The sequence below is a fragment of the Jeongeupia sp. USM3 genome (genome assembly GCF_001808185.1).
Lineage (GTDB): Bacteria > Pseudomonadota > Gammaproteobacteria > Burkholderiales > Chitinibacteraceae > Jeongeupia.
The window spans coordinates 1,357,567-1,408,854 of the sequence record NZ_CP017668.1 but is presented as its reverse complement, the minus strand read 5'-3'; the positions used below and the strand labels follow the sequence as shown (position 1 = coordinate 1,408,854).

At 64.8% G+C, this 51,288-nt stretch carries 71 protein-coding genes (2 of these 71 cut by a window edge); 41 read left to right on the top strand and 30 right to left on the bottom strand.

All coding sequences use genetic code 11. The annotated features are described in order from the left end of the window. The 3 genes from BJP62_RS06600 to BJP62_RS06590 form a co-directional block, all read right to left on the bottom strand. On the bottom strand, positions 1-197 hold the 5' end (the start) of the coding sequence (locus BJP62_RS06600) for a branched-chain amino acid transaminase (RefSeq protein WP_070528095.1). It extends 727 nt beyond the left edge of the window; 197 of the gene's 924 nt are visible here — the first part of the coding sequence; it begins with the start codon at positions 195-197; its stop codon lies off the left edge, out of view. Between the two features lie 75 nt (positions 198-272). Then, on the bottom strand, positions 273-1,061 hold the full coding sequence (locus BJP62_RS06595) for a sulfite exporter TauE/SafE family protein (protein WP_070528093.1): 789 nt from the start codon (positions 1,059-1,061) through the stop codon (positions 273-275). Between the two features lie 37 nt (positions 1,062-1,098). Beyond that, positions 1,099-1,971 carry an MBL fold metallo-hydrolase gene (locus tag BJP62_RS06590; RefSeq protein WP_070528084.1) on the bottom strand — a complete coding sequence of 291 codons (873 nt, stop codon included), beginning with the start codon at positions 1,969-1,971 and terminating at the stop codon, positions 1,099-1,101. A gap of 90 nt (positions 1,972-2,061) precedes the next feature. Between BJP62_RS06590 and BJP62_RS06585 the strand changes: the two genes are divergently transcribed. The 3 genes from BJP62_RS06585 to BJP62_RS06575 are packed head-to-tail and all read left to right on the top strand — an operon-like array spanning position 2,062 to position 3,234. Next, positions 2,062-2,388 carry a helix-turn-helix transcriptional regulator gene (locus BJP62_RS06585; RefSeq protein ID WP_083300754.1) on the top strand — a complete coding sequence of 109 codons (327 nt, stop codon included), beginning with the start codon at positions 2,062-2,064 and terminating at the stop codon, positions 2,386-2,388. After that, complete coding sequence (locus BJP62_RS06580) at positions 2,385-2,819, top strand: YeeE/YedE family protein (RefSeq protein WP_070528081.1); 435 nt, start codon at positions 2,385-2,387, stop codon at positions 2,817-2,819. Before BJP62_RS06585 ends, BJP62_RS06580 begins: the two co-directional genes overlap by 4 nt. A gap of 1 nt (position 2,820) precedes the next feature. Beyond that, positions 2,821-3,234, top strand: a complete 414-nt coding sequence (locus BJP62_RS06575; RefSeq protein WP_070528078.1) for a DUF6691 family protein — start codon at positions 2,821-2,823, stop codon at positions 3,232-3,234. A 188-nt stretch (positions 3,235-3,422) separates the two neighbouring features. Here the strand turns inward: BJP62_RS06575 and udp are convergent, their stop codons facing one another. Beyond that, positions 3,423-4,187: a uridine phosphorylase gene (gene udp / locus BJP62_RS06570; RefSeq protein ID WP_070528076.1), complete on the bottom strand. Its 765-nt coding sequence runs from the start codon at positions 4,185-4,187 to the stop codon at positions 3,423-3,425. Beyond that, positions 4,174-4,881 carry a cytidine deaminase gene (locus tag BJP62_RS19305; protein ID WP_374749740.1) on the bottom strand — a complete coding sequence of 236 codons (708 nt, stop codon included), beginning with the start codon at positions 4,879-4,881 and terminating at the stop codon, positions 4,174-4,176. The genes udp and BJP62_RS19305 overlap by 14 nt, the downstream gene beginning before the upstream one ends. Positions 4,882-5,104: 223 nt before the next feature. On the opposite strand from BJP62_RS19305, the gene aspT (BJP62_RS06560) reads away from it, so the two are divergent. The 3 genes from aspT (BJP62_RS06560) to BJP62_RS06550 are packed head-to-tail and all read left to right on the top strand — an operon-like array spanning position 5,105 to position 10,213. Then, complete coding sequence (gene aspT / locus BJP62_RS06560; protein ID WP_070528071.1) at positions 5,105-6,814, top strand: aspartate-alanine antiporter; 1,710 nt, start codon at positions 5,105-5,107, stop codon at positions 6,812-6,814. Between the two features lie 43 nt (positions 6,815-6,857). After that, entirely contained in the window at positions 6,858-8,543 is a 1,686-nt protein-coding gene (gene aspT, locus BJP62_RS06555; RefSeq protein ID WP_070528068.1) for an aspartate-alanine antiporter, read from the top strand. 38 nt (positions 8,544-8,581) lie between these two features. Continuing rightward, a complete protein-coding gene (locus BJP62_RS06550) occupies positions 8,582-10,213 on the top strand; it encodes a bifunctional aspartate transaminase/aspartate 4-decarboxylase (protein ID WP_070528066.1) in 1,632 nt (543 codons plus the stop codon). Positions 10,214-10,377: 164 nt separating this feature from the next. Here BJP62_RS06550 and BJP62_RS06545 read toward each other — a convergent pair whose 3' ends face one another. Further along, a complete protein-coding gene (locus BJP62_RS06545) occupies positions 10,378-11,118 on the bottom strand; it encodes a hypothetical protein (RefSeq protein ID WP_070528064.1) in 741 nt (246 codons plus the stop codon). 222 nt (positions 11,119-11,340) lie between these two features. Further along, the gene (gene rlmD, locus BJP62_RS06540; protein ID WP_070528061.1) at positions 11,341-12,891 is read right to left on the bottom strand and encodes a 23S rRNA (uracil(1939)-C(5))-methyltransferase RlmD; all 1,551 of its coding nucleotides are present in this window, start codon (positions 12,889-12,891) and stop codon (positions 11,341-11,343) included. A gap of 114 nt (positions 12,892-13,005) precedes the next feature. Between rlmD and BJP62_RS06535 the strand changes: the two genes are divergently transcribed. Both BJP62_RS06535 and BJP62_RS06530 read left to right on the top strand, forming a co-directional pair. Beyond that, positions 13,006-15,618 carry an ATP-binding protein gene (locus tag BJP62_RS06535; RefSeq protein ID WP_070528058.1) on the top strand — a complete coding sequence of 871 codons (2,613 nt, stop codon included), beginning with the start codon at positions 13,006-13,008 and terminating at the stop codon, positions 15,616-15,618. Between the two features lie 71 nt (positions 15,619-15,689). Beyond that, positions 15,690-16,592: a polysaccharide deacetylase family protein gene (locus BJP62_RS06530; protein ID WP_070528057.1), complete on the top strand. Its 903-nt coding sequence runs from the start codon at positions 15,690-15,692 to the stop codon at positions 16,590-16,592. 397 nt (positions 16,593-16,989) lie between these two features. Here the strand turns inward: BJP62_RS06530 and BJP62_RS06525 are convergent, their stop codons facing one another. From BJP62_RS06525 to BJP62_RS06430, 22 genes are all read right to left on the bottom strand, one after another. Continuing rightward, complete coding sequence (locus BJP62_RS06525; protein ID WP_070528054.1) at positions 16,990-17,976, bottom strand: tyrosine-type recombinase/integrase; 987 nt, start codon at positions 17,974-17,976, stop codon at positions 16,990-16,992. Beyond that, positions 17,977-18,186, bottom strand: a complete 210-nt coding sequence (locus tag BJP62_RS06520) for a DUF4224 domain-containing protein (RefSeq protein WP_070528051.1) — start codon at positions 18,184-18,186, stop codon at positions 17,977-17,979. It abuts the gene before it with no gap. Positions 18,187-18,282: 96 nt separating this feature from the next. After that, positions 18,283-18,522 carry a hypothetical protein gene (locus tag BJP62_RS06515; protein WP_070528048.1) on the bottom strand — a complete coding sequence of 80 codons (240 nt, stop codon included), beginning with the start codon at positions 18,520-18,522 and terminating at the stop codon, positions 18,283-18,285. After that, on the bottom strand, positions 18,519-19,001 hold the full coding sequence (locus tag BJP62_RS06510) for a hypothetical protein (protein WP_145927133.1): 483 nt from the start codon (positions 18,999-19,001) through the stop codon (positions 18,519-18,521). Before BJP62_RS06510 ends, BJP62_RS06515 begins: the two co-directional genes overlap by 4 nt. A gap of 172 nt (positions 19,002-19,173) precedes the next feature. Then, on the bottom strand, positions 19,174-19,446 hold the full coding sequence (locus BJP62_RS06505; RefSeq protein WP_070528043.1) for a hypothetical protein: 273 nt from the start codon (positions 19,444-19,446) through the stop codon (positions 19,174-19,176). Next, positions 19,443-20,393 (bottom strand): hypothetical protein, encoded by a 951-nt coding sequence (locus BJP62_RS06500; RefSeq protein ID WP_070528040.1) that lies wholly within the window; start codon positions 20,391-20,393, stop codon positions 19,443-19,445. The genes BJP62_RS06505 and BJP62_RS06500 overlap by 4 nt, the downstream gene beginning before the upstream one ends. 4 nt (positions 20,394-20,397) lie before the next feature. Then, a complete protein-coding gene (locus BJP62_RS06495; RefSeq protein ID WP_070528038.1) occupies positions 20,398-20,805 on the bottom strand; it encodes a hypothetical protein in 408 nt (135 codons plus the stop codon). 19 nt (positions 20,806-20,824) lie between these two features. Beyond that, complete coding sequence (locus BJP62_RS18650; RefSeq protein ID WP_168163809.1) at positions 20,825-20,986, bottom strand: DUF1566 domain-containing protein; 162 nt, start codon at positions 20,984-20,986, stop codon at positions 20,825-20,827. 209 nt (positions 20,987-21,195) lie between these two features. Continuing rightward, entirely contained in the window at positions 21,196-21,807 is a 612-nt protein-coding gene (locus tag BJP62_RS06490) for a DUF1566 domain-containing protein (protein WP_070528036.1), read from the bottom strand. Further along, on the bottom strand, positions 21,804-22,079 hold the full coding sequence (locus BJP62_RS06485; RefSeq protein ID WP_070528033.1) for a hypothetical protein: 276 nt from the start codon (positions 22,077-22,079) through the stop codon (positions 21,804-21,806). The genes BJP62_RS06490 and BJP62_RS06485 overlap by 4 nt, the downstream gene beginning before the upstream one ends. A gap of 156 nt (positions 22,080-22,235) precedes the next feature. Beyond that, on the bottom strand, positions 22,236-22,520 hold the full coding sequence (locus tag BJP62_RS06480; RefSeq protein WP_070528030.1) for a hypothetical protein: 285 nt from the start codon (positions 22,518-22,520) through the stop codon (positions 22,236-22,238). Between the two features lie 4 nt (positions 22,521-22,524). Next, on the bottom strand, positions 22,525-22,692 hold the full coding sequence (locus BJP62_RS18645) for a hypothetical protein (protein ID WP_168163808.1): 168 nt from the start codon (positions 22,690-22,692) through the stop codon (positions 22,525-22,527). A gap of 44 nt (positions 22,693-22,736) precedes the next feature. Beyond that, positions 22,737-22,964: a hypothetical protein gene (locus BJP62_RS06475; protein ID WP_070528027.1), complete on the bottom strand. Its 228-nt coding sequence runs from the start codon at positions 22,962-22,964 to the stop codon at positions 22,737-22,739. Continuing rightward, positions 22,961-23,176 (bottom strand): hypothetical protein, encoded by a 216-nt coding sequence (locus tag BJP62_RS06470; protein ID WP_070528024.1) that lies wholly within the window; start codon positions 23,174-23,176, stop codon positions 22,961-22,963. The genes BJP62_RS06475 and BJP62_RS06470 overlap by 4 nt, the downstream gene beginning before the upstream one ends. After that, on the bottom strand, positions 23,173-23,352 hold the full coding sequence (locus BJP62_RS06465; protein WP_070528021.1) for a hypothetical protein: 180 nt from the start codon (positions 23,350-23,352) through the stop codon (positions 23,173-23,175). The genes BJP62_RS06470 and BJP62_RS06465 overlap by 4 nt, the downstream gene beginning before the upstream one ends. Then, on the bottom strand, positions 23,345-23,770 hold the full coding sequence (locus BJP62_RS06460) for a hypothetical protein (RefSeq protein ID WP_070528019.1): 426 nt from the start codon (positions 23,768-23,770) through the stop codon (positions 23,345-23,347). The genes BJP62_RS06465 and BJP62_RS06460 overlap by 8 nt, the downstream gene beginning before the upstream one ends. A 198-nt stretch (positions 23,771-23,968) precedes the next feature. Further along, positions 23,969-24,394 carry a hypothetical protein gene (locus BJP62_RS06455; RefSeq protein WP_070528016.1) on the bottom strand — a complete coding sequence of 142 codons (426 nt, stop codon included), beginning with the start codon at positions 24,392-24,394 and terminating at the stop codon, positions 23,969-23,971. Between the two features lie 21 nt (positions 24,395-24,415). After that, the gene (locus BJP62_RS06450) at positions 24,416-25,048 is read right to left on the bottom strand and encodes a BRCT domain-containing protein (protein WP_070528013.1); all 633 of its coding nucleotides are present in this window, start codon (positions 25,046-25,048) and stop codon (positions 24,416-24,418) included. 91 nt (positions 25,049-25,139) lie between these two features. Continuing rightward, positions 25,140-25,589 (bottom strand): hypothetical protein, encoded by a 450-nt coding sequence (locus BJP62_RS06445; RefSeq protein ID WP_070528011.1) that lies wholly within the window; start codon positions 25,587-25,589, stop codon positions 25,140-25,142. Then, a complete protein-coding gene (locus BJP62_RS17935; protein ID WP_083300753.1) occupies positions 25,582-26,046 on the bottom strand; it encodes a helix-turn-helix transcriptional regulator in 465 nt (154 codons plus the stop codon). The genes BJP62_RS06445 and BJP62_RS17935 overlap by 8 nt, the downstream gene beginning before the upstream one ends. Next, positions 25,988-26,401: a hypothetical protein gene (locus BJP62_RS06435; RefSeq protein WP_070528008.1), complete on the bottom strand. Its 414-nt coding sequence runs from the start codon at positions 26,399-26,401 to the stop codon at positions 25,988-25,990. Before BJP62_RS06435 ends, BJP62_RS17935 begins: the two co-directional genes overlap by 59 nt. Positions 26,402-26,445: 44 nt before the next feature. Further along, positions 26,446-27,156: a S24 family peptidase gene (locus BJP62_RS06430; protein ID WP_070528005.1), complete on the bottom strand. Its 711-nt coding sequence runs from the start codon at positions 27,154-27,156 to the stop codon at positions 26,446-26,448. 85 nt (positions 27,157-27,241) lie between these two features. On the opposite strand from BJP62_RS06430, the gene BJP62_RS19300 reads away from it, so the two are divergent. Both BJP62_RS19300 and BJP62_RS06425 read left to right on the top strand, forming a co-directional pair. Beyond that, a complete protein-coding gene (locus BJP62_RS19300; RefSeq protein ID WP_083301036.1) occupies positions 27,242-27,478 on the top strand; it encodes a YdaS family helix-turn-helix protein in 237 nt (78 codons plus the stop codon). 133 nt (positions 27,479-27,611) lie between these two features. After that, the gene (locus tag BJP62_RS06425; RefSeq protein ID WP_145927131.1) at positions 27,612-28,091 is read left to right on the top strand and encodes a hypothetical protein; all 480 of its coding nucleotides are present in this window, start codon (positions 27,612-27,614) and stop codon (positions 28,089-28,091) included. A gap of 88 nt (positions 28,092-28,179) precedes the next feature. Here BJP62_RS06425 and BJP62_RS06420 read toward each other — a convergent pair whose 3' ends face one another. Then, entirely contained in the window at positions 28,180-28,656 is a 477-nt protein-coding gene (locus BJP62_RS06420; RefSeq protein ID WP_070527999.1) for a hypothetical protein, read from the bottom strand. Positions 28,657-28,835: 179 nt separating this feature from the next. Here BJP62_RS06420 and BJP62_RS18345 point away from each other — a divergent pair, with 179 nt between their 5' ends. The 31 genes from BJP62_RS18345 to BJP62_RS06275 all read left to right on the top strand — a co-directional run. Beyond that, entirely contained in the window at positions 28,836-29,144 is a 309-nt protein-coding gene (locus BJP62_RS18345) for a hypothetical protein (protein WP_070527997.1), read from the top strand. Continuing rightward, a complete protein-coding gene (locus BJP62_RS06410) occupies positions 29,141-29,977 on the top strand; it encodes a hypothetical protein (RefSeq protein WP_070527995.1) in 837 nt (278 codons plus the stop codon). The genes BJP62_RS18345 and BJP62_RS06410 overlap by 4 nt, the downstream gene beginning before the upstream one ends. After that, positions 29,974-30,645, top strand: coding sequence for a DUF6475 domain-containing protein (locus BJP62_RS06405; protein WP_070527992.1), 672 nt, complete (start codon positions 29,974-29,976; stop codon positions 30,643-30,645). The genes BJP62_RS06410 and BJP62_RS06405 overlap by 4 nt, the downstream gene beginning before the upstream one ends. Before the next feature lie 151 nt (positions 30,646-30,796). After that, positions 30,797-31,222, top strand: coding sequence for a hypothetical protein (locus BJP62_RS06400; protein WP_070527989.1), 426 nt, complete (start codon positions 30,797-30,799; stop codon positions 31,220-31,222). A gap of 83 nt (positions 31,223-31,305) precedes the next feature. Next, positions 31,306-31,845 (top strand): hypothetical protein, encoded by a 540-nt coding sequence (locus tag BJP62_RS06395; protein WP_145927130.1) that lies wholly within the window; start codon positions 31,306-31,308, stop codon positions 31,843-31,845. 121 nt (positions 31,846-31,966) lie between these two features. Next, a complete protein-coding gene (locus BJP62_RS17925) occupies positions 31,967-32,365 on the top strand; it encodes an HNH endonuclease (RefSeq protein ID WP_083300751.1) in 399 nt (132 codons plus the stop codon). Between the two features lie 141 nt (positions 32,366-32,506). Further along, entirely contained in the window at positions 32,507-33,331 is an 825-nt protein-coding gene (locus BJP62_RS06390; RefSeq protein WP_070527984.1) for a hypothetical protein, read from the top strand. Between the two features lie 80 nt (positions 33,332-33,411). After that, positions 33,412-34,998, top strand: a complete 1,587-nt coding sequence (locus tag BJP62_RS06385; protein WP_205700975.1) for a terminase large subunit — start codon at positions 33,412-33,414, stop codon at positions 34,996-34,998. Position 34,999: 1 nt separating this feature from the next. Beyond that, entirely contained in the window at positions 35,000-36,232 is a 1,233-nt protein-coding gene (locus tag BJP62_RS06380; RefSeq protein ID WP_070527981.1) for a phage portal protein, read from the top strand. Next, positions 36,219-36,863: an HK97 family phage prohead protease gene (locus BJP62_RS06375; RefSeq protein WP_070527978.1), complete on the top strand. Its 645-nt coding sequence runs from the start codon at positions 36,219-36,221 to the stop codon at positions 36,861-36,863. The genes BJP62_RS06380 and BJP62_RS06375 overlap by 14 nt, the downstream gene beginning before the upstream one ends. A 2-nt stretch (positions 36,864-36,865) precedes the next feature. Beyond that, the gene (locus BJP62_RS06370; RefSeq protein WP_070527975.1) at positions 36,866-38,071 is read left to right on the top strand and encodes a phage major capsid protein; all 1,206 of its coding nucleotides are present in this window, start codon (positions 36,866-36,868) and stop codon (positions 38,069-38,071) included. Positions 38,072-38,135: 64 nt separating this feature from the next. After that, positions 38,136-38,336, top strand: a complete 201-nt coding sequence (locus tag BJP62_RS06365; RefSeq protein WP_070527972.1) for a hypothetical protein — start codon at positions 38,136-38,138, stop codon at positions 38,334-38,336. Further along, the gene (locus tag BJP62_RS06360) at positions 38,336-38,683 is read left to right on the top strand and encodes a head-tail connector protein (protein WP_070527969.1); all 348 of its coding nucleotides are present in this window, start codon (positions 38,336-38,338) and stop codon (positions 38,681-38,683) included. The genes BJP62_RS06365 and BJP62_RS06360 overlap by 1 nt, the downstream gene beginning before the upstream one ends. Further along, the gene (locus tag BJP62_RS06355) at positions 38,680-39,015 is read left to right on the top strand and encodes a phage head closure protein (RefSeq protein WP_070527966.1); all 336 of its coding nucleotides are present in this window, start codon (positions 38,680-38,682) and stop codon (positions 39,013-39,015) included. Before BJP62_RS06360 ends, BJP62_RS06355 begins: the two co-directional genes overlap by 4 nt. Then, positions 39,012-39,497 (top strand): hypothetical protein, encoded by a 486-nt coding sequence (locus BJP62_RS06350; protein WP_070527964.1) that lies wholly within the window; start codon positions 39,012-39,014, stop codon positions 39,495-39,497. The genes BJP62_RS06355 and BJP62_RS06350 overlap by 4 nt, the downstream gene beginning before the upstream one ends. Then, positions 39,494-40,087 (top strand): hypothetical protein, encoded by a 594-nt coding sequence (locus tag BJP62_RS06345; RefSeq protein ID WP_070527962.1) that lies wholly within the window; start codon positions 39,494-39,496, stop codon positions 40,085-40,087. The genes BJP62_RS06350 and BJP62_RS06345 overlap by 4 nt, the downstream gene beginning before the upstream one ends. A 66-nt stretch (positions 40,088-40,153) precedes the next feature. After that, the gene (locus BJP62_RS06340; protein WP_070527959.1) at positions 40,154-40,333 is read left to right on the top strand and encodes a DUF2635 domain-containing protein; all 180 of its coding nucleotides are present in this window, start codon (positions 40,154-40,156) and stop codon (positions 40,331-40,333) included. Further along, on the top strand, positions 40,330-41,811 hold the full coding sequence (locus BJP62_RS06335; RefSeq protein ID WP_070527956.1) for a phage tail sheath subtilisin-like domain-containing protein: 1,482 nt from the start codon (positions 40,330-40,332) through the stop codon (positions 41,809-41,811). The genes BJP62_RS06340 and BJP62_RS06335 overlap by 4 nt, the downstream gene beginning before the upstream one ends. A 9-nt stretch (positions 41,812-41,820) precedes the next feature. Then, on the top strand, positions 41,821-42,189 hold the full coding sequence (locus BJP62_RS06330; protein ID WP_070527953.1) for a phage tail tube protein: 369 nt from the start codon (positions 41,821-41,823) through the stop codon (positions 42,187-42,189). Then, positions 42,186-42,479 carry a phage tail assembly protein gene (locus BJP62_RS06325; protein WP_070527950.1) on the top strand — a complete coding sequence of 98 codons (294 nt, stop codon included), beginning with the start codon at positions 42,186-42,188 and terminating at the stop codon, positions 42,477-42,479. Before BJP62_RS06330 ends, BJP62_RS06325 begins: the two co-directional genes overlap by 4 nt. A gap of 123 nt (positions 42,480-42,602) precedes the next feature. Next, complete coding sequence (locus BJP62_RS06320) at positions 42,603-44,456, top strand: tape measure protein (RefSeq protein WP_070527948.1); 1,854 nt, start codon at positions 42,603-42,605, stop codon at positions 44,454-44,456. Positions 44,457-44,458: 2 nt separating this feature from the next. Beyond that, a complete protein-coding gene (locus tag BJP62_RS06315) occupies positions 44,459-45,685 on the top strand; it encodes a DNA circularization protein (protein ID WP_070527945.1) in 1,227 nt (408 codons plus the stop codon). Further along, on the top strand, positions 45,682-46,863 hold the full coding sequence (locus BJP62_RS06310; RefSeq protein ID WP_070527942.1) for a phage baseplate assembly protein: 1,182 nt from the start codon (positions 45,682-45,684) through the stop codon (positions 46,861-46,863). Before BJP62_RS06315 ends, BJP62_RS06310 begins: the two co-directional genes overlap by 4 nt. Further along, positions 46,863-47,462 (top strand): phage baseplate assembly protein V, encoded by a 600-nt coding sequence (locus BJP62_RS06305; protein ID WP_205700974.1) that lies wholly within the window; start codon positions 46,863-46,865, stop codon positions 47,460-47,462. The genes BJP62_RS06310 and BJP62_RS06305 overlap by 1 nt, the downstream gene beginning before the upstream one ends. Next, complete coding sequence (locus BJP62_RS06300) at positions 47,459-47,902, top strand: phage GP46 family protein (RefSeq protein WP_070527937.1); 444 nt, start codon at positions 47,459-47,461, stop codon at positions 47,900-47,902. The genes BJP62_RS06305 and BJP62_RS06300 overlap by 4 nt, the downstream gene beginning before the upstream one ends. Beyond that, positions 47,883-48,926 (top strand): baseplate J/gp47 family protein, encoded by a 1,044-nt coding sequence (locus BJP62_RS06295; protein ID WP_070527934.1) that lies wholly within the window; start codon positions 47,883-47,885, stop codon positions 48,924-48,926. Before BJP62_RS06300 ends, BJP62_RS06295 begins: the two co-directional genes overlap by 20 nt. Then, positions 48,914-49,510, top strand: coding sequence for a YmfQ family protein (locus BJP62_RS06290; protein ID WP_070527931.1), 597 nt, complete (start codon positions 48,914-48,916; stop codon positions 49,508-49,510). Before BJP62_RS06295 ends, BJP62_RS06290 begins: the two co-directional genes overlap by 13 nt. Continuing rightward, the gene (locus BJP62_RS18340) at positions 49,510-50,091 is read left to right on the top strand and encodes a hypothetical protein (RefSeq protein WP_145927129.1); all 582 of its coding nucleotides are present in this window, start codon (positions 49,510-49,512) and stop codon (positions 50,089-50,091) included. Before BJP62_RS06290 ends, BJP62_RS18340 begins: the two co-directional genes overlap by 1 nt. Before the next feature lie 11 nt (positions 50,092-50,102). Beyond that, positions 50,103-50,630, top strand: coding sequence for a DUF4376 domain-containing protein (locus BJP62_RS06285; protein ID WP_070527929.1), 528 nt, complete (start codon positions 50,103-50,105; stop codon positions 50,628-50,630). Between the two features lie 65 nt (positions 50,631-50,695). Then, on the top strand, positions 50,696-51,226 hold the full coding sequence (locus BJP62_RS06280) for a hypothetical protein (protein ID WP_070527926.1): 531 nt from the start codon (positions 50,696-50,698) through the stop codon (positions 51,224-51,226). After that, on the top strand, positions 51,223-51,288 hold the 5' end (the start) of the coding sequence (locus BJP62_RS06275; RefSeq protein ID WP_070527923.1) for a putative holin. The gene runs 312 nt beyond the window's last position; only the first 66 of its 378 coding nucleotides appear in the window; the start codon lies at positions 51,223-51,225; its stop codon lies beyond the right edge, outside the window. The genes BJP62_RS06280 and BJP62_RS06275 overlap by 4 nt, the downstream gene beginning before the upstream one ends.

The window sequence follows — 51,288 nt, the reverse complement described above, 5'->3', positions numbered from 1 at the left end:
GCCGAGTTGAACAGCCGGTCGGTGTGGTCCTGCAGGCGGAAGATCGCCGCGCCCTTGTCGGTTTCGTACGCGCGTACGCCCTCGAACACGCCCATGCCGTAGTGCAGCGTATGGGTCAGTACGTGCGTGGTCGCTTCGCGCCACGGGACCAGTTTGCCGTCATACCAGATGACGCCGTCACGGTCGGCCATCGACATAGGTGTTCTCCTGCGAATTCGGGGGGCGTAAAGGTGAAAATTGTAGCCGAAAAGCGCGGCTTTCAGCGAGCCGTATCAGCGGGGCCACCACGTCGCCGCCAGCATGCCCAGTGCCACGGCGAGCAGCGCCAGCGCAAAGCCGCGCTGGACCCGGGCCGGACTGAGGCGGGCGACCAGCGTGCGCCCGGCAAGCATGCCGGCGACGATTGCGGCGAGGAAGGGCAGTGCGACGGCCAGCGACAGCGTGCGGCCGTGCCACAGCGCCGCAACAATGCCGCCGCTGCCGACGAGCGCAATGACGAAGAGCGAGGTGGCGACGATCGCATGCATGCCCAGATTGCTCAGCCGCCGCAGCGCCGGCACGATGATGAAGCCGCCGCCGACGCCGAGCAGGCCGGTGGCGAAACCGGTCAGCGCCCCGATCGCGGCGACCGCCAGCGCCGTCGCCGGCGTCCAGACTAGCCGGCCGCTGTCCGGGTCGACCCGGCACGGTGCAGCGGCGTTGCCTTCGCCGCTGCCGGGCGTCAGCAGGCGCACGGCGACGACCAGCATCACCAGCGCGAACGCCGTTTGCAGCACCGTTTGCGACAGCCCTTGCGCGACCGACTGGCCGACCGCCGTCAGCGGCACGCCGGCGACCGCCATCACCAGCGCCGCGCGGTAGCGGACCAGACCGCGGCGGAAGCCTTCGAGCGCACCGGTCGCCGCGCCGCCGGCGACGGCGAGCAGCGCCACCGGTGCGGCCTGCTGCACGCTCCAGCCCAGCCCGGCCATCAGCGCCGGCACGGCGAGGATGCCGCCACCGGCGCCGGTGAGGCCGAGGACGAGGCCGATCAGTGCGCCGAGCAACACGGTGACCGTCACCGCTTGCTCCCGGCGGCCATGTCCGGTGGACGGAGCCTCATTGCGGGACGAGCGGGATCTTCAGATACCGCGTGCCGTTGTCTTCCGGTTCGGGCAGGGCGCCGGCGCGGATGTTGACCTGGATGGCCGGCAGCATCAGCGCCGGGACGTCGAGCGTGGCATCTCGGCCCTGGCGCAGCGCGACGAAGGCATCGCGGCCGGTACCGCCGCCGATGTGGATATTGGCCGCGCGCTGCTCGGCGACGGTGCTGGTCCAGCACGGCGCGCGGCCGGGCAGCGCGTAGTCGTGGCACATGAACAGCCGGGTCTGCGGCGGCAGGGCGAACAGCCGCTGAATCGAGTCGAACATCGTCGCCGCGTCGCCGCCGGGAAAGTCGCAGCGGGCGGTGCCGAGGTCGGGCATGAACAGCGTATCGCCGACGAAGACCGCGTCGCCGATCCGGTAGGCAATATCGGCCGGCGTATGGCCCGGCACGAACAGCACCTCGGCTTCGAGTTCGCCGATCCGGAAGGTCTCGCCGTCGGCAAACAGCCGGTCGAACTGGCGACCGTCGGCCGGGAAGGCGTCACCGAGATTGAAGCGCGCGGCAAAGAAACGCTGCACGGTGCCGATCCGCTCGCCGATGCCGATGCGGCCGCCCAGCCTGTCGCGTAACCACGCCGCCGCCGAGAGGTGGTCGGCGTGCGTGTGGGTTTCGAGGATCCACGCCAGCGTGAGCCCGTTGGCGACCAGGCAGTCGACCAGGCGCTGCACCGAGTGGCTGCCGGTGCGACCGGCGTTGGCGGCGTAGTCGAGCACCGGATCGATGATCGCGGCTGACCCGCCGGTCCGGTCGTAGACGACATAGCTGACCGTGCCGGTGACCGGGTCGTGGAAGCCCTCGATGTTCGGGCCGGGCGCATTGCTCATGGCAGCCTCGTGACGGTGTTTGAAAATATACTTATCAATATAATATTAATTGGTATGATGTGTCCATCAAGTGAACTGGAAACGACAGCCATGAATGCTTCGCCCCCCGAACTCGCGCAAATGCGCAGCGCCGCCGGCGCGGCGGTGGACCTGCTGAAGACGCTCGCCAATCAGGACCGCCTGTTGCTGCTGTGCCGGATGTCGCAGGGCGAGCGCAATGTCGGCCAGCTCGAGGCCGATCTGGACATCCACCAGCCGACCTTGTCGCAGCAGCTCGGCGTGCTGCGGCGTGCCGGGCTGGTCGCGACGCGCAAGGACGGCAAGCAGGTTTACTACAGCCTGGCCAACGCGGCGGCGATCGCGGTGATCGGCACGCTCTACCAGCAGTTTTGCGACAACGGGGAGGCCCAGTCATGACCATAGACTGGAGCGCATTTACCCCGTGGAGCGCGCTGATCGGTGGCGCGCTGATCGGTCTGGCCGCCAGCCTGCTGGCGCTGAGCAACGGCCGGATTGCCGGCATCAGCGGCATCGTCGGCGGCCTGCTGGCGCCGCAACGCGGTGAAACGGCGTGGCGGCTCGCCTTCGTCGGCGGCCTGCTCGCCGCACCGTGGTTGTTCCGGCTGGTCGCGGCCCTGCCGCGGCTGCAGTTCGACAGCAGCTGGGGCGTGCTGATCGTTGCCGGACTGCTGGTCGGTTTCGGCACCCGGCTCGGTTCGGGCTGCACCAGCGGCCACGGCGTCTGCGGTCTGTCGCGGCTGTCGCCGCGCTCGCTGGCCGCAACGCTGGCCTTCATGGCGGCGGGTTTCGCCACCGTGTTCGTCGTCCGTCATCTGATCGGAGGCTGAGATGCTGAATCTGAGTGCATTGCTCGCCGGCCTGCTGTTCGGCCTCGGGCTGATCGTGTCGGGCATGGCCAATCCGGCCAAGGTGACCGGTTTTCTCGATCTTGCCGGGCGGTGGGATCCGTCGCTGGCACTGGTGATGGCCGGCGCGATCGGCGTCGGGCTGGCGGGTTTCGGCATGGCGAAGCGCCGGACCGTGTCGCTGCTCGGCGCGACCATGCAGTTGCCGGCGTCGACGGCGATCGACCGCAAGCTGCTCGCCGGCAGCCTGCTGTTCGGCACCGGCTGGGGGCTGGCGGGCATCTGCCCGGGGCCGGCGCTGGTGGCGTTCAGCGCCGGCGCGCCGCAGGCGCTGGTCTTCGTGGCCGCGATGCTGGCCGGGATGGCCCTGCATCGCGTCACCGCCGGCCGGCGCTAAGCGCGGCTAATGCCCCAAGGGCACTTCCTGCCGGGCGCAAATCCTGCTGGCTGCGTTGTGCTCACTTGCCGTACTGCCCGTGCTGTTGCGACCGGCAGGAAGTCCCCGCGGGGCGTTTCGTACGCCTTGCCAGCACCGCTGCGCTGGATGGCCGCTCCAGATACGCCCAAAGCCCGTCCAGCAGGCTGTCACGCCAGCAGCCGTCGCGCCGCATCGACGACGATGCTCACCGCCGTGTGTTCGGCGCGCTTCATCGTTGCTGCGTCCGGCGTTTCCTGCTTCGTGCGGTTGACGATCACGCCGGCGATCATTCCGGCCCTGAGGCCGAGCGCGGCGCACATCGTCAGCAGCGTTGCCGATTCCATCTCGTAGTTCATCACGTGCAGCGCCTGCCACTCGGCCATGGTCCCGGCCCATTCGCGGTTCACCCGGCCCGAGTACGTGTCGTAGCGTTCCTGCCCCGGATGGAAGGTGTCCGACGAAGCGGTGATGCCGACGTGGACGCTCGCGCCGGCCGCTTTCGCCGCGGCAACCAGCGCGGCCGTGCAGTCGAAGTCGGCCACGGCCGGGTAGGGCGCCGGGGCGTAGTGGTAGCTGGCGCCGTCGAGCCGGACCGACGCCGTCGTGACCAGCACGTCGCCAACGCCGATGTGCGGCTGGATCGCGCCGGTGGTGCCGACGCGCAGGAAGGTGCGGATGCCGAGCTGGGCGAGTTCCTCGACGACGATGGCCGTCGACGGTCCGCCGATGCCGGTCGAGCAGACGATCACCGGTTTGCCGCCGAGCTCGCCGCGCCACGAGGTGAACTCGCGGTGGCTGGCGAGCGGTACCGGCTTGTCCATCAGTCCGGCGATGCGCTGGCTGCGCGCCGGATCGCCCGGGACGATGGCGAGCGTCGCGCCGGCGAGGTCGGCCCTGCTCAGGCCGAGGTGGAAGACCTCAGCTTGCTGCATCGGGCTCACCGTCGGCCTTTGGGTGAAAGGGGGCGAGGTAGAAGGCACCGGGCAGCAGCGCAGCGGCGCTGGTGACTTCGACGTCGCCCGCGAGGTTGGCCAGCACGACTTCGAGCGCCGGCGTGCCGAGCTCGATCATCACCTGCCGGCAGGCGCCGCACGGCGCGATCGGGCCGTCGGTATCGCCGACGACGGCGAGCGTCGCGAAATCGCCGGGCCGGCAGCCGGCGGCGACGGCAGCGAACAATGCGGTGCGCTCGGCGCAGTTGCACAGGCCGTACGAGGCGTTTTCGACATTGCAGCCGTGGAACACCCGGCCGTCATGCGTGAGCAGCGCCGCGCCGACCTGAAAGCGCGAATACGGTGCGTAGGCCTTCAGCCTGGCGGCCCTGGCTTCGGCCAGCAATTGTTGCTGCTTCATGGTTTTTCGCGTCCATGGTGGGTGGAAAAGGAACCTGGGATCGTTGACGTCGGCTGGTGAAAGCGCGCCGGCGACGACCGGGCGCGCAGCATGCTGCCGGCGGGCATGGCCCGATTGCCCCGAAGGCGCTTGCGCCGGGCTCGCGCCTGACCAGCGCCAGCATAGGCCTGTCGGCGGCGATGCGCAGCCCGCGGGAAGCCGCAGCGCTTTGCGGCGTTGCCGGGAAATCCTCGCCGGAGCGAGCGCGGCAGGGGGACGCCGGGTCGTCTCCAATGACGGGCACTGGCGCGTATCGGCGTGCCCGATTGCTTTGATTCTCGATCACTTCGCGCTGGTTAATCAATGAATGAATCGTACGTTTAACAACAAAAAAGTGAACTCTTGAAACGGAAACTTTACATGACGATGGCAACGTGTAAGCTTTTGTCGGAAGTTTCCTGGGTCGGCTGCAAGCGCACTCGAGAAATACCTCAAGCATCGGAGAGCCGGAACGCGTATGCCCGAACTACCGCTTGTTCTGCTGCAGGAGAACCCTGCCATCGCATTGTTCCTGTCGTTGACGGCGGGTTATGCCTTTGGCCGGGTCCGTTTCGGGCCGATCCAGCTCGGCGGAGTCTGCGGCACGCTGCTGGCGGCGCTGCTGATCGGCAACTTCGTCGACGTCCAGCCGTCGCCGGGTGTCAAGTCGCTGTTTTTCGCGCTCTTCATCTTTGCGCTCGGCTATGCCGGCGGGCCGCAGTTCTTTGCCAACCTGAATGCAAAGGGCCTGCGCCTCGGACTGTTGTGTGCCGTGGAAGTCGCCGTGGTGCTGGCCTTGGTGATGGGCGCGACCTGGCTCTTCGGCCTTGATCAGGGGACCGCCGCCGGCCTGATGGCCGGTGCCGCCACCGAGTCCGCCGTGGTGGGAACGGCCTCCGATGCGGTATCCAAACTGCCGCTGAGTCCGGACATGATCCAGAAGCTACAGGCCAATGTCGTGACGGCCTACTCGATCACCTACGTGTTCGGCCTGGTCGCCATCGTCGTTGCCACCAGCCAGCTCTTTCCGCTACTGCTGAAAATCAACCTCAGGAAGGATGCCGAAGCGCTGTGGCTGCAGATGGGCGGGCAAGATAAGGGCGAGGATGACGGCGATCTGCAGGCGGCGCCCGAGATCGTCGGGCGCATCTACCGCATCGAAGTCGCGGCGGGAAAGCGCGTTGCCGACATCGAGGCCGGTGTCGACGGCCTGGCCGGCATCGAACGGATCCGGCGCCACGGCAAACTGATCGATGCGACGCCCGAACTGGTCCTGCAGCGCGGGGACGCCGTCCTGCTCACCGGCCGGCGCGACAGCGTTCTGGCATGCAGCCGCCTGCTGGGCCCGGAAGTCGCGCATGTGGCCGGGCTCGATTTCGCGGTGGAGATCGAAGACGTCGTCCTCAACCGGCGCAGCCTTGCGGAGAGAACGCTGGGCGACTTGCGCCGCGAAGCCCGCCGGACCGGGATCAGCGACGGGGTCCATCTGCTGGAGGTACGCCGGCTGGGTGCGCCGCTGCCGCTGCTGCCCGATCTTCGCCTTCAGCCCGGCGACGTGATCCGCCTGCAAGGTTCGCCACGCGACATTGCCAGAGTGAGTGCGCACATCGGCCGGCGTATCGACAAATCCGATGAGACCGATTTTTCGTATGCCGGGCTTGGCATCGTGCTCGGCATCCTCGTGGGCGGTCTGGGCGTCAAACTCGGCGGCGTCAACTTCTCGCTGGGCACCGGCGGCGGTGCGCTGCTCTCGGGCCTGCTGTTCGGCTGGTTTCAGGCGCTGCGTCCCGGTGTTGGCCATATCCCGGCCTCGGCGATCGAACTGATGAAAGACCTCGGCCTGGCGATGTTCATCGCCTGCGTCGGGCTGTCCTCGGGGCCGCAGGCGATGGCGCTGATCAAAAGCTACGGCATCGCGCTGCCGATCACCGGCGTACTGATCGCGCTGGTGCCGGCCACGCTGTCACTGCTGCTGGGGCGCTTCGTCCTGAAGCTCGACAGCCCGGTGCTGCTCGGTGCGATTGCCGGTCAGCAATGCAGCACGCCGGCATTGAGCGCCGTGGTCAATGCTGCCGGCAATGCGACACCGCTGCTCGGTTACACGATTACCTACGCCATCTCCAACATCGTGCTGCCGCTGATGGGGCCGCTGATCATTTTCCTGGCGGGTCAGGTTGTCGTGCGCTGACCGCTTTTCTTAGCAACTGACCAACAAAAAAGAGGTGCACACCGTGGATTGGTTACACGAAATCTTCAAGCATTCTCCAGAGATTGCGCTGTTTCTCTCTCTGGCGCTCGGTTACCGGATCGGCAAGATCAATTTCGGCAAGTTCCAGCTGGGCGGGGTCGCCGGTTCCTTGCTGGTTGCGGTCGTGATCAGCCAGGTCGGCGTGTCGATCGACCCGGGCGTCAAGGCGGTGCTGTTTGCGCTGTTCATCTACGCGGTCGGTTACGAGAGCGGTCCGCAGTTCTTCAACTCGATCGGCAAGCAGTCGATTCGCGAAATCATCCTGGCCGTCGTCCTGGCGGCCACCGGCCTGCTGACCGTGGTCCTCCTGGCCAAGCTGACCGGGCTCGACAAGGGCCTTGCGGCCGGCATTGCCGCCGGCGGACTGACGCAATCGGCCATCATCGGCACGGCGGGCGATGCGCTTGCCAAGCTCGGCTTGCCGGCCGAGGAACTCAAGCAGCTGCAGGCCAACGTCGCCATCGGCTATGCGGTGACCTATGTGTTCGGCTCGTTCGGCGCGATCATCGTTTGCGTCAACATCCTGCCGAAGTTCATGGGCCGCAGCATCCGTGACGACGCCATCGCGGCCGAAACCGCGATGCAGGCCGGCGTGCAGGTACTCGGGCCTGGACAGCTCGCAGCGGTGCCGCAACTGGTCGGCCGGGTATATCGCGTCGAAAAGGCCGCCGGGCGTACTGTCGGCGAGATCGAGCAATCGTCGACGCCGCCGACGACGATCGAACGGGTGAAGCGCGCCGGGCAGATCATTGCCGCGTCCGCCGAGCTCGTCCTGTCGCAGGACGACATCGTGCTGCTGGTCGGCCGGCGTACCGCCGTGCTCGAGCAGGCCAGTGCCATCGGGCGCGAAGTCCACGGCGAACCCGGCATGGACCTGGCGATGCAGCGTATCGACATCGTGATCACCAGCAAGCAGTTGCAGAACAAGTCGCTCGGCCAGATCGCCGCCGAAGCCTCTCCCGAAGTACGCCACGGCGCCTATGCGGTCGGGCTTGCGCGGATGGGCAAGCCCTTGCCGATGTCGCCGGAGACCCTCGTCCAGACCGGCGACGTGCTCACCGTGTACGGCGCGGAAAAGGATGTGAGTCGCGTGGCCGGCCTGGTTGGCTACACCGTGATCCATACCGAAAAAACCGACTTCGTCTACATGGGCGCCGGTCTGGTGGTCGGTCTGCTGATCGGCCTGCTGGTCGTCAAGATCGGCTCGATTCCGCTCACGCTGGGCAGCGGCGGCGGAGCCTTGCTCTCGGGCCTGCTGTTCGGCTGGTACCGGGCCAAGAAGCAGACCTTCGGTGCGATGCCCGGCGGTGCGGTGCAGATCCTGAAGGACCTGGGCTTGGCCGGCTTCGTCGTCGTGGTCGGGCTGTCATCGGGCCTGCAGGCCGTTGAAACCGTTCGGGAGCACGGCTTCACGATCTTCCTCGTCGGCGTCGCCGTCACCATCATCCCGCTGCTGCTCACGATGCTGTTCGGCCGCTATGTGCTGCGCTACGACAACGTCGCCGTCCTGGCCGGCGCGCTGGCCGGTTCGCGCAGCGCCAATCCGGCCTTCGGCGAAATCCTCGACAAGGCCGAGAACTCGATTCCCACCGTACCGTTCGCGATCACCTATGCGCTAGCCAACGTGCTGCTCACGTTGCTGGGGCCGCTGGTCATCGCCTTCATGTAACCCCGTCGGTCCAAGTACGACTCAACAAGGAGTACACCATGAGTTTCAAAAACATCGAAGAATTCTCCGGTCTCAGCCCGTTCGAGTTGAAGGATGTGCTGATCAAGGCGGCCAGCCAGAGCGACAAGCTGATGCTCAATGCCGGCCGCGGCAACCCGAATTTCCTCGCCACCGTGCCGCGCCACGGCTTCTTCCAGTTCGGCCTGTTTGCGATGACCGAATCGGAGCGTTCCTTCGTCTACATGCCAGAAGGCGTCGGCGGCTTTCCGCAGCGCGACGGGATTGAGGCGCGCTTCGAGATCTTCACCAAGGCCCACGCCGGCGTACCGGGCATCGCCTTCATCGAGTCTGCCGTCTCGTATGTCCGCGACCAGCTCGGCTTGTCGGCCGGTGATTTCATCTACGAGATGTGCGAAGCCATCCTCGGCTGCAACTACCCGGTCCCGGACCGGATGCTGGTACTGAGCGAGAAGATCGTCGCGCAGTACATCCATCGCGAAATGATCGGCACCTACCCGTTCAAGGGGCATTTCGACATGTACGCGGTCGAGGGCGGCACCGCGGCGATGACCTACCTGTTCAACTGCCTGCGCGAAAACCACCTGCTCGAAAAGGGCGACACGATCGCGCTGGGCATGCCGATCTTCACGCCTTACATCGAAATCCCCGAGCTCAACGATTACCAGCTCGATGTCGTGCACGTCGATGCGCCGCCGGAAAACAACTGGCAGTTCACGACCAAGGAGCTCGACAAGCTGCTCGACCCGAAGGTCAAGGCCTTCTTCCTCGTCAACCCGAGCAATCCGCCGTCGACAAAGATCAGCGACGAAGTGCTGGAATACATCGCCGGTATCGTCAAGAAGCGTCCGGACCTGATCATCCTGACCGACGACGTCTACGGCACCTTTGCCGACAACTTCGTCTCGCTGTTCGCGATCTGCCCCTACAACACCATCCTGGTCTACTCGTACTCGAAGTATTTCGGCGCGACCGGCTGGCGCCTGGGCGTGGTCGCGACGCACGAGGACAACGTGCTCGACGCGACCATCGCCAAGCTGCCCGAGGCCAAGAAAAAGCAGCTGGACGAGCGTTACGGCTCGATCACCACCGAACCGCGCAAGCTCAAGTTCATCGACCGCCTGGTCGCCGACAGCCGCACCGTTGCGCTCAACCACACCGCCGGGCTGTCGACGCCGGTGCAGGCGCAAATGGCACTGTTCTCGCTATTCGCGCTGATGGACGAGCCGGAGGCATACAAGAACGCGATGAAGCGCATCGTCCGCCGCCGCAAGGTCGCGCTCTACCGCGAGCTGGGCCTGCCGGTACCGCATGATGCGAACACCATCGACTACTACCACCTGCTCGACTGGGAAACGATCCTGACCCAGCTGTACGACAAGGACTTCGCCGACTGGCTGTTCAGCTCGCTCAAGCCGAACGAGGGCTTGCTGCGGCTGGCGGAAGAAACCGGCATCGTGCTGCTGCCGGGCAAGGGCTTCGGCACCACCAATCCGTCGGGTCGCGTCTCGCTCGCCAACCTGAACGAATCGGACTACGCGCGGATTGGCGCGGCGATCCGCAAGATCGCGGCTGAAGCACATGCCCAGTACGAAGCGGCCGGTGGCAAGAAGGCACCTAAGGGAGCCCCCGCCAAGAAGTCGAAGAAGTAAGCGGCAGGCGGCACGACTGGGGGGAAGGTTCCCGAGTCGTGCCGCGTGGCAGTGTCCTCGAGGATCGCGACCGGAGCGTCTCCAGTTGTGATCCTAGCGCTTTGCCGGTGTCGATACGGTTGACCAAACGCCCACACAATGTGGCAGGTGCCGCGGTGGGTGGCTTAGCGTTTCGTCTTCAGCAGCGCCAGCAGCTCCTTGCCCAGCGGGCCGGCGAACAGCCCGGGAGGCAGGTTGGTCGCATCGATGGCGTCGGCGATCTGTATCGCCCTGCGCGTGCGATGCTGTGACGAAATGCGTTCGCGTACCGCCTCGATCTGTACTGCATCCGCGCCGGCGCAGCTTTGCAGCCAATGGCAGAGCAGTTCTTCATCCGGCACGAAGTAATCACCGCCGCGCACGCTGCGCAACATCCGATTCTGTTGTCCGTCAATCCCGGCGGCTTCTTCCTGGTTGTCGGGCAGGTAGCCTACCTCCCAAACCGCATCGCGGCAGGCGTGCACCACGTCGTTGATATGCGTTTGCACGCTGCGATCGCCTCCGGCCGCAAAGCGGAAATCGCGATGCTGCAGCAGCAGACGCTCGATCGCCGCATCGGCGGCCACCTCATCCAGCCAGCCGATACCCTGATTCAGCCACAGCAGGTGATTTACCAGCCGCTCGACAAACAATCGCAGCAGCGCTTCGCCATCGCCTTTTTTCAGCCCCCAGAACGCCATGGCGAACCGGGTGTCACGCTGCATCGCCACATATACCAGCTTGCGGTCTATCTTGACCGCATGCAGTTGCCAAACCCAGGCCGACGCGGGATCGACCGGCTCGGCACCGATCCAGCTCGCGACCTGGCCTTTGCGCGTTGACGTCAGCGCTTCGCAGGCGGCGCCGGAACATTGAAACAGCAGCATGATTTCTCCTGTGTGACGGGCCGGAATTCGCTTCACCGGTCGCCGCGAGGGTCGCTTCGAAAGGCGGCAACTGCAGCATACCCGGGCTTGGTGTGACGGGGGCGCAGACCTGGGGTCCGGCGCCCAGTCGTTGATGTACTGATATACCCCGGTACCCGGGGTCGTTGCTCTGGCCGCAAATGCAAAGTCCGCCTTGCGGCGGACTTTGCTGGTGCAGGGCGCTTACTCGGCGGGCTTGTCGCCGGTGTCGCCGCCTTCCTGTGCCACGCGGTTGGCCAGATAGTGCGCGCGGCGTGCTTCCTTCTCGGCGGCCTTGCGGGCGCGCGCTTCGGCGAGCTCGGCTTCCTTCTCGGCGCGCCGGGCTTTCTCCAGCGCGGCGGCGGCCTTCTGCTCGGCCTTGACCGCTTCGCGCAGTGCGGCTTCGGCGGCTTCCATTTCGGCGACTTGCTCGCGGCTCATCCCCGGGCCGGTCTTTTCGAACCAGGCGATCGATTCGACATGCGCGGTGTGCGGGAACATGTTGATCACGCCGGCGGCCTTGAGCGTGTAGCCCTTGACGTTGACGAGCACGTTGGCGTCGCGCGCCAAGGTCGACGGGCTACAGGAGACGTAGACGATGCGCTTCGGGCCGTGCTCGGCACTGATCGCCTTGACCAGATCGATCGCGCCGTCGCGCGGCGGGTCGATCAGCATCTTGTCGAAGCGGCCGAGCTTGTCCAGCCATTCCTCGGTCATCTCGAACAGATTGGCGACCGCAAAGTCGGTCATGTGCTCGAGCCGGTTGTGGCGCGCGCCTTCGAACGCGCGCTCGACCAGCTGCTTGCTGCCTTCCATGCCGAGCACCCTGGCGCCGCGGCGGGCGATCGGCAGCGTGAAGTTGCCGAGGCCGCAGAACATGTCGGCGATCACCTCGCCCGGCTGCGGGTCGAGCATATTGATCGCGCGCTCGACCATCACCCGGTTGACCGCGTGGTTGACCTGGGTGAACTCGGTCGGCTTGAACGGCATTTCGATGCCGTACTCGGGCAGCGTGTAGCTGAGCATCGGTGCGTTCTTCGGATACAGCGGGTAGGCGGTGTCCGGGCCCTTGGGCTGCAGCCAGATCTGCACGTTCCACTGATCGGCGTAGGCCTTGAAGTGCGCTTCGTCCTCCAAGGTGATGTCGACCATATTGCGGAACACCAGCACGGTGACGTTCTCGCCGACGGCCACCTCGATCTGCGGCATTTGCGTGACGATCGACAGCCTGGCGACCAGCTCGCGCAGCGCCGGCAGCTGCCTGGCGACATGCGGTACCAGCACGTGGCATTCGGTCATGTCGGCGATGTAGCGCGAGCGCTTTTCGTGGAAGCCGACCAGCACGCCGCCCTTCTTGGCGACATGGCGCACCGACAGCCGCGCGCGGTGGCGGTAGCCCCAGGCCGTGCCGTAGATCGGCGGCAGGCTGGTTTCGGCGCCGACATGGCCGATGCGCTCGAGGTTGTCCTCGAGGATGCGCTGCTTGGCCGCGACCTGCGCGCCGAACTCCATGTGCTGGATCGAACAGCCGCCACAGACGCCGAAGTGCGGGCACTTCGGGGTGGTGCGCATGAAGCTGTCGTTGTGGATCTCGAGCGCCTGCGCATTCTCGAAATTGGGCTTCTTGCGGTAGCTCTGGTAGCTGACCGTCTCGAACGGCAGCGCGCCGTCGATGAAGATGGTCTTGCCGTCGACGCGCGCGACGCCGTGGCCTTCGTGGTCTAGCGATTCGATGCGGGCGGTGGGGTGCGTCATGTTGCGGAAATAACAGTAAAACCGTCGATTATACGCGGCCGGGCGCGATCGGCGGCGCCGTCCGGCGCGGCTTGTTTATGATGGGGTGGCAATGACTTCTAGTGTATGTAAGCCATGAGACGAAAATCCCATTTCCAGTTTGATTCACTCGTTCAGGCAGACAGCTGGGAGCTGTTTTCGCTCGCCGTCGTCGAGACCGCGCTGAGCGCTTTCGACGCATCGCGGGTCTTCCTGGTGCTGCCGGAGGGCGGGGCGCCCCGCGTCCACGCGCAGGCCGTCGCCGGCCAGCGCGCGCTGTCGTTCGCCGAGCCCCAGTTGCCGGAAAGCTTCTTCGGCCTGCCGGTCGACGAACTCGTCTGGCAACTGGGCGAGCCGGCGACAACGATCCGCCAGCTCGACTATCAGGCGAGCGAGATCTGGGACGACGACGCCGGTGCGGCCCAGCGCCGCTACGGCCTGCTGCTGCCGCTGCAGACGCAGGGCGGGCTCGTTGCCTTGCTCTACGCCGAGCTGACCGACCGGCCGGTGCTCGACGAGTTGCTGACGTCGACGACGTTCCGGCGCGAATGCGAGGCGCTGGCGGCGCTGGTCGCCGAGCGCTGGGCGGCGGTCGTCGACGGTCACAACCGCTCGCTCGACGAAATGACCGGCAAGCTGCAGGCGAGCCTGGCCCGCGCCGAGGATTACCGCGGCCTGCTGCAGAAGCTGCACCAGGTGACGCTGCAGCTCGCCGAGGCCCCCGATCTGGATGCGCTGTACTGCCGCGCCGTGACGCTCGCCCTGTCCGAACTCGATATCGACCGGATGGCGATCTTCGAGGCCGACGATGCGCGCAACGAGATGCGCGGCACCTATGGCACCGGCAACGACGGCCAGGTGACCAGCGAGCACTGGTTCGTCAGCACCCTGCCGCAACACATGATGCTCGACGAAAGCCGCCGCCGCCCCGGCGAGGTGATCGTCAACGAAGACGCCGCGCTGTACTACGACAAGGTCGTCGTCGGCCGCGGCTGGAACGCGATGATCGGGCTGTGGATCGACGAGCAGATGATCGGCTGGATCGCTGCCGACAACTTCCTGCGCCGCCGGCCGCTGCAACCGTACCAGCGCGAGGTGCTCAAGCTATTCGCGTCGATCGTCTCGCAGTTCATCGGCAACAAGCGGGTCGAGGCCGAGATGCGCGCGCTGAACGCGCGGCTGTCGCAGCAGGCGCAGGAGCTGGCGAGTGCGCGCGACGAGGCCGAGGCGGCCAGCCATGCCAAGAGCGCCTTCCTGGCGACGATCAGCCACGAGATCCGCACGCCGCTCAACGGCATGCTCGGTTTCCTGCAACTGCTCGGCGACACGCCGCTGACGCTCGACCAGCGCGATTTCGTTGACACCATCGTCCAGTCCGGCGATACGCTGATGTCGCTGATCAACGATCTGCTCGACTATTCGAAGATCGAATCGGGCAAGTTCAGCCTCGAGTCGCGGCCGTTCGACGTCCGCAGCGTCGCCGCCGAGGCATGCACGATGCTCGCGGCGCGCGCGGCCGAAAAGCGGCTCGAGCTGCTGCTCGACGTACAGGGCGTCTCGGTGCCCGGCTATCAGGGCGACCCGGTCCGCTTCAAGCAGGTGCTGGTCAATCTGGTCGGCAATGCGATCAAGTTCACCGATCGCGGCCAGGTCGGCGTGCAGCTGGCGACCGACGCCGACGGCGCGCTCAGCGTGACGGTGACCGACACCGGCCATGGCATTGCCACCGACAAGCAGGCCTCGCTGTTCCAGCGCTTTTTCCAGGCCGAGTCGGGGTCGACGCGACGCTATGGCGGCACCGGGCTGGGGCTGGCGATCAGCAAGCTGCTTGTCGAGCTGATGGGCGGCGAAATCGGCGTCCACACCGTCCCCGGTGCCGGGTCGTCGTTCTGGTTCAGGTTGCCGGCGAACGCCGCGCTGCAACTGGCCGGCTGGGGCGCGCAATGGCAGCCCGCCGGCGCCGAGACGGCGTTTCTCACCGGCCGGCGCTTTGCCTGGCTCGGCAGCAGCGTCTACCGCGACAACGTCACCGCCTATCTGGGCGGCTGTGGCGTCGAATGGGTCGACCCGCACTCGGCCCAGCTCGTGATCGCCGACGAGGCGTTTGCCGGCGAGATTCCTGCCGACAAGCACCGCGTGCTGCTGTGCTGGACCGCCGGGGTGCTGAGCCGGCCGGGCGAGCGACGGGTGAAGAAGCCGCTGATCGGCTACACGGCGCTGATCCGGCAACTCTACGGCCTGCTCGTGCACCCGCTGGTGTTCGATGCCCGCCGCAGCGATCCGCCCTGCCTGCCGGCGACGTTGCGGCGCATCCTGCTCGCCGAGGACAGCCCGGTGAACCAGCGCGTGATCGAGGTCTTCCTCAACCGGCTCGGCTACGAGGTCGCGATCGCCGCCAACGGTGCCGAGGCGCTGAAACTGGCCGAGAGCCAGGCCTACGATCTGGTGCTGATGGACTGGCAGATGCCGGTGATGGACGGGCTCGAGGCGACGCGCCGCCTGCGCGCCGAGCCGCGCAGCCGCGACTGGCCCATCGTCGCGCTGACCGCCAACGCCAACCACGACAGCGAGCAGGTGTGCCGCGATGCCGGAATGAACGCCTTCCTGCCCAAGCCGATCGATCTGGCCCGGTTGCAGTCGCTGCTGTGCGAGTTGCTCGGCAAGGACGAACCGGTCGCCGCACCGGCTTGGCACGCCTTGCCCAGTTGAGTCTGCCGCAGCGAGCCGGCTGGCCGGCGGGCGCATACTGCCGGCACCGTTCCGTATCCAGGAGTTGCCCGATGACCTTGCAGCAAAAACTCGGCTTCGACGCCGACGCCCGCGTCCTGATCATCCACGCCGACGATATCGGCATGTGCCAGGCGACCGTGTCGGCCTGGGCCCGTCTGGTCGAGTTCGGCCTGATGACGTCCGCGTCGGCGATGCCGCCCTGCAGCTGGTTCCCGGCCGCCGCGATCGAAGCGCAACGGCTGGGCCGGCGCGCCGACCTCGGCGTGCACCTGACGCTCAATTGCGAATGGCAGCATTACCGCTGGGGGCCGGTCACGCGCAGCGCGCCCGAAGACGGGCTGACCGGGCCGGAAGGCTATTTCCACCCGCTGGCCAAGCCGACGCACGCGCATGCTCGCGTCGATGCGGCACGGGCCGAGCTGACCGCACAGATCGAACGCGCGATCGCGGCCGGCGTCGAGCTGACCCATCTCGACTCGCACATGCTGACGATGTTCAGTCCGGCGCTGCTGCCGGTCTACCTCGATCTGGCGCACCAGTACAGTCTGCCGCCGCTGATCCCGCGCTGGAGCGCGGCCGACATCGCCCAATGGTGCGTGCTCGATCAGGCGCTTGCACAGACGATGTACGAGCAGATCTGCGCACGCGAAGCGGCCGGCGAAACGGTGCTGATCGACAGCTTCAACGGGCTGCCGTTCGGCGAGGCGTTCGAGCTGGCCGAGCGCCGTACCTGGGCGCTGGACTGGCTCGACACGCTCGGCGCCGGCGTCCACTGCCTGATCGGCCACCCGGCCGACGACACGCCCGAGCTGCGCGCAATCGCCGCCGACTGGCGCGTACGGACCGGCGACGCCGCGCTGTTCGCCGATCCGGTGTTCCGCGACGCGATTCTTGAGCGCGGCTTCAAGTTCGTCGGCATGCGCGAGATCCGCGACGCGGCGTATCCGCGCTGAGGTCAGCCGCATTCCGGCCGGCGAGCGGGCCGAAGCCGTCCGGCGCGCGGAATCCGGGAGTGCACTTTGGTACAGCGGATTTCGTGCCCCGAACGGGGCCGAAAGGTGCCGCGGCAGAACGGGCGGCGCTCAGGTGGGCAGGCACAAGCCGGCGAAACGGTGCCGGCAAGGCGCGCGAAACGCGGGCTGCACCGCAGCCAGCGCAGCCGGCGGGGTTTAGACCGCCGTGCTTACTGTTTCTCGAGGTTCTTGGTCAGAACGTGGATGAGTCGACTTATCGCCATGATAAATAACGATTATTTACATTTTCTGCTTCTACAATTTTTCGACCAAAATGGCGGTTATCGCCTTATTTATCCTGTTGATAACCGGCCATTGTAGAAGGCCATTTTCGGGGTCAAATGGCCTTTTTCAGCGGCGAAACGCGGACGGATTCGCGCTGCTTCACGTAGCGCTCCGACATGGCTTGCGAGGTGTGGCCGAGCAGGGCCTGGTAGTCCTGCCCGTGCGACTTCGCATCGGTCGCTGCCTTCGCACGGATGTCGTGGATGTGGACGTCCGGAACGCCTGCCGCGGTGACTGCTTCCTGCCAGTGCTTGTAGAACGCTTGGTAGGCAAGGGGGCGACCGCGGGTGTTCAGGAAAATCGTCAGCCCACTGACCCTGCCGTTCGTGGCCTTCGCCGCGGCTAGCGCTGCTGACAGTGCCGGGGTCAGCTCGAACGTCTGGCGCGCGCCGGTCTTCTGCTGAACGATCGACAGTCCATCCGCGGTGATCTGGTCGCGTCGAAGCGAAAGCACATCCCCGATTCGCAGCCCGGTCAGGTAGGCGATGTCCATCGCCGCACGCACCACCGGAGTGGCACATTCCCGGATCTGAATAAACTCGGCGTCGGAGATGTACCGGGCGCGTCGCTCGAGCTTTCGCTTGCGGATACCCTTTGTCGGGTTACTGTTGGACCACCCCCAGCGCATGGCCTTCTCGAACATCACGCCCATGATGCTGATGCCCTGGTTCGCTGTGGCCGGTTTTGGATGGCGGTCGAGGTATTCGGCAACGTGGCAGGGGAGGATTTCATCCAGCGGCATATGGCCGAACACGGCGACGAGACGCTTTGTCTGCCAGCCGACATTGTGACGCCAGTTGGCCGATGCTTCGCCCAGGCACTCGTCGATGTAGCGTGAGGCGAGCGCGGCAAACGTCCGGTCGGTGCTACTGTTCGCCGTGTTCTCCAGCTCGGCCCATTTCAGTCGTGCCGCGGCGGCATCCGACCCCAGCGGGATCCATTTGCGCGGCACCGTCGACGTGACGTAGTAGAACGCATTGCCTTTGCGCGCCATCCGCGGCGGCAAGTCGCTGTGCGTGCTTCGCTTGCGTCCAACCATTTATGCGAGTGCTCCAAAATTTGGGGTTGCGGGCTGGCGCTGCTGACTCTGGCCGGAAAGCTTGGCCTCGGCAGCCTGGCGCGAAACGCACGGCATGCCGTTCGCGTTGGTCGTGAAGGCGTAGCCGTTTTTTGTCAGCCATTTCACCTGTCTGCTTGCCCTGCGGTAGCCGGTCAGAAGCTGGAGCTCATCTTGTGTGAGGATGAACATGGTTTCGTCCCTCCTGAATATGTGATCGGTTTTGCGTGAAGAACAACAGCCGTCTCCGGCTCTGGCACCGGGCCTGCTGCATGGTACGGCGGCGGGTCATGGCTTCGCTCCGTTTTTGTTCTGCTGGGTCTGCCTCGCCTTGTGCAACTCGAGCATCAGCCGATCGCACAGCATTTCCAGCACAAAGAACGCGCTGAGAGACGCGCCGCAGTCGTCGCACAGCACATAGCCCCCATCGTGGATCATCGTCATGTTCAGGTGCTTGCAGCCGTTCGGCTTCCGGGCCACAGCATGGCGCTTGACCTTCCATTCGCCGAGCTCGACGACATTGGTCATGTCGCGCTCCCGGTGACGCTGGCGATGATGGCGTCGACGTCGATCGAGCGTAGGCGCTGCGAGCAATCGACTGCGGCTGACATGCCTCCGACTGCCCGATCGCCGCTCTTGTCCTTCAAGCCCTTGCCAACAGAGATACATTCGTCGATGGCTTCGCGGCGCACCGCCTCAGCCACCCGGCGCAGCAGGTCGGGCTGCGGGCCGGGGTAGAGCGGGCGCACCTCGGTATGGCTCTTGATCTGCGATGCGACCTCATCCGCAGTCGCTTTCTCAAAATGGACGCTGTACTTCCGCATCTCGCCAATGCCCCAGTACACAACCCACGCCACCGGCTCGCCCGGCACCTGCTCGTGCTGGGCGATGGCGGCAAGGGCGTCATTAGCAATGCGCGCGAGCACCAGCGCCGCCGTTTCTTCGCTGTCTGCCGGATACGTGGCAATCCTCTCCAGCGCCTCACGCGCCTGTTTGAGTGCGCTCATCACTCGGCCCCCCATTCGCCGCACACTGCGCAGTATTTTTCATCGGCAACCGGCAGTGGCTTCCAGTCGTGCCCCAATCCACCGCACACTCGGCGCAGATTGGCTACAGTCGAGTGATACGTCTCGCGGGCATCTGCCAGCCGGACAACAAGGTCAGATCGTTGCTCCGAAGTCATGGCCGAATCTCCAGCTTTTTGCCGAGCAGCCAGTACGCAAGGCGTTCTCGCAGCGTCATCAACCGCTGACATCCGCGAGCATTGATCATCATCAGCCGGCCCCAAGGCTTGCGGCGCACGCGCACAGCCATTCCATCGAGTGCGCAGGCAGCTTCCCGCAGCAGGTGCTTAGCATCGGCCTGATGTGCGTCGTCGTTGTACGTGAGGTAGCGGGCCGTGCTTTGGCATTTGCTCGCCAGTTTCGATACGTACTGGTTGTGTTCGCTCATTGCTTGTTCTCCTGTTGGGCGGTGTCGATCGCGGCAGCTAGTGCTTGCGGGACGGGGATTTTGCGATCCAGTCGCTCAATTTCGGCGAGGATCAGCGAGCCGGCCTTAACGAGGTTGCGTCGATAGGTTGTCGGCTTCCACCAGTCCTCCGGCCACGGCCACCCCGGCCCGGGCATTCCTTGCTCGGGGTAGAGGTGGCGGCCTTGGGTGGCGTAGCAGGCGGCGGCATCTGCGAGGTCGCCGTGCTCGTAGTGGTCGTCGCGTTCAGGTGTCCAGCCCTCGGCCTCGATCTGCCGGCGGCGTTCTGCAAGTACGTCAGAGGCTGCCTGCGTTTGATGCGAGAGCTTGTCGTCGCTCTGCCCGGCGGCGAGGCCACGCAACTGATCAGCCCGAACCACGACCAGCATCGCGTTGCCCATTGATTCCAGATCGTCGCGGCTATCGCCTTGCCAGTACCAGACATCCTTGGCGTCGTGGCGCTGGCGCATGTCGAGCGCGCGGTCTGCTACTTCGGCGCGCTCACGCTGCGCGCGGGCCTCGTCTTGCCAGCCGTCACGCTCCTTGTGCAACTTCGCAAGCTCGTCGCTCTGCCCGGCGGATTGCGGCTGCGATACCGCCGGAGCATCAGCAGCAACCACCGGAGCATCCAGCGCCATTTCCGCGATCTGCCGCGCCATCAGCTCGACCTGCGCGACGATCGCGTCCGGGCCAGCGTGCATCGAAATGCCAAGGATGACGCGCAGTTCTTGCAGTGCGAGCAACTGCTCGATGCCTTCGGCCTTGCCTTCGAGCCGGCGGATGCCCAGCGTCTGCAGGTCGAGTCGTTCGGCGGCCTCGCGGAGCAGCTCGATGTCGGCGCGCTCGTCGTAGCTCGCGGCCGAGTGCTCCAGCGCATTGGCGATGCGGTACAGCGCGGCGCTGTAGTATTTTGTCGGTTGGATGCTCATGGTTTTAGCCCTCCCAGGCGCCGGCCGGCGCCAGTTCGATTTGTGTGCGGATGGTGATGTGGACATCGTCAAGCAGTGCGCTCGGGGTGGCGCGGTAGAGCTTGGCGATCTGGTGCTCGAGCACCTGCTGGGCGTGCTCGATCTGTTCGAGGTCGATCGCCTCGCCGAGGTCGATCTGGTTGAGCATCTGCCGCACCGGGTGGGTGTCCGGCGCCGGCAAGCTCAGGCGCTGGGCCAGCATCTCGCCGATCTTGACGATGCACTGCAAGGCGCCGAAGTCGTCGTGGTCGATCCGGCCGGTGGCGGCGAGCCGGGCCAGCGCGGCGCGCGGGGTGATCAGGCACTGGAACACCTGAATCGGTGTCAGCCGGGATCGGGGTTTGCCGGTGGCGCGGCGTTCGGCTCGGTTCATGCTGGGTCCATTGGCTTAATTAATTGAGGGGGAATCTGCGGACGACGCGAACGCGACCTTCGTAGTCCTTGACGAGGTTGCCCTGAAGGCCGTCATCGAAGGACTGGCTCCACGCGAGGTTGGGCGAGTACTGCGTCGAGGTCCAATACCAGCCTTCCTCGAACAGCTCCGGCACGTTCACCCAGCACAGCCGCAGCTCGCGGCGCGACGGCAGGTAGAAATCGGTATGGCCGTCGATGATCAGGCTGTCGGCCCATTCGGCCGCCGGGTGCTCGGCATCCGAATCGACCAGCGCCGTTGTGTTGGCGAGGCCGTCGTACTCGCTCGTCGCGCCGGACTCATCAGCGCCCCGGCCGCCCCATGCCAGATCCTTGGCGTACGATGAATGACTTAATTGATGAGGAATTTGCGGACGACGCGAACGCGACCTTCGCTGTCCTTGCCGACGTTGTTCTGATCGCCGTCATCGAAGTACTGGTACCACGCGGTGTAGGGCGAGTACTGCGTCGACGACCAGTACCAGGCCTCTTCCATGGCCTCCGCGCCGTCGTTCCTGAACGCCTCGGCGCTGGTCTGTGCCGGGCTGGTCTCGGTGTACGCGTGCGTCGGCGGCAGTGCGCTCGGGTTCTCGCCGCTGCGATAGGTGTAGTTGTCGTCGGTGGTCGGCTTGAGGTGCCGGTAGATCAGTTCGAGCTCGTCGCGGCTGGGGATGTGCCAATCTGCGAAGCCGTTGATGGTCAGCGCCAGTGCCTGCTTGGCGATCTTGCTGCCGGCGGCGGCCATGGCCAGCGTGTTGGCGTGGCCGTCGTTCCAGTTGTCGGCGCCGTCGACGCGTTCGCCGCGCTTGCCCCAGGCGCCCTCCAGCTCGCCCTCGGCCTTGGGTGCAACGATCAGCGCGTACTCGGCGGCGCCGACGCGGATGCGGCCGGCGAAGAAGCCGCCTTCAAACGGGGTGCCCGGTTCGGTCGGGATCAGGGTGCTGGTTGCTGCGACTGCGGTCATGGTGTGGTCCTCGGGGTGGGTTGACTTCGGGGTTGGGTGCGTGTTTCGCGATAAATTTTCAGTAGGCCGTGGCGGTTGCTTCTTTCGGTGCGGATCGGCTCAACCAGTCCCAGCTTTTCGAGGGTTTGAATGCGATACCAGGCGGCGGGCTGGCTGATCGGATGCTGGTAGAGCCGTTGGTGCGCAGCGCGGTAGTCGGTGCTGGAAAACTCGGCCGTGTCGATTTCGGCCAGCGTGGCGATGGCAGCGTTTTTAATGCTGGGTGAGCTCATGCTTCACCGCCGTCGCTCTCAACAAGGTCGGCCGGGTATCGGGAGTCGCCGTGTTGCTGTGCGTCGCCCAGGCAATCGGGGGTGCCGCAGTCGCAGGGCGGGCGTGGTTCGAGGTGGTGGTCGGCGTATTGCTGGTAAGTCACGTTTTGTCCTTGTTCATGCGGCCATCGGTTCGAGCTCGAATTCGCGCTCGGTACCGTTGGCGTTGTAGTGGCAGGCCAGCGAGCCCTGCCGGTGCTGAAACCAGTAGCCGCCGCAGCGGCAGGCCATGGCGCGGGTGTCGCGGCGCATCATCCAGTTGTCGACGCGCCAGTCGCGGCGAGCGCAGACCGGGCAGGCCGGCTGCATCAGGTAGTTGTCCGGGTGCCGGCGCAGTTTCTTGCGCGTCTGGCAGTGGCGGCAGCGGCAGTGGTGGGCGCGGAATCGGCGGAAGTAGCGCATCGCGTTACCTGCTGGGCGGTGGCGTGAGCGGGCCGACGAACTCGACCGCATCAATCGCGTAGCTCAGGCGCTGCGGATCGCGGATATGCATCACGTCCCAGTTCATGGCCGGGTTTGCGCGCCACCAGTACCAGCCGCTCTCGGTCAGATCCTTGGCTTTGCGGATCGGCATTGGTGCGGGTGGGGCTGGCTTCGGTAGTTGCTGGTTTCGATGACTCATTGCTGCCAAGCCTCGCGCGTGGCGCTGCGCAGCTCGCGGGCGGCCTGGTGGTCGCTGCGGCGCTGGCGCAGGGCCTCCAGCTCCGCATTGCGCGCGGTGATCACGGCCAGATCGGCGGCGCGGTTCGCGGCGTTGGTGTCCATGTACTCGTTGGTCTTGGCGAGCATGGCCCGGCTGCGCCACGGGCTGTCGGCCATGCGGGCGGCTTCGGCGCGGCTGATCATTGGGTGGCCTCCGTCTCGAGGTCCGGCGTGGTCTGCACGGCTTGGTCCCAAAGCAGTTGCGTGATGGCCGACCAGATCGCCAGCAGCGCGCACAGCGCAAGGCCGGCGCCGATCTTGTCGAGCGGGTGCGGCAGCTGGGTGGCCGCGGTGCAGCACACCAGCGCTAGAAAAATGCAGACGATGGTCGTCAGGGTTTGCAGGATGAAGCTCATGCGGCGGCTCGCTCGGTGTGGCCGTCGGTCCCGGTCGGGGTGGCGGCGCGTTGCAGGATGTAGAAGCGCGGGTCGGTGCTGCCGCTGATGCGGTAGCCGGCGGCGCAGATCGGGTCGATCAGATCGGCGACCAGGCCATCGCCGACCATCAGCGCGTAGACGGTGGCGTCAGGCATTGGGGGTGACCTCGTCGGTGTAGGTCGGGTAAACATTGAATGTGCCGTCCTTGCCGGCCACGCCGAAAAACTCGGCCTGGGTTTTGGCGGAATTCAGGCGGTGGACGTGGTTCCAAGGGCTTGGCGCCGTGTCGTTCATGACGGAGTCGATCGCGTGCTCGATGGCATCCCGGCTGCCTGCTACGTCAATGAAGACTCCTGTCGTAGTGCCGTACACGCTGGCCTTCGCAGTGGCGGTGACGCCACCAACGCAATTGAACCGGGCGGCCACTGCTTCAACTGCATTGATCAGTGCGCGGGCGTCGTCCAGCGAACGGCGCTCGGTCTGGTGATCGGAGCGGAGCTGCTGGGCGGTGCGATCGAACAGCAATGGTGTGGTGAGGGCGGCGACGGCCGCCTGATCGAGTGGTGCATCCATGATTGCGCATCCTTGCCGGCCGTCTAGCCGATGGGTGCGCAGCAGGTGGTTTACGTGTGTTGCTCACCGGCCCGGGCACCTGCTGCGCTGGGTGGTGTGGGCTGAAAGTTACCAATAGGTAAGGTTGTGGTCAATACCAAATGGTAAATATTTTGTCGCAAAAAAGCCCGCCGGGGTGGCGGGCTGGGTGGGAGGCAGTTAATCCGATAGATCGAGCCAGATGCCGTAGCTGCCATTCCGCTTCACGACAACGGCGCGGCAGCTTGCCGCCGTTTGTCCGCGGCCATGCTGCTTGATCATCTGGCGAACGCTGCGGACGTCCTCTTCAGGGATGTGCCCGACCGGCGAGTATCCCAATTTGACGATGATGTGGTTTTGGGCGTCGGGGTCGTCGTCGATCTCGAGTCGGGCCACAACATAGCAACGGACGGCGGCCGGCTTGGTGAACTCGTCGGGCAAGTTGGCGCGGAAGCGGTTTTGGTATTTCGATTCGCCGATGACCTCGAAATTGTAACCGCCCGGACCGGGGATGTCGGCCGCGAAGGCCGCGCCCTGTTTGCGATCGGCGGTGGCGAGAATCGGTTTAGGGGTTAGCGCGGCGGCGAGTGCAGAGAAAAAACCCATCTATGGTCTCCAAGTGTGAAATCAGGCTTGTAGCCTGCCAAGCGCTTCGCTCCATTGCTGTTCGCTGATCAGCGCAATGCCTTCGCCTTGCTCGATGTAGCGCATGGCGAGCTCGATCTTGCGGCCGTAGGGCGTGTGCGCCCAGTCATCCGAAATCAGGCTGCCGACGACGAGGTAATCAAGATCCTTGACGACGTTGTCGCGCGGGATGCCGCCCAGCGCGCTGAGTGCCTTTTCACACGCGTTGCGCGTGCCGTGAAAGAAGCGGCCGGTCAGGCAGAAACTGCGGCCTGAAAACAACACGTGCGGGTCGTCGTCATAGGGCAGGGTGACGACATTGGCGTCGGTACTGCCGGTCTCGGCAAAGTCGTTGCCGCAGACGCTGTTGAGTGTGATCAACAGGTCGGCCCGTTCTTCGTCGGTGATGATGCCGTCGCGGGTAATCTCGGTGATCCGGCGGGCGATGGTCTTGCCGGGCCAGCCCGCTGTGACATCCGGGTGTTGCTTGATCCAAGTGGCAAGAAACTGGATTTCGGTGTCGTTGAGGTGTTGGTCGGCAACGAGGCCGGTACAGAGCCCGAGCAGGTGTTCGGTGGCTTTTTTCAGGTTGTGGTGTTCGCTAGCTCGTTGGATAGCAATGTCGGCGGTGCTCATTTTCTTCCTCCGTATGTTTTTGAAATCGTAGAGAAATTTACCCCGACAAGCGGCAAAAGAAAACCCGCCGGGTGGCGGGTGGGGGCTGATGTTACTGAGCGCCGGCTGGCGCGGTGGGCATTTGCAATATGCGTAATCGGCTGCGGCCGATGATGCCGTCATCGGTTGCAGTGATGACCTGTAGCAGGCAGGGCTTTTCGATCGCCAACGGCGAGAACTCCGTGGCGCTTTGCATTTCAGCGAAGGTTGATTCTTCCGGTGTGGCTGGATTGTCTTGTGCGGCTTTAAAAATTTCCGTCACCTGCATTTCGGTGCGGGCGAGTGTTTCATCCTCTTTCATGATCGTGATCGATACTGTGCCTTTCGCCTCGGAAGCGAGCGGAATAACGACCTGGTTGAGGATGCAGAGTCTGGCGAGCAGCGCCGGGAAGGCTTGGACGTACATCACACCGGCGTAGCAGCCGACCAGCGTGGTTTTGCCGTTCACCTCATGGCGGATGTCGTCACAAAAAATCGAGTGTGATTGCAGGCGATCAACCATGGCGCTTCATCTCGTTGTTGGCATAGAGCAGGCTGAAAGCCTGTTCGGGCTGTAGGGACAGTGCAGCGCTCAGGCGCCGGATGACGTCGAAGCCCGGTTCGATATCGCTGTTTTCCAATTTGGCGACGTACGACTGGCTGGTATCCATCCGCTTGGCGAGCTGGGCTTGGGTCAGCCCCGCGGCCATGCGGCGTTTTTTGATCGAATCGGGCTGATCGGCGTAGAAGGTTTCACCAACCCATTTTGTGCCTTCCGAGATGGCCGCATCCAGTCGCGGGTCTTCCGTGCATAGCTGGCTGATGAAGTCGTCGATATCCGCACTTTGCGTGGCCTTCGGCGCAACGTGAACGACGTGAATGGGCCGGGAGCCGGTGGCGGTGGCGGTGCTGATCGGGGTGTTAAACCAGATCGCGGTAGTCGGCCAGCACGCGGCGGGTGAGGTGGTGGTCGGGCTCATAGTTGTATGCGTTCCTTGCTGCGGCGGCCAGTATGTGGATCTGCGGCGCTCGGCGGTACTGCCCGGCCGGGAAAAAACCGTACAACAGCCGGTAGGGTATGGCGGCGTTGCCGCTATCCCAAGCCTTGAGTCGCCAGATATCGGCAATCTTTTTCACGGCTTGCATCTTGAGGGCGTTGACCTTGCCCAGCTCATCCAGTTCGATATCCTCGCCCTGAATGTTGAGGCGGTCGATCAGCGCGGGGTCTGCCCGAATGGCTGACAGCAGTGCCAGGAGCTTGCCGACGCCGTTGACGTCTGCCGCGAGCAATGCACGGATGTCGTTTTGCGCGTTCGGGTGGATGAGCAAGTTCACGAAAATACCTAGTTTGATATATAGGCGTCAACGGCAGGATTTGCTCATGCGAAATCCTTGAGCGAAAACGGCAGCGATTTCAGCACGCGGGCGGTGATGTGCATCTCGTCGCTGTTGATCTCGTAGGGGTGGTACAGCTGGTTGTCGCTGCAGACCTTGTAGCGGCCGGGGCCGACCAGTTGCAGGCGTTTGATCATGGCCAGGCCGTCGATGACGATGATGTAGATGCCGTCACCGGCGAAGTAGCTGACGCGCGGGTCGATGAACAGGGCGTCACCGCTGGTGATGGTGGGCGTCATGCTGTCGCCCTTGGCGCGGACGATGATGATGTCCTGATCGTTGCGCGTGCCGATGATGGCTTCGGCGTCGGCCGGCAGGAATTCGAGCGCGCCGAGCAGCTCGGCTTCGCCATTGGCGAGCCCCGCGCCGGCACTGGCCTCGAGGCTGTAGACCTTGAAGCGGCAGAGGTCGCGCTGGATGAGCGGGACGGGTGGTGGGGTGATGGTGGCAGGTGCGACGGGTGGTACTTGATCGTTCTCGTGATCGAGCCAGCCGGTCGGTAGCCCGCATTGCGCCTCTATGTCTCGCGCCAGCTTCTCGCCCAAGTTGCGGCGGTGGTCTTCGTTTTCTGTCAGCAATCGCGAGACGTAGCCGGGTTGTCGCCCGATGAGCTGGGCGAGGTTGGCGGCGGTGCCGTCGAAGCGACTGCGGATGAGCTGACGCAGATTCCTGCGCCTGATTTCGGCTATCTCCATGCGGGCTGATTCAATCTTGCGGCTACCCGCAGGTAAATTACCGCGTGGTGTTGTTTTGTTATTTACCATTTGGTAATCTCGCGGAATGAATCTACGAGACTGGATTAAGGCCCGGCCCGGAAGGGCCGATGCGCTTGCGAATTCGCTGGGTACGAGTGCTGCGTACATCGGTCACCTCTGTGCAGGGCGTAAGCGTTGCGGCGAGGGGCTGGCGATCGAGATCGAGAAAGCGACGTCGCGCGCGGTGACGTGTGAAGAGTTGCGACCCGACGTTGATTGGGCCTACCTGCGTGCATCTGGTTCTCGTGGGGATGCGGCTTGATCCTTCCCTTTACGTTCTTCCTCCGCCGTGACGCTGACCTCGCCACGGCTTTCGCCGGCCTGCCCGGCGCTTTTTATTCCGCTGGCCGGTCTGTGCCGGCAACGCAAAGATAGGGGCTAAACCCATGACATTCATGCGTCATCGTCCTCAGAAAACCGTGATTGGTGCGGTGCGTGATGCGCTGCAGCTGTGGGCCCAGCGCGAGGGCTGGAAGCACGCGACGCTGGTGCAGGCGCTGGTCGAGGTGCATTACCGCGATGGGCTGGACCGCCTGACGGGCGTGGATTTCTCGCGCGATGGCGATCCGGCCCGGGTGATGAAGACCAATGCCGAGCGGGTGATGCGCTGGCTGGATGACCAGACCAAGGATACGACGCTGATGCCGGCCAACCTGCTGCGCACGGTGATGGCGGCGCTGCCGCTGGATCTGCGGCACTGGCTGGCGAACGAGCTGCTGGCCGGCGTGGGGCTGACGGTGTCGCTGCAGGCCGAGCCGGACGCGATTGATCTGCGCGAGCTGCTGGTGCGGGTGGTGAAGGAGGGGGGGAGGCGCACGCCGCAGTGGCCGAGCTTGCCCAGCGCGTCACGCCGAACAACGCCCAGCGGACGGTAAAGGAAATCGACGAGGCAATGGCCGAGTTGCAACGGGCACGCGAAGAGGCGTGCCGGCATTTGGCGGTGGTGTGAGTACCGCCTTGGTGTCAGGCCAGGCAGGCGAGCAGGCGCGACCAGCGGCTGGTGGGGATTGTTGCGTCGTCCCGGCCTGCGGCGAGCACATTGGCGTTGTAAGCAACGCTGGCAAGGCCATTGAGGCCGTTCGGGCCATCAGCCTGCAGTTGCGCCAGTTTTCGGTCCAGGTCGGTGGTCGTCAGGCCGGTGGCTTCAGCGCGCAGCGCCCAGTAGCGGCGCTTGAATTCGTTGTGTCGTTCGGCACGGGCGGATGCGCCGATCAGTCTTTCGATAATGGCGTTGCCGGCAAGGGTAATGCCCGCGATGGCGACGGCGGTGCCGCTGGTGGGCAGCAGTGCGGTTGCGGCGGCGCAGCCGCCGATCAGGCCAATGGCCCCGAACACGAAGTCGACGCGCCGGTACAGGCGTTCGCACAGGTCATTGAAGTGGTAGCCGTAGCCGATGTCGAGCATGGCTTCGTAGTGTGTTCGCGCGTCGTGACGGGGCATGGTGTTTTCCTATTTTTGCGGTGGTACGACCGGCGCGGGATTGCGCTGGGGTGGTACCTGACCGCGGTGGTTTTCCTGGTCCATGGTGGTTCCTTTGTTGGATTGATTGGGTTTGTCTTGGTAGGACTGGCCAAGTCTAGCAGAGGGGCCGCCGCCTTTTTTGCGGTGGGGGTAAGGCAATGATCGAGGTAACGATTGACGAGGCGCGTGCGTTGAAGCGCTGCACCGGTCTGGCGCAGCGGGTGTATGTGTCCGGGCTATTGCGCCTGGTGGATCTGCATGACGCGCGGGTGGCCGGGCCGCGCCGGCTGATGCTCACGCAGATCGTGGCACAGGTGGGGCCGGTGCCGGTGTTGAACCGGCCGCTGCAGCACGAGGAGCTGCGCGCGGTGCTGGCCGAGCTGCTGACGGCCGGGGTGATCGAGAGCCGCGGCGATGCCGAGGTGCTGGATGTGGTGCTGGTGCCGCGGCGGAGGTCGGTGGCATGAGCGCATTCAAGATCAACGATGACGAGTGGGGCGCGCTGCAGGGGCTGCCCCATCTGGCGTTTCGCTTGTACGTATGCCTGCGGCGGCGGATGGATTTCCGTACCGGCACTGTGGGCGTGAGGCCCCGGGTGAATTGGCAGGGGCTGGCCGAGGATTGCTATGTCGAGCCGGCGGCGGGCCGTAGTGCGGCCGAGTGCGGGGCGCCGTCGTTGGCTGCGCTGCGCAATGCGGCGAAGTGGCTGGTGCGCGCGGGTTTGCTGGTGGGGCGGTCGGTGGATCGGCATTTGATTTTCGAGTTTCCGCGGGCAATGGCCGACGTGCGTCCCGTGGAGGTGCAGCAGAGCAGCGACAGAGCAGCGACAGAGGAGGCGCAACCGACCGAAGCACAGGTGCAGCAAGGCTTTGTGGCGGATGAGCGCCAGAGCAGCACCAGAGCAACGCCAGAGGAGGTGCGACAGCCATCCGGTATCCGGTATCCGGAAAAGCATTCCTCTACCTCAGGGGCTGACGCCCCTTCGGTAGAGGCGCGCGCGAGCGGAGCGGCGCTGCCGGCGGATTTCCGGCCCGACCAGACGCATGTCGGCATCGCGGTGAACCTGAAGCTGGACCTGCAGGCGGAGGCGGAGAAGTTTGCCGATCACTGCCTGTCGGCAGGCAAGCGGTCTGCAGATTGGTCTGCGGAGTTTCGCATCTGGCTGCGCAGGTCGGTGGAGTTCGGGTCTGCAAAGTGGCAGGGGAAGAGTGGTGCGGCGAGCAAGGTGGTGCCGCTGTATGAGCGCAATCTGGCTGCTGCCGAAGAGGCGAAGCGGCGTTTGAATGGGGGTGGGGCATGACGAGCGATCAGCAGGATGATTTCTTTGCGTTGCTGACCGGGGTGTGCGAGCTGCACGGCAAGGTGGCGAGTCCGGAGTTCATGGCGCTGTACTGGCAGTTGCTGTCGCGCTACGAGCTGGCTGATGTGCAGCGGGCGTTTCATGCCCATGCGCTCAACGCCGATACCGGCCAGTTCATGCCCAAGCCGGCGGACATCGTTCGCCACATCGATGGCGGCAGCCAGACGCGGGCCGGCAAGGCGTGGGCCTTGGTCGATCAGGCGTTGCGCTGCATTGGTGGCTGGGATTCGGTGGTCTTCCCCGATCTGCTGATCCATGCCGCGCTGGAAGGCTTGGGTGATTGGTCGAGCCTGTGTGCGACGCCGGCCGACGAGCTGTGCTACCTGCAAAATCGGTTCGAGAAGCGTTACCAGGCGATGGTGGCAAACCCGCCGGTGACGTGGCCGCGTGAGTTCATTGGCGCGCTGGCCTTGGATAATGTGGCGCGCGGGTTCAAGCCATCGCCGCCGGTCTTGCTGGGTGATGTCGAGCAGTGCAAACGGGTCTGGCGCGGGGGTGTCCAGCCGGGCTCGAAGCTCCTGCCGCCGGCGATGCAGCGTGAGATTGAGCGGATTGGGCGTGGCGGCGAGCAGGTGCAGCCGCTGCGTGTGGTGAATGGCAATGGGTAGCCGGAATCCTTGGTTGCGGCCGGCCGGTGCGGATGGGTTCGTGCCGGTGCGGGTGTTGTGGGATCGGTTTGCTGCGCTGTACGGCGATCGGTGGCGGGTGTTGTTTGCGGATGAGTCGGCGCGACGGGCGTGGGATGAGTCGGCGGGGACGTTGTTTTACGCCCGTGGCATCCAGTACCGGATGCTGAAGCCGGTGCTCGAGCGGCTGACGACCTCGGCGCGGGCGGATTCGCCGGTGCCGTCGCTGGGCGAACTGGCCGATATGGTGCTGCCGGCGGTGGATTTCGAGGCGGCGTTTGCCGAGGCGAAGGCGCAGGCGGCGCTGGCGTCGATGGGCCGGGCGGTGTGGAGCTCGCCGGCGATCTACTGGGCGGCGCGCGATTTCGGCCTGACGCGCATCGCGTCGGCGGCGTGGGGCCGGAGCAAGAGCGCGTGGATCGGGGTGCTGTCGGCGCGGTTGGCCGGCGATTGTCCGGCGGTGCCGGAGGATGTGCTGCCGCCGGAGTACAAGCGCGGCAGTGCGGTGGTGGCGGCGGATTCGGTGGCGCGGTTGCGGGCGATGTTGGCGGCGAAGTAGGGTTGAGCGGTACACAAGACAAAGCCGGGCAATGACCGGGCTAGGAGTTCTCCGGGGTCAAAATCGGAGGCGATATGCAGGAAATGCGGTTCAGCAGTGTGAAGGCGTTGGTCGGGTGGGCGTTTCAGATGGAAAGCACGGTGATGTGCCGTGTGGCGAAGTACGGTGAATCGAGTTCGCCGGCGTTCGGTGGTTTGTCGATGGCGGATCAGCGGACGCAGGCGGCGATGGTGATGGCGAAGGTGTTGCGTTTGCCATTCGCGGAACGCACGGTGTTGTGGGCATTTTTCGTCGGGGACGATGCGCATCTGATGGTGCTGGCGGACCGGTTGTCGGTGCCGATGTCGATCGGGACGCGGGTCGAGCTGGTTCGGCATTGGGTCGGCGAGGGTGAGGCGACGCCGCGTGGTCGTCGACCGAAGTCGGGGCGGATGCTGGCCGAGCGGGAGAAGGTGAGCGAGTCGACGATGACGCGGGCTAAGCAGCGAGTACAGAGGGAGTGCAACGCCTTGTTCGGCAAGGCACTAGCAGTGATCGAGGTGCAGTGTCTGCCGTTGCTGGTGGCGACGCGGCAAGAGCGGTTCCATCGCGAAGATGAAAAAAGTGCTTGCGCAGTGGTGTGAAAACTTTTAGCCTCCGATTCACAGTGTGAATCACTGCGTCTACGAAACCCCGGTGCGAAAGCAGCCGGGGTTTTTTATTGCCCGCCCGCCTCGTGCGGGCTTTGTCGTTTCTGGGGGTGTGATGCCGGTGAAGCCAAAGCGTCCTTGCAAGCAGCCGGGGTGCCGGGCGCTTACTGACGATGGTTGGTGTGATGCGCATCGGCCGGCGCCGCATGCTCGGTACGATGATCGGCGCGGGTCTGCGGCCAGCCGCGGTTACAACAGCCGTTGGCGCAAGGCGCGCGAGACGTTCCTTTGTCGGCATCCGCTGTGTGCTGAGTGTGAGCGGCAGGATAGGGTGACCGCGGCCGAGGTCGTCGACCACATCATTCCTCATCGTGGTGATCAGGCACTGTTCTGGGATACGAGCAATTGGCAGTCGCTGTGCCGGTCATGCCATTCGGCCAAGACCGCGGCCGAGGATGGCGGGTTCGGCAACGCCCGGGCTGCGCCGGCAGGGGGAGGGGGTGTCAAAGTCTGACGCCTCGCCGTCCGGGACCGCGTGCTCAGTGTCGAAAAAAATAAACCCGGAAAAAGGTAGGGGGGGGTCTGGAATGCGCTGAGCCGCATGATCGACTGCTGCCGATTCGTTTTTGATGGATGAGGCAGAGAGGAGCGCGCCATGGGCCGGGAAACCGCATCCGCGACCGGCGTTGGCGCCACTTTGCGTCCGCCGAAGATTTTGAAAACCCGCCGGGCTCGTCTGATCTGGCGTTACCTGATCGACGCGCTCGACTACGCCAGGCTCGACTACCGATCGGCGCTGATGTCGATCGCGCTGCTGGCCGACAAGGTCGATACGTGGCGGACCCACGCCGACAACGTCCACAAGTACGGATGGCGCTACGACGAGGACAGTAACGGCGGTTCGCTCGAATCCGACGAGTCCCGTGCCGAGCGCCGGTCCCGGATCGAGATCCTGCGCGACCTGGACGAGTCCGGCCTGACGGTGCTGGCCGTGGCGCAGGTCCGACAGATCGACCTGATGACCAATCAGGGCGAGTTGTTCAGCCCGTTCGATCTGGTCGACCAGATCGGCGTCGAGGCCAAGCGCCTGCCCGACCCACCGCCGTGGACGATGCGCCCGGCGGAAAAACGCATCTGGAACGAACTACTCCCCACGCTTGACGTGACCGGCTTCGATTTCTCGACCGCCGGCCTTTCGCTGGGGCTGCTCTGCACGGCAATCGTCGACTGGCAGGACTGCAAGGACTGGATTGAGGACAACAAGGGCAAGACGTTCGCCGTCGCCCGTGACACCGGCCGCACCTACGAGGTCAGCGCCAGTTACAACCGGGCCAAGATCGCCAGCCAGATCCGCGTCCTGCTCAAGAAAAACGGAATGACGGTGATGTCATGCGCAAAGAACAAGGCAATCAGCAAGGGTCGGATCATCAGCGAGGAGCTGGCCGACATCCTGAGCTTCATTCAAGTACGGCCGACCTGATTCCTGCGGTCTACGTCCCGCGGCTGTGGGATGCCTACGGCTTCGCGGTCCTTCGGGGCGAGATCGTTGTCGGCCGGCTGGTGCGGCTCGCTGTCGAGCGCCACTACCGCGATCTGCGAACAGCGGGCGAGCGCGGGCTGATTTTCCGTGGCGACATGGCCGACCACGTCCTGTCGTTCTTCCCACGGTTCTGCCGACATTCGAAAGGGCACTGGGCAGGGCAGCCGGTCACACTGGCGCCGTGGCAAGCGTTCTGGCTGGCCGTCGAATTCGGTTGGTATCGCGACACCGGTGTGCGCCGGTTTCGCACCTGGTACGAAGAGGTCGCGCGCAAGAACGGCAAGAGCACCAAGCTCGCCGGGTTGGGCATCTACCTGTTTGCGGCTGACCGCGAGCCGGGCGCCGAGGTCTACACCGCGGCCACCAAGCTCGATCAGGCCAAGATCACCCACGCCGAAGCCGAGATGATGGTCGGCCAGTCGCCGGCGCTGCGGCAGCTGATTACCAGCCGCCACAACAAGCTGTTCATTGCGGGCACCTCGAACAAGTACCTGCCGCTCGGCGCCGATGCCAAGACGCAAGACGGCCTCAACGTCCACGCGGCCATCGTCGACGAGCTGCACGCCCACCCGAATCGGGATCTGTGGGACGTCATCGACACGGCGCGCGGATCGCGGCGCAATTCGATCATGCACGCGATCACCACGGCGGGCTTCAACCAAGAGGGCAGCATCTGCCTTGAGCAGCGGCAATACCTGATCAGCATTCTCGACGGCGCGCTTGATGACGACTCGTTCGGCGGCGTGATCTACACGCTCGACGCCGACGACGACTGGCGCGACGAGGCTGTCTGGCCCAAGGCCAATCCGAACCTTGGCGTATCGGTGTTTCTCGATGAGCTGCGCGATCAGGCGCGCAAGGCGGCCGGCGTGCCGGCGGCGCTGTTCAACTTCCTGACCAAGCGCCTGAATATCTGGACGCAGCAGGTCGAAGCCTGGCTGTCGCTCGACGACTGGGACAAGGGCGCCGAACCGTTCGATGAGGCGCTGCTGCACGGGCGCAAGTGCTACGGCGGGCTCGACCTCGCCAGCACAACCGACCTGACCGCTTGGGTGCTGGTGTTCCTGCCCACCGAGTCCGATCCGCACTGGCGCGTGCTGTGCCGGTTCTTCGTGCCCGAGGACAACATGCAGCTGCGCGAACGCAAGGATCGCGTGCCGTACCAGCTATGGGCCAAGCAGGGCCATTTGATTGCCACGCCGGGCAACGTCGTCGACCAGGAGCTGATCCGTCAGCAGATCCTGGCTGACGGTGATTTGTTCGATCTGCAAGAGGTTGCTTTCGACCAATGGAACGCCGCCAAGCTCGCCACCGAGCTTGGCGAAGCGGGCATCACCCTCGTGGCGATCCCGCAAAACTTCGGCGGCCTCTCGGCCCCGACCAAGCATCTCGAAGGGTTGGTGCTGTCCGGCGCGCTGCTTCACGGCGGCCACCCGGTGCTGCGCTGGAACGCCGGCAACGTCGTGCTGCTGCGCGACACCAACGACAACTACCGACCGAACAAAAAGAAGTCACGCGACCGGATCGACGGGATCGTCGCCGTCATCATGGCCATGAATCGCGCGCTGTTCGGCGTCGAGGAGGCCGAATCGTTCTGGGAATCCTGAAATGAAACTGAAAAGCTGGCTTTCCGGCGTCGCCTGGCCTTTTCGCGCCAAGTCCGGCGGCTTTACCGTCGTCGATCTGCAAAACGCGCTGATTGCCGGGCCCGAGGTCAAGTCGGGCGTCGCCGTCAACTGGACGACCGCGCTGCAAGTCTCGACGGTTTTCGCCTGTCTGCGCGTGCTCGCCGAAGGCATTGCCCAGGTGCCGCTCAAACTGATGGTCTCCGCCGACGGGCGAGTGCGGCAGCCGGCCAAGGATCACCCGCTGTACTTCCTGCTGCACCGCAAGCCGAACGACTGGATGACCAGCTTCGAGTTGCGCGAAATGATGGTGCTGCACGCCGGCCTGACCGGTAACGCCTACTGCTTCGTCAGTCGCGTCGGCGGCCGTATCGCCGAGCTGATTCCGCTGCAGCCGGGCGACGTTACCGTCAAGGTCGCCGACGACTGGTCCCGAACCTATGTGGTTCGATCCCGCAACGGCACATCGCAAACGTTTCCTGCCGATGCCATCTGGCATCTGCGCGGCCCGTCGTGGAACGGCGTGCTCGGCGCTGACGTACTCAAGCTGGCGCGCGAGGCCGTCGGCTTGTCGATCGCGACCGAGGCGCACCACGCCAGACAACACGCCAACGGCGCCAAGCCGGGCGGCATGCTGTCGGTCGAGGGTGCGCTGACCGACGCGCAGCACAAACAGCTGCGCAAGTGGATCGACGACGAGTACCGCGGCGTCGACAACGATGGCAAGACCATGATCGTCGACCGTAATGCGAAGTGGACCGGCATCTCGCTCTCGGGTGTTGATGCCCAGCACCTGGAAACGCGACGCTTTCAGATCGAAGAGGTCTGCCGGTTTTTCCGGGTCATGCCGATCATGGTCGGCCTGTCCGACAAGGCCGCGACCTACGCCAGTGCCGAGCAGATGTTCCTGGCTCACGTCGTGCATACGCTGACGCCGTGGTACGAGCGCATCGAGCAGTCGATCGACGCTTTCCTGCTGACCGACGCCGATCGTCGCGCCGGCCACTACGCCAAGTTCATCGTCGCCGGCCTCTTGCGCGGCGCGCTCAAAGACACGGCCGAATACATCTACCGGCTGGTCGGTATCGGCGTGCTGACGCGCAATGAAGGGCGCGACGCGCTCGACAAGAACCCGATCGACGGGCTCGACGAACCACTGACGCCCGTCAATCTCGGCGGGCTCGACAACCAAGGGGGCGGCAATGCCAGCACTTGATCACCTCGATTTCGGGATCGAGATCAAAGCCGTCCGCGAGGACGGCTTTTTTTCTGGCTACGGCTCGGTCTTCGACGTCGTCGATTCGTACTGGGAGAAGGTCGCGCCGGGGGCGTTTGCCGATTCGCTCAAGCAGCATGACGCCAAAGGCAGTATGCCGGCCATGTTGTGGCAGCACCGCTCGGGCGAGCCGATCGGCCGCTACAAGCTCATGCGCGAAGACAGCGTCGGGCTGTACCTCGAGGGGCAACTGGCCATCAAGACCGCCCGCGGCGCCGAGGCGTACGAGCTGCTGCAGATGAAAGCCATCAGCGGCCTGTCGATCGGCTTCGTCACCCGCGAAGACAGCGTCGACAAGGTCAGCGGCATTCGCACGCTGAGCAAGCTGGATCTGTGGGAAGTCTCGCTGGTGACGTTCCCGGCGAACGACTCGGCCCGAATCAATGGCGTCAAGGGGATCGACGCCATTCAAACGCTCTCCGACGCAGAGCGCTACCTGCGCGAGGCAGGCGGCTTTTCGCGTCACGAAGCCACGGCCTTTGCGTCGCGGTTCAAAAGCCTGGCTGGCCAGCGCGATGCTGGCGAGGACATGGCTGCACTTCAAAACCTCATCAAATCCATTCGGAGTTAATCATGTCCGCACCGGAAATCAAAGAAATCGTCGAAAACCTCGGTCGTGCCTTCGAGGAGTTCAAGTCGACCAACGACGCTCGTCTCAAGGCGGTCGAAAAGGGCGGCGCCACCGGCGACATCGAAGTCAAGCTGGGCAATATCGACAAGGCGCTGACCGACCTTGGCGACCTCAAGGGTCGTCTCGAAGCCGTCGAAAAGAAGGGCAACCGCCCGGGTGTCGGTGGCGACGCCGCGGCGCTCGCCGCCGAGCACAAGCAGGCCTTCGGTCGCTTCATGCGCAAGGGCGACGACAGTGGCTTTGCCGAGCTCGAAGCCAAGTCGCTCAGCGTCGGCAGCGACGCTGACGGCGGTTTTGCCGTGCCCGAAGAGCTGGACCGCAACATCATCCAGCTCGAGCGCGACGCGGTGCCGATGCGCAGTGTCTGCAACGTCATCACCGTCGGCAACGAAGAGTACAAGCGCCTCGTCAATCTCGGCGGCGCGGCCAGCGGTTGGGTCGGCGAAGAAGACGCCCGCCCCGACACCGGCACGCCGCGGCTGGCCAGCGTTGCGCCGTTCTTCGGCGAGCTCTACGCCAACCCCAAGGCCACGCAGAAGTCGCTCGACGACATGTACTTCGATGCAGAAGCCTGGCTGGGCGAGGAAGTCGCGCTCGAATTCGCCGACAAGGAAAGTGCCGCGTTCACCGCCGGCGATGGCGTCAAGAAGCCCAAGGGTTTCCTCGCCTATGCCAACGCGGCGACCGGCGATGCCACGCGCCCGCTCGGCACGCTGCAGTTCATCGTCTCCGGCGCCGCCGCAACCATCACGCCGGACGCGCTGATCGATCTGATCTACGCGCTCAAGCAGGGCTATCGCAAGAACGCCGCATTCATGCTCAACAGCCTGACGCTGCCGGTGCTGCGCAAACTCAAGGATGCAGACGGCAACTACCTGTGGCGCCCGGGTCTCGACGCCGACGCGCCGAGCACGCTGCACAGCAAGCCCGTCGTCGAGAACGACGACATGCCGATCGTCGCGGCTGGTTCGCTGGCGTTGGCCTTCGGTGACTTCAAGCGCGGCTACACCATCGCCGATGTGCGTGGCACGCGGGTGCTGCGCGACCCGTACACCAATAAGCCGTTCGTGAGCTTCTACACGACCAAGCGCGTCGGTGGCGGCCTGATGAACTCTAACGCCATCAAGCTGCTCAAGATCTCGGCTTGATCCGACCGATAACTTGAACCGATCCGGCCCGCCTCTGGTGGGCCGTTTTCATTCTGGAGGGACTATGTCCGAAGCCAAGAAAGTGCGGGTGTTGAAGTCGTTTCCGTTCTCCCATGACGGCATCAACATCGTCGATTACACCAAGGGCGACGATGTCGAGCTGGATGCCGAGGCGTGCGAAATCGCCCTGGCCGAGGGTTGGGTCGAAATCATCAAGCCCGATGCAGGCAAGAAGCAGGCTGGCGACAAGGGCGGTGCCGAGTAATGGCCGGGCTCGTGCCGATGGCGCGGGTCAAAGCGCATCTTCGCCTGGACCCTGACGAGACGTTTGAGGACGATCTGGTCAGCGCCTATCTCGCCGCAGCGTCCGAGTTTGTTGCCAACGAAACGCGCCGCGCGCTTTACGCCACATCGGAATTACTGGCCGCCGATGCAAGCCCGCCGGCCAACGCGCTCGTGGTCACCGCGTCGCTGCAGGCCGCCATCTTGCTGATGGTCGGTCATCTGTACGAAAACCGGGAAGCGGTGAACGTCGGCAACCTTGTTACCGAGATGCCGTTTGCGGTGCGCGCCTTGCTGGGGCCGTACCTCGATTACACGAGGTCGCCATGAAACGTCCGTGCATCGGTGAATTGCGCCATCGCGTGACATTCGAGCTGCGCAGCGACAAACCGACAGGCGACTGGGGTATCGAGCACGATCGTGCCCCGCCGATGACGGTGTGGGCGCGGGTCGAGCCGGTCGGCGGTGCGATCTACCACGGCAGTGCGCAAACCGATAACGCGGTCACGCACCGCATTCTGTTGCGCTACCGCGGCGACCTGAGTGCCGACCATGAAGCCACCCACGGCGGCCGGCGCTACCGTGTCCGCCGCGTCAACAACATCAACGGCGAAAGCCGCTTCCTCGAACTGGAAGTCACCGAACTGGGGGGGGCGCAATGACAATCGCGCGCAGAGAAGTCAGTCTCAAATGGGTCGGCAAGTCCAAGCTGGTTTTTGACAAAAAGTTCATGAAAGGCGTCTTGCGTCGGGCTGGATCAGATGTTCGCAAGGAAGCGCGTCGCCTGATTAGTCGTTATGCCTTGGCGCAAGGTCCGGAGCTGCCGGCCTATGGCGGGTATGCCAAGTTGGCGACTGGGGCAATGCAGCGGTCGGCCAGGGTAAAAACAGGGAGTGGCGGCGGTTACGTAAAGGTGTTTCACGATATGCCGGCTGGTGCGAAGGATTTTTATCCGGCGATGCTGTACTACGGCGTGCGCCGCGGTGCAAAGCGACGGCGTGATCACAAGGCGCAGCCCGATCTGGGTAGAGGTTGGCGCATTGCACCCCGCAAGAATCATATGACTGACGCGCTCGACAACCGGCGTGAGCGTGTTCGCGACGTGATCAACAAGGCTATTCGTAAGGGGTTGGGGGCGAAATGAAATCCAGCCCCATCATCAAGCAATTGCGTGCCCGCTGCCCGGTGTTTGCGCGCCGCGTCGGCGGCGGCGCCGAATTTCGCGAGGTCGACGACGCCGGCAAGCTGCAACTGCCGGCGGCCTATGTGCTGCCACTCGACGACAGCCCGGGCGACAACGAAAGCCAGACCGGCTATCGGCAGACGGTGACCGAATCCTTCGGCGTGGTGCTGGCGATCAAGTCCGGCGACGAGCCCGATCTGTACGTCGCCGATGCAGTCGACGCGATCAAGCGCGAGGTCTTCCGCGCGCTGCTGGCGTGGTCGCCCGATGCGGATGTGTACGCGCCCATCGTTTACCAGGGTGGACAGCTGCAAAGCATCGACCGTCACGTGTGCTACTGGATGCTCGAATTCTCGGCGCAAACGGTGCTGATCGACGAGGACGCCTTCAAGGCGACCGAGCTGGCCGAGCTGCCGGAGCTGAAGTCCGTGCACGTCAATGTCGACGTGATCGACCCGATCGCCGACCCGAACGCAACGCCGGCTTACCCCGGCGGTTATCCCGGCCCCGATGGCCGGATCGAGCATGCCCTGCGGTTGCCGATAGCCTGACGACGGCAATACCCATTTTTCAACAGCCCCGCCCTGAGCGGGGCTTTGTCTTTTCAGGAGACAGCAATGCACGTGATTCCCGCAAAGGGGTTGCAGGTGCCCGACCCGGAGCGTGGCGGCTTTCTCGCCGCCGAAGGGCGCGAGGTCGAGCAGACCCAGTACTGGCTGCGCCGGCTGAATGACGGCGACGTCACGCTCGCCAGCGCATCGCAGGCCAAGGTCGCCAAGGCAGGGGGTGAGCAATGAGCGTCGCCATGGCAACCATTCCGTCCAATCAGCTGGTGCCGCTGTTCTACGCGGAGATGGACAACAGCGCGGCCGGCTATTTCGAAAACTCCAGCCGTATCCTCGTGCTGGGTCACGCCTTGACCGGCGCGCCGATCGCCAATAATCAGCTGACGCTGACCGCGACGGGCGATCAGGCTGTCGGCTACTTCGGCCGCGGCTCGATGCTGGCCCGCATGGTGGACCGGGTGCGGCGCAACAACGCGGGCGCCGAAATCTGGACGTTGGCCGTGGCCGAGCCGGCCGGCGGTGCCGCCGCAACCGGAACGATCACGATCACGGGGGTGGCAACCGAGGCCGGCGTGTTGACTGTCTACCTCGCCGGCCAGCGTGTGCAGGCCGGGGTCGCCAAGAGCGACGCCGCCGCGGCGGCGGCAACGGCGCTGGCCGCCGCCATCAATGCGTCGGCCGACCTGCCGGTCACCGCGTCGGCCACGGCGGGAGCGGTGACCTGGACGGCCCGCCACAAGGGGCTTACCGGTAGCGACATCGTCTGCACGCTGAATCTGCGCGGCGCCGAATCCGGCGAGCGTACGCCGGGCGGCCTGACCGTTGCGCTGGCCGCCGGTGCGGCTGGCGCGGGGTCGCCCGATCTGTCGCCGACCATCGCGGCGATGGGCGATGAGCTGTTTGACGCGATCGTCCTGGCGTGGTCGGACGCCGCGACGACCGATGCGTTCAAGCTGCTGATGAACGACCAGACCGGGCGCTGGAGCTACGCGCAGATGCTGTACGGCCACGTGTGGGCTGCGCAGCGCGGCACGCTGGGCGCGCTGGTGACTGCCGGCGGCACGCGCAATGATCAGCACCTGACGGTGGCCGGCATGGAAACGCAGGTGCAGTCGCCGGCCTGGGAGTACGCGGCGGCATACGGCGGGGCTTGCACCAGCTCGCTGTTCATCGATCCGGCGCGGCCGACGCAGACGCTGCCGCTGCTGGGTACCGTCGGCGCGCCGCGGGGGCAGCGCTTCATCATGCAGGAGCGCCAGTCGCTGCTGTCTGCGGGAATTGCGACCAGCATGACCGGTAGCGACGGCACGGTGATGGTCGAGCGCAGCGTCACCAGTTACCGCGTCAACGCCTGGGGGCAGCCCGATCCGTCGTATCGCGACGTCGAAACGCTCTACACCAGTTCCTACGTGCTGCGCGACCTGCGTTACACGGTCACCCAGAAATACGGCCGCCACAAGCTGGCGAAAGACGGCACGCGCTTCGGCCCGGGCCAAGCCATCGTTACGCCGTCCATGATCCGTGCCGAGCTGATCGCACGCTATGCCTTCCTCGAGGAGATGGGGGTTGTCGAGGACTCGGCGGGCTTTGCCGAGAACCTGGTCGTCGAGATCGACGCCAGCAATCCGAACCGCGTGAACATCCTGTTCCCGCCGAACTACGTCAACCAGCTGCGCATCGTCGCGGTTCGCAACCAGTTCCGCAGCTAAGGGGGTCTCATGGGTACCAAAAACCGCTTGGCGGGTACGTGCTACATCAAGGTCGGCGGCGCGCAGCTCGACGTGCAGGGCGGCGTCGAGGCGCCGATCTCCACGATCAGCCGCGAATCGCTGGTGGCACTGAATCAGCGCGTGGTCGGTTACAAGGAGTCGACCACGGCACCGTATGTGAAGGTGTCGGCCTTCGTGGGCAAGGACTTCCCGATCGGCGATCTGACCAGCAATGACGACATGACCGTGACGGCCGAGTTTGCCAACGGCAGGGTCTACGTGCTGCGCAACGCCTGGCTGACCGAAGGCTCGGCCTACAGTGCCGAAGACGGCACGGTCGAGTTGCAATTCGAAGGCAAGGAAGGGATCTGGCAATGAACATCACTGTGAAACTGAGTGCGCCGGTACGTGCGCATGGCGAGGAAGTGAACGAGCTGGTCCTGCGTGCGCCGACCGGCAAGGACATCCGTGAGGTGGGCTTGCCCTATGCAATCGGCGACGGCCGCGTGCTGTTCGAATCGGCGGTGATCGCTCAGTTCGCCGTGCGGCTGGCGGGCGTGCCGATGTCGGCGATCGACGCGCTGTCGCCGGCGGACTGGCAGTCCGTCATGACGGCGGTGGTCGGTTTTTTCGGGCAGGACTTGGCGGAGGCGGCACCGACGAGCTGATCGAGCGCTACTTCAACGCCGCCTATTTCTGGAAGGTTGATCCGGCAGCTGCCCTGAACTGGGTGCTGCCGGATTTTCTTTTGTACGAAACACAGGCGATCAGGATCGCCGCCGAGGTGAACGATGGCGGATAAATTCGAGCTGAAGGCGCTGATCACGGTCGTGGACAAGCTCACGCCGACATTCAAGAAAATCAACCGTGCCGTTGGCGGCCAGATGAAGGCGGTCAGCGGCGTGGTCGGCAGTGTCGGCGGCTTGGGCGAAGCCACCCGCACGGCGCTGGCGCCATTGGCTGCGTTGGCCGGCGCGGCGGGCGTCGGCAGCGTCGCCGCGCTGGGTGCTGCGGTCATCGGCACCAGTGCCAAGTTCGAGAAGTTCACGGCGATACTCGAAACCATCGAGGGTTCGGCAGAGAAGGCGAAGCAGTCGATGGAGTGGGTCAGTGACTTTGCGACCAAAACACCTTACGAGCTGGACGAGGTGACGGATGCCTTCGTACGGCTCAAGAGCTACGGGATCGATCCGCAGTCCGGTGCCCTCAAGGCGGCGGGCGATGCCGCGGCCGCAATGGGCAAGCCGCTCGGCCAGGCGGTCGAGGCGCTGGCCGATGCGCTGACCGGCGAAAACGAGCGCCTCAAAGAGATGGGTGTGCGCACCAGTAAGGTCGGGGACAAAATTTATTACAAGTGGGTCGAGAACGGTAAGGATATATACGCGGTGGCCAAGGCGAATAGCGCGGCGCAGATCCAGGCGGTGGTGACCGGGATCTGGAACCGGCGGTATCAGGGCGCGATGGACAGGCTCTCGGATGCCTGGGATGGCACGGTTTCCAATCTCAAGGATTCGTATAGCCGATTCATGCTGCAGATCGGCAAGGCTGGCGTGTTCGATTTTCTCAAGGGCAAGCTCAAAGGCGTGCTCGCGACCATGAATCGGCTGCAGGCCGACGGCACGCTCGACCGCTGGGCCAAGAAAATCAGCGACGGCATGATCGACCTGGCGCATGCCGTCGGCGATCTGTTTTCCGGCATCTCGCTGGACGACGTGATTGCCGGATTCCGCTCGTTCTTTACCGCGATCGGTGACGCAATCCGCGCGGTGGGTGGGCTCAAGAATGCCTTGCTGATCGTGATGGCCTTGTTCGCCGCGCCGTTCGTGGCGGCGGTGCTGGGTGTGGCGGCTTCGCTGGTTTCGTTTGCGGGTGCGGCCTTCAGCCTCGGCAAAACGTTGCTGAGCCTGCTGCCCATCCTGAACATGCTGCGCACGGCGGCCATGGCGATGATGATCTTCGCCGCGGCCAACCCGGTGCTGCTGGCTGTGGTCGCCGCCGTGGTCTTGCTGGCCGGTGCGGCCTATCTGCTCTGGCGGCATTGGGACAAGGTCTCGGCCTTCTTCGCCGATTTCTTTCCGAATCTCTGGCGGCTGGCCGGCTATGCCATCGGCTATCTGGTCGGACTGTTCGCCAAGTTCGGCCCGCAGGTATGGGCGGCCGTCACCGGTGCGTTCGGCGCGCTGGCCAAGTGGCTTGGCGCGGCACTCGCGGCTCTCGGCCCCATGGCCTTGGCGGCGCTGGCTGGCTTGGTCGATGTCTTCGTCCGGATCTGGGATTCGCCGCAGCAGGCGCTGCAGGCGTTTCTGGACTGGTCGTTCGGCAAGCTCGGCGCGTGGGTCGACCGCATCAAGGGTGTGTTCGACACGGTCAAGGGCTGGCTCGGCCAGTTCGGCGAAGGTTTCAAGGTCGGGTTCGACGATGCGACCAGGCCCGCCGACGACAAAGGGTCGGCTCCGAATCTGGTGCAGTCGGCGCCGGGACGGGGTAGTCCGCTACTGCAGGCCGGCAAGGCGCAGGTCAGCGGCCAGGTGGATGTCCGGTTCTCGAATACGCCGCCGGGTACGCGGGTCAGTGCGCCGCAGTCGCGGGGTGGCGTGGCGATCAATCCCGACGTCGGGTACAGCAGCATGGTGTTGGGGGGGTGAGTATGGCGTCCTGGACGGAAAAACTCAGGCCGGCCAGTTTTCGAGGCGTTGGCTTCGAGGTCGACTCGCTCGAGGGCGAGGGCGGGCGGCGCGTGCAAATACACGAGTTTCCGCAGCGTGACGAACCGCTGGCCGAAGACTTGGGACGGCGCGCTCGCGGCTTTGCTATCGAGGCGTTTCTGCATGGCGCCGATTTCATGGTGCAGCTCGACAAGCTGCTGACCGCGCTGGAAACGGCCGGGCCGGGTGAGCTGATCCACCCGTTGCACGGCACGTTGCAGGTGCAGGTCGAGGAGTATCGCTATCGCGTCGAGCGCGGTGAGGGGCGTTACGTCGCCGTCAGCATCGGCCTGCATGAAGTGGGCGAGCGGAAATATCCGTCGGCTGCGGCGGATACGCAGCTGGCCAGTCTGAACGCGGCCGATCGGGGGGAGTTGGCCGAGACCGATGCCTTCGGGCGGGTTTTCAATATGCAGGGACTGCCCGACTGGTCTTACGACCAAGTCGGCAGCGCGTTGTTTGGCGGTCTTGACCGGGTGTCGACGGCATTCGGTCAGGTGCAGTCGGCGGTCAGTGCCGGAATCGCCGTGCTCAAGGGAGATTGGCAGCGGCTGCTGCCGTCCGAGCTGGCGGGCCGGGTGTTCGGGCTGGTCGGGCAGGTCCGCACCTTGGCCATGCCCTTGCGTGCCGGGGAGTCATCCGGCGATGGGGTGATGCAGTCGGCGCCGGTTCGGTCCGACCCGGTCAGCGTGACGCCGGTGTCGTTGATTGCCGCACGCCCTGAGCCGTTGCTGCCGGCCGCTGTGACTGGTAGCGAGGTCGAAGACAGAACGGCCGTCAATGTTGCGGCCGTGACTGCGCTGCTCGACGTCGCCGTGACGGTCGAGGCCGTACGGCTGGCCGCGGTGCTGCCCTGGCCGATCAGCGACGACGCCGAGGCAGCAAGCAATGCGGTGGCTGACGCGCTGGACGATCTTGCCGGGCGGGTCGATGGCCAGCGTTATCGGCCAGTGGTCCAGTTGCGGATTGCCGCCGTCAAGGATCTGGGTGAGCGGGCGCGCAATGGCATTCCGCTGGGGGAATACCGCGCGCAAGCCTGCCAGCCGTCGCTGGTGATCGCCCATCGCCTGTATCGGGACGCGGCTCGGGCTGGCGAAATCGTCGACCGCAATCGCGTCGTCAATCCGCTGCGGGTGCCGCCGGTGCTGCTCAAGGTGCTGTCACGATGAACGATCCGAATCAGGAGGCGCGCAATCGCGTCCGGCTCTATGTTGGCGGCGTGCCGTATCACGGCTGGACGTCGGTGCGGATTACGGCGGGCGTCGAGCGACAGGCGCGGGATTTCGAGCTTGGCGTCATCGCGCGTTGGCCGGCTACCGAGCTGGCAAAGGTGCGCCAGAAGGTCAGGGTGGGCGACTGGTGCCAAGTCTTCATTGGCGATGACCTCGTCCTGTCGGGGTGGGTTGATGCGACGCCGGTCGAATACGACGACAAGCAGATCGACGCCGGAGTGAAAGGCCGGAGCCGGACCTGCGACTTGGTCGACTGCTCTGCAATCAATCGGCCCGGTCGTTGGGCGGGGCAGTCGGTACTGGTCATCGCGCAAGCACTGGCGCAGCCCTATGGCGTCGCGGTGCGTGATCTGTCCGGCAAGGGCGCGATCCGGGTGTCGACGTTCGCGATCGAGCAGGGCGAAACGGTCTACGAGGCGATCGACCGCCTGTTACGACCGTGGCAGCTGTTCGCATCGGACAACGGCCGTGGCGAGCTCGAGCTGCTCAAGATCGGCGTGGGCCGGGCGAGCGACCGGCTCGAACTGGGCGTCAACATCTGGCGCGGCGGCGCCCAGCAGGATGCCAAGGACCGCTTCAGCGAGTACGTCGTCAAGGGGCAGCGCGTTGCCGATGACGAGGTGTTCGGCGGTGCTGCTAGCGAGATCCGTGCCGACGCGCGCGATACCGGCATGGGCCGCCGCCGGGTGCTGATGCTGACCCAGTCCGGTGACGCAACCGCCGCAACGTGCAGCGAACGGGCGCGGTTCGAGCGGGATGTACGTGCCGCCAAGTCGATGGAAGCCGAATACACCGTCGTCGGCTGGCGTCAGCAGGATGGTGCGCTGTGGCGGCCGAATCTGCTGGTGAAGGTGGTCGACCCGCTGATCGGCTTCAACGCCGAACTGCTGATCGTCGAAGCCGAGTATTCGCTGTCGGACGAGGGCTTGCTGTGCCGGTTGCGGGTTGGCCTTCCCGATGGTTATCGGCCCGAGCCGCCCGATCTGGACAAGGCGCGAAAAAAAGACGGCAAAACCGATGGCGTGCCCAAGGGGGCGACGCTGGTCGAGTTTCCGATGCCGACGGCAACGGCGAATGCCAAGCCGCAGAAAGTCACATTCAAACCGGAGAAATGATGCAGCGACTGGTTACAAAAATGCTGGCGCCGGCGCAACGGGCCATCGCCAATCTGCTGGCGCGCGGTGCCGTGGTGCTGGCGCGCGCTGGCGGCAAGGGGCAGGTGCTGCAGGTGCGCTTGCTCGACGGCGAGGTCGCCGAGCTCGAGCACCTCGAGGCGTACGGGTCGACCAGCTGCCCGCTGCCGGGCGCAGAAGCGGTTGCGGCCTTTCTCGGTGGTGATCGTGGTCATGGTGTGGTGCTGGTCGCGGCGGATCGGCGTTACCGGATCAAGGGGCTCAAGGCGGGCGAGGTCTGTATCTACACCGACGAGGGCGACACGATCTGGCTCAAGCGTGGCCGGCTGGTCGAGGTCAGCACCCGGGAGTTGCGGATCAACGCCAGCGAGCTGGTGCAGATCAACGCCCAGAAGGTGGTGATGAATGCGCCGCTGGTCGAGACGTCGGCGCTGTTCAAGGCTGGCGGCGACATCGTCGATAACGCCGGCTCGAACGGTCGGACCGTGGCCGGAATGCGGCAGGTATTCGACGGCCACGACCACAACGAACGCAACGTCAGTGGCGGGCCGACCGCCAAACCGAGCCAGGTGATGGCATGAGTACGCTACCGATTCTCGTCGATGGCCTTGCCGTTGATCCGAACGGGCCGGCGGCCGATCCGCTGGTGCGGGCCGTGGTCATCAGTCTGTTTACCTGGCGGCTGGCCGAGCCGTCGGATTTGCCGGCCGCTGTGGATCGCCGCGGCTTCTGGGGCGACATTGCGCCGCCGGTGCCGAACGATCGTATTGGTTCACGTCTGTGGCTACTTGGACGGGAAAAACTGACTTCCGATATTCCCTTGCGGGCCGAAGATTATGCACGCGAGGCGTTGGCTTGGCTGGTCGACGATGGTGTTGCCCGGGGCGTCGACGTTTCGGCGCGCCGGCTTGGGCTGGATGGTCTGCAGCTGAATGTCGTCGTGCACCGCCCTTCCGGGTCGCTGCAGATCCGGATTGATCAACTTTGGGAGGTGCTGACTCATGCCGTTTGGGCGTCCTGATTTGCCGGTACTGATCGAGCGCACGCGTAACGACGTAGTGTCCCGCCTCGATGGTGACCCGTTGCGGCGGGCTGATGCGGAAGTATCCGCCCGTGTGCAGGCGGGCTTGTTTCACGAACTCTACGGACTTGTCTCATGGGTCGCCGATCAGTTGTTCGCCGATACCGCGGATGAATCCGAGCTGGTCCGCCACGCCAACCGCTGGGGTGTGCCGCGCAAGGATGCGGCAGCGGCTTATGGTACGGCCTGGCTGCTGGGTCAGCCCGGCGCCATTGTGCGGGCGGCGACCGTGCTGCAGCGCGCTGATGGCGTGCAGTATTTCACTAGGGCGGATGTGGTGATCGGAGCTGTCGGTGTCGAAGCTGTTGTGCAAGCTGTTGAGCTTGGCGCAGCCGGAAACGCCGCGGGCCCGGTTGCGTTGACGCCGGTCTCGCCGGTGGCAGGTTTGGCCTCGGTGAGTAGTGTCGCCGGCTTCGGTGGTGGCGCAGACGTCGAAGCGTTGCCCGATTGGCGCGCGCGGATTCTGGATCGCCAGCGCCGGCCGCCGCACGGCGGAAATATCGACGACTACCGTCGTTGGGCGCTCGAGGTCGCCGGTGTGACCCGAGCCTGGCCATTAGCTGGGTATATGGGGCTGGGTGCCGTTGGCGTGCTGGTGTTGCGTGATGGTGACGCCAATCCTATTCCCGACGCCGCGGCCTTGGCGCTGATTCAATCGTATCTGGATATGGTCCGGCCGGTTACTGCCGAAGTGAAGGCCATTGCACCGGTTGCGAGCATCGTGCCGTTGTCGATTCGCCTCCGGCCGGATTCGATCGCGAACCGGGCTGCAGTGAGCGCTTCGCTGGCATCTTTCTTCCGGCGCGTGCCGGTGCCCGGAGCGCGGCTCGAGCGCTCTAATCTGGTCGAGGCCATTTCACTGGCGACGGGGGAGGAATCGCACGATCTTGTTTCCCCGGCTGCAAGTGTTGATTGCGGGCCGCTCGAGTTGGCAACGATGGGGGGCATTACATGGCTGAGCTGATGTCCGCGGGTCAAGCGGCAGATGCGATTGATGCGCTATTCCCACCCGGGCCGGCGTGGCGCAGCGATGGCAGCCTGCCGCAGCTGTATTGCCAGGCGTGGGCCGAAGAGGTTGTCCGATTCTGTAACCGGCTGTCCGCCCTGCTGGGCGAGTGCGATCCCGGGACGGCGAACGAGCTGATGCCGGATTGGGAGCGCGTGCTTGGCCTGCCGGATGAATGCTCGGTTGGTGCGCCATCGCTGGAGGCGCGTCGCCTTGCGGCCGCTGCGAAATACACGATGACCGGGGGGCAATCCCGCGGCTACTTCATCGGCATCGCGGCACAGTTGGGTTACCCGAATGCCACGATCACTGAATTTCACGCACGCCGCTATGGTCGAGCCCGGATGGGAGGGCGCTACGGCGGTTGGGGGTGGCAATTCGTCTGGCAGCTCAACCTGCCTGCATCGCAGGTGCTGCCGCGCAAGAGCGGTGCGCCATTCGGCGATCGATATCAAAGCTGGGGTGATGCCCAGCTCGAATGCACGATCAACAAACTCAAGCCCGCGCATACGCGGGTTTTCTTTTCTTATGGTGGTGTCTGATGGATTACCCGAAATCCGTACCTGGTGTAGGCCTCAAGAACGGCAAGTTTACTGACGGCAGTCCGCTGACTGGCGAAGTGGCTAGCCTTGATCCTGCGGCGCATGCAAATGCAATCACCGACGAAATTCTTGCGGTGATTGCCGCCGCAGGCTTGACCCCGACTGAGGGAATAAATAATCAGTTGTTGCTGGCGCTGGTTGCTAAATTTGCGCAGCTTTCCGGCGCTACCTTCAACGGATCGGTAAGTGTTCCTGCAGCAACACAAAGTGGGCACGCCGTAAACCTGGGGCAATTCCAGTCGTCGATTGCAACCAGTGGTTATCAGAAGCTGCCAAGCGGCCTGATCCTGCAGTGGGGTATTGCAACCATATTGGGTGGCGCAACGGCGACGCCAATCACGATGCCCATTCAATTTCCTCATGCTGGATTCAGCATGACGATGACCTGGGTTCAGGCGTCGCAAGTGACTTCAAGCCCGCCGATATACATGGGTGGTTTTGCGTCGCAATCGCAATTCAATGCGTTTACAAATCAATCCGTTGGTTCATTCGGAACCTTCTGGATTGCAATCGGCTGGTGAATGGGGGTTCCATGTTTTTTTACGCAAAATCAACCAGCGGCTTCTACGATGCCGCCATTCACGGTGACGCGATTCCGGCAGATGCCGTAGAGATCAGCGTCGAGACGCATACCGCGCTGCTTTCAGCGCAGGCTACGGGCAAGCACATCGTTGCCGACGCTAGTGGTCAGCCGATTGCCATTGATCCGCCACCTCCGTCGCTTGATGACATACGCGTCGCCGCACTGTCCACGCTGCCCGCCTGGGAAAGCACCGAGCGCGCAGCCGGCCTCGACCACGCCAGCCACCGCTGGCGCACCACGCCGGAAGCCCTGCAGGACATCCGCGACGCGCTGCTCGCCGGCATTGTGCCCGGCGACGTCTGGGTGGATGCGGATCGCGCAGCCGTGCCGACGACGCTGGCCCAGTTGCAAGCGCTGTGGGCCGTGTGCGTCACGCGCGGGGCCGAGATCTACCAGCGCCGGCTGACGATGGAGGTCGAGATCGCGACGATGACCCGCGGCCAGCTTGAGGTATTCACCCCGGGCTGGCCGGTATAGCCGACCGACATCAACCACAAGTCCCGCCACAGAGCGGGGCTTTTTCATTTCATGGAGGCCCGCGCATGCGCTGGTTCTATCTTGCGCCGATCGATTTCCTCGTCGGCCTGCTGGCGTTCCCGCTGGCACCGCTGATCGTCCTGATCACGTCGCCGGCCGGCATCTCGCCGCACTGGTGCTGGCCCTGGCTGACGCACGACAACCCCATCGACGGCGATGCCGGCCACTGGGCGCGTTGGCCGGACAACGGAATGCGCTGGCGCCGCTACTGTCGGCGCGTCGCCTGGCTGTGGCGCAACCGTGGTTACGGCTTCAGTTACTGCGTCTGCGGACTCGATGCTGTTGGTCCGGTGCGCTGGCGTGGCAATCCCGCGGTGAGCGACACGCCGCTTTCGGCTGGTTGGTGCTGGGCGACCTGCAACGGTGGCTGGATGTTCTATGCGATGTGGCCGTGGTGGCGCTCGAGGCAGCGGGGCACGCGCGTGTATCTCGGCTGGAAGCTGAAGCAGAAGATCGAGCAGCCGAACACGGCGCCGCGTGCGATGTTGGTCACGCACATCAACCCGTTCAAGGGATACACAGGGGGGAGAGCATGACTGAACCAGTTGCAAGCGGCGCTGGCGCTTGGGCGGTTTACGCCGGCGTTCTGAGCGTCACG

What these genes read in the sequence shown, in the direction of transcription:
- BJP62_RS18645 (WP_168163808.1), bottom strand. Translation starts at nt 22,692, where the DNA reads ATGCCGATCCGCAAAGCCAAGGATCTGACCGAGAGCGGCTGGTACTGG.
- BJP62_RS06460 (WP_070528019.1), bottom strand. Translation starts at nt 23,770, where the DNA reads ATGGATGCACCACTCGATCAGGCGGCCGTCGCCGCCCTCACCACACCA.
- BJP62_RS06445 (WP_070528011.1), bottom strand. Translation starts at nt 25,589, where the DNA reads ATGGTTGATCGCCTGCAATCACACTCGATTTTTTGTGACGACATCCGC.
- BJP62_RS06390 (WP_070527984.1), top strand. Translation starts at nt 32,507, where the DNA reads ATGGGCCGGGAAACCGCATCCGCGACCGGCGTTGGCGCCACTTTGCGT.
- BJP62_RS06575 (WP_070528078.1), top strand. Translation starts at nt 2,821, where the DNA reads ATGCTGAATCTGAGTGCATTGCTCGCCGGCCTGCTGTTCGGCCTCGGG.
- aspT (WP_070528071.1), top strand. Translation starts at nt 5,105, where the DNA reads ATGCCCGAACTACCGCTTGTTCTGCTGCAGGAGAACCCTGCCATCGCA.
- BJP62_RS06295 (WP_070527934.1), top strand. Translation starts at nt 47,883, where the DNA reads ATGCCGTTTGGGCGTCCTGATTTGCCGGTACTGATCGAGCGCACGCGT.
- BJP62_RS06455 (WP_070528016.1), bottom strand. Translation starts at nt 24,394, where the DNA reads ATGGGTTTTTTCTCTGCACTCGCCGCCGCGCTAACCCCTAAACCGATT.
- BJP62_RS06490 (WP_070528036.1), bottom strand. Translation starts at nt 21,807, where the DNA reads ATGACCGCAGTCGCAGCAACCAGCACCCTGATCCCGACCGAACCGGGC.
- BJP62_RS06355 (WP_070527966.1), top strand. Translation starts at nt 38,680, where the DNA reads ATGAAACGTCCGTGCATCGGTGAATTGCGCCATCGCGTGACATTCGAG.
- udp (WP_070528076.1), bottom strand. Translation starts at nt 4,187, where the DNA reads ATGCAGCAAGCTGAGGTCTTCCACCTCGGCCTGAGCAGGGCCGACCTC.
- BJP62_RS17935 (WP_083300753.1), bottom strand. Translation starts at nt 26,046, where the DNA reads ATGAGCCCGACCACCACCTCACCCGCCGCGTGCTGGCCGACTACCGCG.
- BJP62_RS06535 (WP_070528058.1), top strand. Translation starts at nt 13,006, where the DNA reads ATGAGACGAAAATCCCATTTCCAGTTTGATTCACTCGTTCAGGCAGAC.
- BJP62_RS06465 (WP_070528021.1), bottom strand. Translation starts at nt 23,352, where the DNA reads ATGCCTGACGCCACCGTCTACGCGCTGATGGTCGGCGATGGCCTGGTC.
- BJP62_RS06550 (WP_070528066.1), top strand. Translation starts at nt 8,582, where the DNA reads ATGAGTTTCAAAAACATCGAAGAATTCTCCGGTCTCAGCCCGTTCGAG.
- BJP62_RS06520 (WP_070528051.1), bottom strand. Translation starts at nt 18,186, where the DNA reads ATGTTCATCCTCACACAAGATGAGCTCCAGCTTCTGACCGGCTACCGC.
- BJP62_RS06290 (WP_070527931.1), top strand. Translation starts at nt 48,914, where the DNA reads ATGGCTGAGCTGATGTCCGCGGGTCAAGCGGCAGATGCGATTGATGCG.
- BJP62_RS06350 (WP_070527964.1), top strand. Translation starts at nt 39,012, where the DNA reads ATGACAATCGCGCGCAGAGAAGTCAGTCTCAAATGGGTCGGCAAGTCC.
- BJP62_RS06370 (WP_070527975.1), top strand. Translation starts at nt 36,866, where the DNA reads ATGTCCGCACCGGAAATCAAAGAAATCGTCGAAAACCTCGGTCGTGCC.
- BJP62_RS06450 (WP_070528013.1), bottom strand. Translation starts at nt 25,048, where the DNA reads ATGAGCACCGCCGACATTGCTATCCAACGAGCTAGCGAACACCACAAC.
- BJP62_RS06425 (WP_145927131.1), top strand. Translation starts at nt 27,612, where the DNA reads ATGCGTCATCGTCCTCAGAAAACCGTGATTGGTGCGGTGCGTGATGCG.
- BJP62_RS06345 (WP_070527962.1), top strand. Translation starts at nt 39,494, where the DNA reads ATGAAATCCAGCCCCATCATCAAGCAATTGCGTGCCCGCTGCCCGGTG.
- BJP62_RS06505 (WP_070528043.1), bottom strand. Translation starts at nt 19,446, where the DNA reads ATGAGCGAACACAACCAGTACGTATCGAAACTGGCGAGCAAATGCCAA.
- BJP62_RS18340 (WP_145927129.1), top strand. Translation starts at nt 49,510, where the DNA reads ATGGATTACCCGAAATCCGTACCTGGTGTAGGCCTCAAGAACGGCAAG.
- BJP62_RS06470 (WP_070528024.1), bottom strand. Translation starts at nt 23,176, where the DNA reads ATGAGCTTCATCCTGCAAACCCTGACGACCATCGTCTGCATTTTTCTA.
- BJP62_RS06310 (WP_070527942.1), top strand. Translation starts at nt 45,682, where the DNA reads ATGAACGATCCGAATCAGGAGGCGCGCAATCGCGTCCGGCTCTATGTT.
- BJP62_RS06315 (WP_070527945.1), top strand. Translation starts at nt 44,459, where the DNA reads ATGGCGTCCTGGACGGAAAAACTCAGGCCGGCCAGTTTTCGAGGCGTT.
- BJP62_RS06380 (WP_070527981.1), top strand. Translation starts at nt 35,000, where the DNA reads ATGAAACTGAAAAGCTGGCTTTCCGGCGTCGCCTGGCCTTTTCGCGCC.
- BJP62_RS19300 (WP_083301036.1), top strand. Translation starts at nt 27,242, where the DNA reads ATGAATCTACGAGACTGGATTAAGGCCCGGCCCGGAAGGGCCGATGCG.
- BJP62_RS06340 (WP_070527959.1), top strand. Translation starts at nt 40,154, where the DNA reads ATGCACGTGATTCCCGCAAAGGGGTTGCAGGTGCCCGACCCGGAGCGT.
- rlmD (WP_070528061.1), bottom strand. Translation starts at nt 12,891, where the DNA reads ATGACGCACCCCACCGCCCGCATCGAATCGCTAGACCACGAAGGCCAC.
- BJP62_RS06500 (WP_070528040.1), bottom strand. Translation starts at nt 20,393, where the DNA reads ATGAGCATCCAACCGACAAAATACTACAGCGCCGCGCTGTACCGCATC.
- BJP62_RS06365 (WP_070527972.1), top strand. Translation starts at nt 38,136, where the DNA reads ATGTCCGAAGCCAAGAAAGTGCGGGTGTTGAAGTCGTTTCCGTTCTCC.
- BJP62_RS06495 (WP_070528038.1), bottom strand. Translation starts at nt 20,805, where the DNA reads ATGAACCGAGCCGAACGCCGCGCCACCGGCAAACCCCGATCCCGGCTG.
- BJP62_RS06325 (WP_070527950.1), top strand. Translation starts at nt 42,186, where the DNA reads ATGAACATCACTGTGAAACTGAGTGCGCCGGTACGTGCGCATGGCGAG.
- BJP62_RS06590 (WP_070528084.1), bottom strand. Translation starts at nt 1,971, where the DNA reads ATGAGCAATGCGCCCGGCCCGAACATCGAGGGCTTCCACGACCCGGTC.
- BJP62_RS06300 (WP_070527937.1), top strand. Translation starts at nt 47,459, where the DNA reads ATGAGTACGCTACCGATTCTCGTCGATGGCCTTGCCGTTGATCCGAAC.
- BJP62_RS06360 (WP_070527969.1), top strand. Translation starts at nt 38,336, where the DNA reads ATGGCCGGGCTCGTGCCGATGGCGCGGGTCAAAGCGCATCTTCGCCTG.
- BJP62_RS06515 (WP_070528048.1), bottom strand. Translation starts at nt 18,522, where the DNA reads ATGACCAATGTCGTCGAGCTCGGCGAATGGAAGGTCAAGCGCCATGCT.
- BJP62_RS06280 (WP_070527926.1), top strand. Translation starts at nt 50,696, where the DNA reads ATGCGCTGGTTCTATCTTGCGCCGATCGATTTCCTCGTCGGCCTGCTG.
- BJP62_RS06335 (WP_070527956.1), top strand. Translation starts at nt 40,330, where the DNA reads ATGAGCGTCGCCATGGCAACCATTCCGTCCAATCAGCTGGTGCCGCTG.
- BJP62_RS06305 (WP_205700974.1), top strand. Translation starts at nt 46,863, where the DNA reads ATGCAGCGACTGGTTACAAAAATGCTGGCGCCGGCGCAACGGGCCATC.
- BJP62_RS06585 (WP_083300754.1), top strand. Translation starts at nt 2,062, where the DNA reads ATGAATGCTTCGCCCCCCGAACTCGCGCAAATGCGCAGCGCCGCCGGC.
- BJP62_RS06480 (WP_070528030.1), bottom strand. Translation starts at nt 22,520, where the DNA reads ATGCGCTACTTCCGCCGATTCCGCGCCCACCACTGCCGCTGCCGCCAC.
- BJP62_RS06410 (WP_070527995.1), top strand. Translation starts at nt 29,141, where the DNA reads ATGAGCGCATTCAAGATCAACGATGACGAGTGGGGCGCGCTGCAGGGG.
- BJP62_RS06530 (WP_070528057.1), top strand. Translation starts at nt 15,690, where the DNA reads ATGACCTTGCAGCAAAAACTCGGCTTCGACGCCGACGCCCGCGTCCTG.
- BJP62_RS06485 (WP_070528033.1), bottom strand. Translation starts at nt 22,079, where the DNA reads ATGAGCTCACCCAGCATTAAAAACGCTGCCATCGCCACGCTGGCCGAA.
- BJP62_RS06420 (WP_070527999.1), bottom strand. Translation starts at nt 28,656, where the DNA reads ATGCCCCGTCACGACGCGCGAACACACTACGAAGCCATGCTCGACATC.
- BJP62_RS18345 (WP_070527997.1), top strand. Translation starts at nt 28,836, where the DNA reads ATGATCGAGGTAACGATTGACGAGGCGCGTGCGTTGAAGCGCTGCACC.
- BJP62_RS06405 (WP_070527992.1), top strand. Translation starts at nt 29,974, where the DNA reads ATGACGAGCGATCAGCAGGATGATTTCTTTGCGTTGCTGACCGGGGTG.
- BJP62_RS06545 (WP_070528064.1), bottom strand. Translation starts at nt 11,118, where the DNA reads ATGCTGCTGTTTCAATGTTCCGGCGCCGCCTGCGAAGCGCTGACGTCA.
- BJP62_RS06395 (WP_145927130.1), top strand. Translation starts at nt 31,306, where the DNA reads ATGCGGTTCAGCAGTGTGAAGGCGTTGGTCGGGTGGGCGTTTCAGATG.
- BJP62_RS06525 (WP_070528054.1), bottom strand. Translation starts at nt 17,976, where the DNA reads ATGGTTGGACGCAAGCGAAGCACGCACAGCGACTTGCCGCCGCGGATG.
- BJP62_RS06285 (WP_070527929.1), top strand. Translation starts at nt 50,103, where the DNA reads ATGTTTTTTTACGCAAAATCAACCAGCGGCTTCTACGATGCCGCCATT.
- BJP62_RS17925 (WP_083300751.1), top strand. Translation starts at nt 31,967, where the DNA reads ATGCCGGTGAAGCCAAAGCGTCCTTGCAAGCAGCCGGGGTGCCGGGCG.
- BJP62_RS06320 (WP_070527948.1), top strand. Translation starts at nt 42,603, where the DNA reads ATGGCGGATAAATTCGAGCTGAAGGCGCTGATCACGGTCGTGGACAAG.
- BJP62_RS06475 (WP_070528027.1), bottom strand. Translation starts at nt 22,964, where the DNA reads ATGATCAGCCGCGCCGAAGCCGCCCGCATGGCCGACAGCCCGTGGCGC.
- BJP62_RS06375 (WP_070527978.1), top strand. Translation starts at nt 36,219, where the DNA reads ATGCCAGCACTTGATCACCTCGATTTCGGGATCGAGATCAAAGCCGTC.
- BJP62_RS06330 (WP_070527953.1), top strand. Translation starts at nt 41,821, where the DNA reads ATGGGTACCAAAAACCGCTTGGCGGGTACGTGCTACATCAAGGTCGGC.
- BJP62_RS06510 (WP_145927133.1), bottom strand. Translation starts at nt 19,001, where the DNA reads ATGAGCGCACTCAAACAGGCGCGTGAGGCGCTGGAGAGGATTGCCACG.
- BJP62_RS06580 (WP_070528081.1), top strand. Translation starts at nt 2,385, where the DNA reads ATGACCATAGACTGGAGCGCATTTACCCCGTGGAGCGCGCTGATCGGT.
- BJP62_RS06430 (WP_070528005.1), bottom strand. Translation starts at nt 27,156, where the DNA reads ATGGAGATAGCCGAAATCAGGCGCAGGAATCTGCGTCAGCTCATCCGC.